Below are 47,644 nucleotides of genomic sequence, written 5' to 3'. Positions count from 1 at the left end.
CTCTTCGCCATGCTCCGTGACGGCACCCTCTACGCAGACCCGGCACCAAAGAACCTGCCCTCAGTCGCTTGACGAAAACCATAGAGGCACCCCCCCCCCCCGAGCGGTACGTGAGTTAGGCCGCACCCCTGTGATTGCAGGCCTCACCTTCGGTAAGCTGGCGCCATGCTGAAGAGAGTGGCGAAGAGACTCGCGGTGGCAGCGCTGATTTTTACAGCCTTCGCGACGGGCCTGCTGGCCATGCTGGTTTACGGCGCCGTGCAGCTTGTCCAAATGGCGGTGTACGGTGACGACGGCGATCCCTCGCCGTGGACTTTCATGGCCGCCTTCCTCACGCCGTCGTTGTTCATCGGGGCGTTGGTGCTGGTGTTCTTTGGAGTGCGTACCTCGCGGCGCGCTCGAAGCCGGCGCCACGACGCGGCGGCGCAGGCCGAGTCCTGGCGGCGGCTGTACCAGCGCCGGGACGAGCTCCTGGTGCGGTGGTCACGTTATGAAACGGACGTTGCCCTGATGATCGACTACCCGGTGATGACTGATTACACGGACCCGGTGATCCGCGACGTCATTGTCGCCATGCAGGGCCTCCGCGCCGCGGAGGCACAAGCCCTGGATTTGGGCCGCGGACCGGCCGAAACGTCCAGGCTCTTCAGCGCTGTTAACCGGTTTGAGACTGCCTTCGTGACAGCCGAAAGATACGCCCGCCGCTGCGGGCAGTCCAAACTCAGTGCGGCCGAACGCAGCAAGCTCGCCACCGCCCGGCAGGCCCTGAACATCATCCTTGACGGAGCAGCCACACCATCCGAAGTGGACGCGGCCTACCGCAGCCTGCGCGGGTCGCTGCGCGGCATCATCGAGCTCCCGGATCAGACGGTCGCGGACCTTAAAGCGCACACCAGAGCCGGCCTCGGCGTGAGTCCCCACGGATCGACGGCGGCTGAGGCCGCACGGGCAGCCTAACGGGGATACTCGTCCTCTTCGGGCGGCACCCCGCTGTCCACGCTCTGCTCCAGCCGGTCTGCCTCGGAACCGTCAGTCCGCAGCGGATCCCCGTGGGCGCCCACGGGGTCCTGGATTCCGGTGTCCTCCTGTGCCTCGGGAACAGCGGGCGTCTGCTGATCCAAGGCATCGGCTTCGTTCTCGGTGGGTACGGCCGGGCGGTCATCTGCGGCGGACATCGCGTTCTCCTTTGCCTGAAAGCGGGGCTTCACAACCATCGTTGACACCCTTAGATTCTAGGCCTGCTTAGCGCTTCCGTGGAGGGGTGTGCCGTGATCCTGCGGTTCCTCCTTCAGCGCTTCCGCGGGGACCTCGAAGCCGGCACAGTCAAGGCGTGAAGTCCGTGGGATAGTCTTTCTCCGTGACATGCACAACATCCCGGATGAGATGTGCCGCCGGCAGCCCGGGCCATCAAGAGACCCGGGGCCACCGCCTCAGCCCGGCAGCCACAATCCTTCCCACTGAGCTGATTGTTCGCGAGTCCACCATTGGAGCCACAGCTCCGGCGGCGGCACCATGACCGGCGCAGCATCGTTCCCGGATAAGTCCCTTGTAAGGAATTCATGACAGTCCACACCAGCACCCGGCTTTCCGACGGCCGGGAGCTCATCTATTTTGATGCCTCCGCTGAGACCGCCCGGCGGCGCCAGTCCGCCCCGACGGACAGCCGAGGCCTTCCGGCCCGGCCGGGAAACGGCACCGCCCGCTTCGACGCGTTGACCGGCGAGTGGATCGCAGTAGCCGCCCACCGGCAGTCCCGTACCCATTTGCCGCCCGTCGACCAGTGCCCGCTATGTCCCTCATCGCCGTCGCGCGCCTCCGAAATCCCGGCCGAGGACTACGAGGTAGTGGTCTTCGAAAACCGCTTCCCCTCCTTTGGCCCGGACCTGGGCCCGCTGCCCGCGGACCCGTCATGGGGCACGACGGCGCCGGCGTACGGGCGCTGCGAAGTGGTGGCCTTCGATTCCGCGCATCAGGGCTCCTTTGGCTCGCTCTCCCCGAGCCGGGCACGGACCGTGGTGGATGCCTGGGCCCAGCGCACCGCTGCGCTGTCGGCAATGGAGGGAATCCGGCAGGTGTTCTGCTTCGAAAACCGCGGCGAGGACATCGGCGTCACCCTGCTGCATCCGCACGGCCAGATCTACGCCTATCCGTTTATTCCGCCCCGTTCCGCAGTCATGGCGCAGCAGGCGGCTGCCTACTACGAAGCGTCCGATCACCGGCAGACCCTGGTGGGTGCGGCGCTGGAGGCGGAGCGCAGTTCCGGAGAACGGATGATCCTGGAGGGCGAACACTTCAGTGCCTTTGTACCCTTCGCCGCCCGCTGGCCGCTGGAAGTCCATCTGGTGCCGCACCGGCAGGTCGCGGACCTTGCTGAACTCCGGGACGAGGAACGCGATGACCTGACGGCCGTCTATCTTGACCTGCTGAGCCGCGTGGACGGACTGTATTCCACTCCCACTCCCTACATTGCCGCGTGGCACCAGGCGCCGCTGGATGCACGCTTCCGTCCGGCCAGCCGGCTGCACCTGCAGCTCACCTCTCCGCGCCGTGCCGAGGACAAGCTCAAATTCCTGGCCGGCTCGGAAGCCGCGATGGGCGCCTTCATCAACGACACCATCCCCGAACAGGTGGCAGCAAACCTGCGTGCCGCCGTTCCCGCCGCTCTCGGAAAGGCCCCGTCATGACCCTCTCCGCCCCCGAACTGTCCGCCGCCTTCACCGCCCGCTTTGGCCGGGAGCCGGCAGGTATCTGGTCCGCTCCCGGACGGGTGAACCTGATTGGCGAACACACCGACTACAACGACGGCTTTGTACTGCCCTTCGCCATCAACCGTTCGACGCTGGTGGCCGCCGCCCCGCGCCGGGACCGGACGGCCAGGGTGTACTCGGCATTCGGTGAGGGCAGTCTGGCAAGCGCCGATCTGAACAGCTTGAGCGCCGGCAGCGTCCAGGGCTGGGCAGCATATCCCCTGGGCGTGCTGTGGGCCTTCGAAGACCGGGGCACCGGTGTTCCCGGACTGGATCTCTACCTCGATTCCGATGTGCCGGTAGGGGCCGGGCTCTCTTCCTCGGCCGCCCTGGAATGCGCAGTGGCCGTGATGGCCAACGATCTCTCCGAGGCCGGGCTCACGGGCCCGGAGCTTGCTGTCCTGGGCCAGCGCGCAGAAAACCTCATGGTGGGCGCACCCACCGGGATCATGGACCAGTCCGCATCCCTGCTGGGCGAGGAAGGCCACGCCGTCTTCCTGGACTGCCGCAGCCAAACAGCGCAGCTGGTGCCGCTGGATCTGGCCGGCAGCGGGCTGACGCTGCTGGTGATTGATACCCGGGTCAGCCACGAACATTCCAGCGGCGGTTATGCCTCCCGGCGCGCCTCCTGTGAACAGGGCGCCAAAGCTCTGGACGTGGCCGCACTGCGGAACCTGACCGTCAACGACCTTGCTGCAGCCGAAGGCATCCTGGACGAGGAAACGTTCCGCCGGGTCAGGCATGTGGTGACGGAAAATGCCCGGGTGCTGGCCGCCGTCGAGATCCTGCGCACGGACGGTCCGGGCAAGCTCGGTCCGCTGCTGAACCAGAGCCACGCGTCCATGCGCGATGACTTTGACATCTCCTGCCCGGAACTGGATCTGGCGGTGGACACTGCTCTGGGAGCGGGCGCGCTGGGCGCCCGGATGACCGGAGGCGGCTTTGGCGGTTCGGCCATCGCACTGGTCAACAACGACGACGTCGACTCCGTCACTGCGGCGGTGACCGGCGCGTTTGCTGCAGCCGGTTATGCCGCACCCGCAGTGTTCAGTGTGCTTCCCGCGTCCGGAGCCGGCCGCATGGAAGGCTAGACGGGCGTTCCGGAAGCGGACGGCGACGTCCAGGTTCTCTGCGTACCAGTCGCCGTTTCCAGGCACTCGTCAGCGTGGGACATCTCTGTGCTCGTTGGTCCAACGTGACTTGGCCGTAAAGACCTGCTTGGAAATCGGCGCATAGGCTTTCAGCAGCCCTTCACCGCTTAGCCGCGCTGCCTCGGCTGCTTCCTCATTGATCCTCCTGGTGAAAGCTTCTTCCGCGTGGGGGTTCAGGGCAGGCTCTTCGCTGCTGATCAGCACCGTGTCCCCCTGATCTGTTCCATCGGTTGCGATCGAAAAGCCATTCCCCAGCTCGGAAGCCAGCCGTTCGGCAAGTTCGCGGCCCCTCGCCAAGTGGGCCGCATCGGTAGCGTCGCTCCGGCCCGTATTGCCTCTGTAATACTCTTTACCCTCCTTTTTGGATGCACGCCCGTCCGGATGTGCAGTGAAGATCTGGCGAACCCGGGAAGCGCCGAGGACCTGCCCCTCCGGGAGGGGCAGGTCCTCGAAACATACCGGTCAATCATCATGCGGTTCATGAGAGTTATGAAGACACTCTCTGAATCTTTCGGTGGAGATGGGGGGAATCGAACCCCCGTCCGATGTTGTATTGCCAGGACTTCTCCGGGCGCAGTCTGCGTCGGATTTTCTCGGCCCCAGCCATCCTGCAGACAAGTGGCTGATCCGGGCCCAGCCGTCCAAAAGTCCCGAACACCCAGACGGCGAAAGTGTTCGGCAGTGGCCCTCTAAACGACGCCAGGATCCGGAGCGAGAGCGACTCCGGGCTGACGGACTACTCCGGCTGCTTAGGCAGCGAGAGCGAAGTCAGTGCGCATAGGTTTGGCACTTATTTTTTTGCAGAGAGCGTTTACGAGATAACTCTGCGTTCTCGGCCCGCTTCCCCTGACTCAACAGACATCGTCGAAACCGATCATCCCCATATTCAGTTGCCAACCAACCGGCCGCCGTTCCCGGCGTCCACACATAATAACGACTGTCCGCCAAAGATCATTCCCTGCCCGGAAGCTTGCTCCGCGCAGAGATCCGTGGGTAAGAATGGTCCCCATGGACTCCTTTGGCACCCACCCGGCAGGCATGGCGGACCTGCTTGACCGGGCGCGTTCGCTTGTCTGCCCCGGATCACGTCGAATCCTGGGTATCACCGGAGCCCCCGGGGCCGGAAAATCCACTGTTGCCCGGCTCCTGGTGGAAGCACTTGGCCCGGACACGGCCGCCCTGGTGCCCATGGACGGATTCCATCTGGCCAACAGTGTCCTGAAGGAGCTGGGACGGCAGCAGCAAAAAGGTGCGCCGGACACGTTCGACGACGGCGGATACGCGGCGCTGCTGCGGCGCCTGCGAGCCCAGTCGGAGGAGGAACCGGAGATCTACGCGCCCGACTTCCGGCGCGAGGTGGAGGAACCGATCGGATCCGCCCTGCCCGTGGGAGCCTCAGTGCCGCTGGTCATCACGGAGGGCAACTATCTGCTGCTGGAGCAGGGCCACTGGCCGCGCGCCCGGGCCGTGATGGACGAGGTGTGGTACCTCGACGTCGATGATGCCGTACGCCGTGAGCGGCTGATCCGCCGGCATGCGGAATTCGGCAAAACCCCGGACGAGGCCCGGGCCTGGGCGCTGGGCAGCGACGAGGCGAATGCCCGGCTGATTATCAGCCAGGCCAACCGGGCCGACGTCCGCATCAGGATGGATTCCCTCCGGGCTAAAGGATGAGCCGCCGACGTGCGTTAAAAGGGCGGCCGGCAGCGCTGTAGCATGGCGGAATGATCACAGAAGGGCCTTCGGCGGCGGCAGAGCAGGACACCGCAGCACCTCGGCACCATCAGTTGATCATTACCCTCTTTGGCTTATACGCCCGCACTCCGGGCGGAGGAATACCGGTGGCGACCATCATCCGGCTGCTGCAGGACGCCGGGGTGGGACCTGCCGGCGTCCGTTCGTCCATCTCCAGGCTCAAGAAGCGCGGCGTCCTGGACAGCACCACGGTACAGGGCCGCAACGGGTACGCCCTGGCCGCCGGACTGGACGCTACGTTCCAGGAAGGCGATGAGCGGATTTTCCACCCCCGGCGGGCAGCGCTTGGAGATCCGTGGCTGCTGGCTACGTTCACCGTTCCCGAATCTCAGCGCAGCGTTCGCCACAAGATCCGCAGCTCCCTGGTCCACATGGGATTCGGCGCTGTAACCCCCGGGCTGTGGATTGCCCCCGGGCACCTCCGCGCAGCTGTGCTGTCCTATTTTGAGAACCGCGGCCTGAGCGGATATCTGGAGTTCTTCACCGCCGATCACGTAGGCAGCAGCGACATGCGGGCCAATGTAGCCCGGTGGTGGGACCTGCCCGCTTTGGAGAGCCAGTACGCCAGCTTCATTAGTGACCAGCAGCCGCTGCTGGATAAATGGACGGCCGGAGACTGCAGCGCTCCCGACCAGGCCCCGCACGCCTTTGTAGACCATCTGGCGCTGGTGACCGAGTGGCGCCGGCTCCCGTACCTCGACCCCGGACTGCCGGTGGAGCTGCTGCCCGAGGACTGGAAGGCCCTGGAAGCACATGACCTGTTCTCCCGGCTGCACTCCCTACTGGGGCCGCCGGCTGAACGCCACGCAGCGGCAATTATCCACGGCACGTCCTAGCTGACGGTTGGGGAACCGGCCGGCTAGCTACGTTCCTGAATCACGGCAACACCCTGGATTTCAATGACGGCTTCCTTCTGCCACAGGCGGCTGACGCCGATTCCAGCCATAGCGGGATACTCAGTACCTGCCATGTCCCGCCAGATCCTGCCGATTTCACGCCCGTGGGCCAGGTAGTCATCCACGTCAGTGAGATAGATCGTCACTGACACCAGGTCCTCAGGCCTTCCACCGGCTTCGGCCAGGGTGGTCAGAACGTTGCCGAAAGCCTGCCGGAACTGTTCCACCACGCCGCCGTCGACAATGCGCATCTGCGCATCCAGCGCCGTCTGGCCGCCAAGGTAGACGGTGTTCCCGGCAAGGACGCCGTGCGCATAGCCCGACGGCTTGGGCAGCGAAGCGGGATTGATGACCGTATTAACCATGCTGTTTTTCCTCCTGAGCGGGGCGTTTATCTGCGCCCAAAAAGCCCTATTCAAGCCCTGTGAGCCGTGCTACATTGAGCGTACGTGACGCCAGTCATAAAGTCGACATATGCAGCCTACGTAGCCTGCGGAGATTGCAGGGACACGGAGAGAGAATGAAACTCGCAACGGTAAGGATCAACGGCAGCAGCACGGCGGCCGTGGCACTGCCCAACGGAGACTACCTGCCGCTGGAAGCGCCGGACCTCAGCGCCCTGCTCCGGAGCGAGGGCTGGCAGGAAAAGGCGGCGGCCCTGGCCGCCGGTGCCGGGACCGGCTCCCGGGTGGTGTCCGCTGCCGACGCAGAAGTGCTCAACCCCCTTCCCCATCCGAACAAGGTCATTTGCTGCGGTTTGAACTACAGCGACCACATCCTGGAGATGGGCCGGGAGCTTCCGTCCTTTCCCACTCTGTTTGCGAAATTCGCTGACACGCTCACCGGCCCCTTCGCGGATCTGGAGATTACGGCCAGCGAAAGCGTGGATTGGGAAGCCGAGGTCGCCGTCGTCGTTGGTTCCCGGCTCAGCCGGGCGGACGCAGCAGAGGCAGCCGCGGGAATCGCCGGATACACGGCGGCCAATGACATCTCCATGCGGGATTGGCAGAACCGCACACTGCAGTGGTTCCAGGGCAAGGCCTTTGACTCCAGCACACCGCTGGGCCCTGTCCTGGTCACCGCGGACGAGCTGGACCCAGAGGCCGGCGTGGAGGTCAGCTGCTACCTCAACGGCGAGCGCATGCAGCACGGCAACACCTCCACTCTTGTTTTCAGTGCCGCAACCCTGCTGTCCTACATTTCCACCTTCACCGTCCTGCGCCCCGGCGACATAGTGCTGACCGGCACTCCCGGCGGCGTGGGCATGGGCATGAAACCGCCGCGTTACCTGTCCGACGGCGATGTACTCACCACCGAGGTGGGCGGCATCGGCCGGTTGGAAAACCGGATCCGGGCCACGGTTACGGCATGAGTTTCGGAACAGCAGGACCCACCATCGGCAGTGCGCTGCCAGGAAAGGACATCATGATCGAGTACAGCACCGAGGGAGACAACTCCGTCTACGCCGGACCGGACGGGCAGGTTGTGCCCGTGGTGACGCGGGCCGGAGCCGAAGATACAAACACCGCCCAGTCCGGAGACTGCGTCCGCGTGTCAGGCGTCAGCATCCAGCACACCCCCGCCACCAAGATCTGGTTTGGCCAGGTGTCCAATGTTCCCGGCTACCGTTCGCTGCCGCACCACCACGGGGAAGCCGAAACCGGTGGGTACGTGCTTCGCGGCGAAGGACGCATCTACTTCGGCGAGGACTACGGGCAATACTTGGACATGAAGGCCGGCGACTGGGTGTTCGTGCCCCCGTTCATGCCCCATGTGGAAGCCAACATGTCAGTGACCGAAGAGCTGGTCTGGCTCACAGCCCGTACGCCCGAGAACATTGTGGTCAACCTTGACGATGTCCCCGACGCAACTCTGAACGGATACCGCAGGGCATGAACTCGGACATCTTCCTGCAGGCCATAGAGCTCAAGCAGACGGAAGCCGAGGTCTTTGACCAGGCGTATAGTGCGGTTCCGCAGTACGTGCCGTGGCCCAAGGCCTACGGCGGGGACATGGTGGCGCAGGGGGCGCTGGCGATGATGCACTCGGCGGCCGGGGACCGGCGGCTGCACTCGATGCACAGCTATTTCCTGCGGCCGGTGGATATGGGCATTGAGGTGCGCTATGAGGTGGAACTGCTGCGGGACGGCCGCGGCTACTCCACCCGCCAGGTGCGCGGCTTCCAGAACGGCAAGCCCGTCTATGCTGCCCTCGGCTCCTTCCACGTTCCGGAAGAGGGTCCGTCCTACAACCCGGAGATGCCCCAAGAGCACACGGGTCTTAATCCGGAATCCCTGGCGAGCGCGGCGGAGGTCCTGGCCGGCAACGACGCCGACGACGCCCGGTACTGGTCCGCCGGCCGCAGCTTTGACATGCGCCACGTCCCGGGCCCCCTGTACCTGGCACACGACGGGAACAGCCAGCCCCAGCAGGCCGTCTGGATCAAGGCCTTTTCCGCACTTCCCGACGATCCGGCGATCCAGCGGGCGGCATTGGCGTACGTCTGCGACTACACCATCCTGGAGCCGCTGCTGCGGGTCCACGGCCTTGCCTGGTCAACTCCCGGGCTGGCCACCGCCAGCCTGGACCACTCCATGTGGTTCCACCGCGACGGACGCGTGGACGACTGGGTGCTCTATGCCCAGGATGCCGTCTCTTCGCAGGACAACCGGGGACTTGCCACCGGCCGGTTCTTCAGCCGCACCGGAAAACTCCTGGCCACAGTGGCCCAGGAAGGCATGATCCGCGGTCCCCGCGCCTGACCCCACCCGAGCTTCACGCATGGAAAGAGACACCATGGACCTCTCCCCCTCGGCACACCAGGACACCTATACCCGCGACCACCTTCCTCCCAGGGACCAGTGGCCGGTCCTCGAATTTTCCCTCCCCGAGCTGCAGTATCCGGACCGCCTTAATGCCGCTGAAGCACTCCTGGACCACACGATTGCCGTTCACGGCGGAAATCGGACAGCGCTGCTGGCGCCGGACGGCACCGAGTGGAGCTACGCCCTGCTGCTGGAGCGCTCCAACCAGGTGGCCCGGGTCCTGACCGAGGACCTTGGCATTGTGCCGGGAAACCGGGTGATGCTCCGCGCACCAAACAACCCGTGGCTGGTTGCCTGCTGGCTAGGCGTCCTCAAGACCGGAGCCGTGGTGGTGACCACCATGCCCGCGCTGCGTTCCGGAGAGATCCGGACGCTCGTGGATCTGACCCGCCCCGCCGCCGTGCTGTGCGATCACCGGTTCCTGGCTGACATGCTTACAGCCGCCGGCGATCTGCCCGTGATGGCGGTGGGCGGCAGCGGCGACAAGGACCTGACCGTGCTCGCGGCGGCGAAGTCGGGTGAGTTCGCCAATGTGCAGACGGCAGCCGACGACGTCGCCCTCCTGGGCCCGACGTCCGGCACCACCGGCACGCCGAAGGTCACCATCCATTTCCACCGCGACATCCTCGCCAACGCGGACACCTTTGCCCGCCACATCCTGAAGCCCGAACCCCAGGATGTCTTTGCGGGCTCCCCTCCGCTGGCCTTCACTTTTGGCCTGGGCGGACTGGTGGTCTTTCCCCTACGCTTTGGCGCCAGCACGCTGTTGACCGAACGGACCACTCCGGCTGAACTCGCCGTGTTGAGCCGGAAGGCCGGCGCCACCATCCTGTTCACGGCGCCCACGGCATATCGCGCCATCATCAAGGAAGGGCTGGGGCAGCTGCTGTCCCCGCTGCGCATTGCCGTTTCCGCCGGGGAGCACCTGCCCGAATCAACCTGGCGGGAGGTGAAGGACGCCACCGGGCTGGAACTGGTCAACGGCATCGGTTCCACGGAAATGCTGCACGTCTTTATCTCCGCAGCGGGCCCGGACATCCGCCCCGGGGCCACCGGCAGGGCCATCCCGGGTTTCCGGGCCGCCATCCTCGGCAACAATGACGAGGAACTTGACCCCGGGCAGGTAGGGCGCCTGGCCGTCATTGGCCCCACCGGCTGCCGGTATCTGGATGACCCGCGGCAGGCCAACTATGTGGTGAACGGCTGGAACGTCACCGGGGACACCTTCCTGATGGACGCTGACGGCTACTTCTTCTACCAGGCCAGGTCGGACGACATGATCGTCTCCTCGGGGTACAACATTGGCGCTCCGGAGGTTGAGGCAGCCCTGAACCAGCACCCTGATGTGGTGGAGAACGCCGTGATTGGCCGGCCCGATCCCGACCGCGGCTCCGTTGTCTGCGCCTTTGTGGTCCTGCGGGACGAGGTACCGGCCGACGACGCCAAAATCCGCGAGCTGCAGGACTTCGTCAAGGCGACCATCGCGCCCTACAAATATCCCCGCGCCATCAATTTTGTCACCGAACTCCCCCGCAACCCCAGCGGAAAACTCCAGCATTTCAAGCTCCGTGAAGGCTTCACAGCCGCCCAGGCTTAGATCCACGCCGGTTATCCGGCACAGAAAGGACACACCATGAAGATCGCAGTTGTAGGCGGCGGCCCCGGCGGGCTCTATTTCGCCGCACTCATGAAGCAGCTGGATCCGGAGCACGAGGTGACGGTGTGGGAACGCAACGCCGCCAGCGACACCTTTGGCTTCGGCGTCGTATTTTCCGATGAAACCCTTGGCGGGATCGGCAATGCGGACACCACCATTGCCGACTACATGTCCAGGCGCTTTGCCCGGTGGACGGACATTGACATCCATTTCCGCGGCGAGCAGCACACGGTGGGCGGGCAGGGCTTCGCCGCAATGAGCCGCAAGGAGCTGCTTGAACTGCTGCAGCGCAGGTGCGCCGAACTGGACGTGGATCTGCGCTTCTCCACGCTGGCCCCCGACGTCGCTGAACTCAGTGCCACCCATGACCTGGTGCTGGCGGCGGACGGCCTCAATTCCGCGGTCCGGTCCGCCTACGCGGACTCCTTTAGGCCCTCTCTGGACCAGCGCCGCTCCAAGTACATGTGGCTGGGCACCGACCAGGTGTTCGAAGCCTTCAAGTTCTTCATCAAGGACACCGAGCACGGTGTTATGCAGATCCACGGCTACCCCTATTCCGATGAAGGCTCCACGTTCATTGTGGAAATGCACGAGGACGTCTGGCGGGCCGCCGGCTTTGACGATACCGAGGGGCACATATTCCCGCCTGGAGTCAGCGACGAATCGGCGATTGCCCGAATCCGGGAGATTTTCCGGGAGGAACTGCACGGCCACTCAGTGCTGTCCAACAATTCCAAGTGGCTGAACTTCACCACGGTCCGGAATGAGAACTGGCGGCACAACAACATTGTCCTGCTGGGCGACGCCGCCCACACCGCGCATTTCTCCATTGGGTCCGGAACCAAACTGGCCATGGAGGACTCCCTCGCTCTGGCCGCCTGCCTGCATGAACACCCTGATGTGGATCTGGCGCTGGCCGCCTATGAAGCCGAACGGCGCCCCGTGGTGGAATCCACCCAGCGCGCGGCCCAGGCCTCGCTGGAATGGTTCGAGAACATTGGCCAGTACGCCAACCAGGAACCCGTCCAGTTCTGCTTCAACCTCCTCACCCGCAGCCGCCGCATCACCTACGACAACCTCAAGCTGCGGGATCCGGACTTCGCCGCCCTCGCGGACCGCGCCTTTGCCGATGCGGCCGGAGTTGCCGAGACGGCACCGGCCATGTTCCAGCCGGCGCGGATCGGGCGCCTGGAGCTGAAGAACCGGATCATCGTCTCCCCGATGGACATGTACTCGGCGGTGGACGGGTTCCCGGGAGACTTCCATCTGGCCCATTTGGGCAGCAAGGCGCTGGGCGGCGCCGGCCTGGTGATGACCGAGATGGTGTGTGTGTCCGACGCCGGCCGCATCACCCCCGGCTGTACGGGACTGTACTCGGACGAGCAGCGCGAGGGCTGGCGCCGGATCGTGGACTTTGTGCACCAGCAGTCCACGGCGCGGATCGGAGCCCAGATAGGTCACTCCGGGCGCAAGGGATCCACCCGCCTCATGTGGGAGGGCATCGATGTTCCGCTCGACGCGCAGGAGGGCTGGGAGGTGATGGGCCCGTCCGCACTGCCCTACGGCGAAGGCTGCAACCTTCCGCGCGAGATGGACCGCGCGGACATGGACCGGGTCCTGGCCGAATTCACCGACTCCGCCCGGCGCGCCGCCGAGGCTGGCTTTGACCTGTTGGAGCTGCACGCCGCGCACGGCTATCTGCTGTCCTCCTTCCTGTCCCCGGTCTCGAACCGGCGCACGGATGAGTACGGCGGCAGCCTGGAGAACCGTCTGCGCTATCCCCTGGAGGTTTTCGATGCGGTGCGGGCGGCCTGGCCGGCCGAGCGTCCGTTGACGGTGCGGCTGTCCGCCACGGATTGGGTGGAGGGCGGCACTACGGACGACGACGCCGTGGACATTGCCCGGGCGTTCATTGCCCACGGAGCTGCCGGCATCGATGTGTCCTCCGGCCAGGTCTCCAAGGAGGAAAAGCCCGCCTTCGGCCGCAGTTACCAGACACCGTTCGCGGACAAGATCCGCAACCGGGCGGCGGCGGAAGCGGGGGTGGCGGTCATCGCCGTCGGCGCCGTGTCCTCCTACGACGACGTCAACTCCATCCTTCTGGCCGGACGGGCCGACTTCTGCGCCCTGGGCCGCACGCACCTCTACAACCCGCAGTGGACCCTGCAGGCCGCGGCCGAGCAGGACTACCGCGGTCCGGGGGCAGACTGGCCGCTGCCGTTCAAGGCTGGCCGGCGAAAGCCGCCCAGCGCCCGGACCGACGCCGTCCGGCCCCGGCTTTCACTCCTGCGCCAGGATGATCCGGAAGCCGCACCCACGCACCTGCGGTGGACCCCGGAGCCGCATTCGCGGACCGCGCAGCCGGAAGCAGCCGCCTCGGGCGTCTGAGGCCAGGCTCAATCCCGCAAAGGAAGGGCCCGCCTCCTTGAATCCTTGGATTCGGAGGCGGGCCCTTCCTTTATCTCTTCGTGCGATCCATACGCGCGATCCATCACTGCGCCTGTGTCTGTCTCTGGAACTTAGTGCCCCTTGAACGCCTCTGCGAGCCACCACGCGCCGCCGTCGGAGGCAATCTTCGCATCTATGACCAGCGGTCTGCGCGGGCCGGCCGCCAGCCAGTCGCTCACGGCATCAAGGTCAGCAAGGGCCCTCACGGTCAGTCCGTCCGCACCGAAGCCACGGCCAATTGCAGCAGCGTCCGTCTCCGGAAACACCACCGTCCCCATGTCCGCCTGCGGGTTGTCGGCACCGAAGTGATGCACCTCCGCTCCGTAGGCGGCATCGTTGTAGACAACGCACACCAGCGGCAGTTCCAGCCGCACGGCGGTTTCCAGCTCCGCGACGGCCATGTGGAAGCCCCCATCGCCGGTGCCGAGCACGGGCAGCCGGTCCGGACGGGCCACCGCGGCTCCGATCGCCGTGGCCAGTCCCAGCCCAATAGACTGGAAGGCCTGGGTGAAACAGAACCCGTTTTCGTCCGGCACCTCAAGGAACTGACTCGGGTAACCCATGAAATTGCCCGAGTCCACAGCGACGATCCGCTCCCGGGGCAGCAGCTCATCGAGACGGCGGGTCAGGATACGGGGGTCAATCCGGCTGTCGGTGGAGAAATCCGCCAGCTCCTCGTCCTGCCACCGGATGGACTCCATCCGCCGGCACACCGCATCCGTCCGGTAGCCGGTCCGCGGTGCATTACCGCGGGCAAGTAGTTCAGCCAGCACCGCGCCCGCTGTTTCGGCCGAGTCCCCGAGGACGCCCAGTGCCACAGCCCGGTTGGCGCCGAGCGCTGCGTCCTCAAGGTCCACCTGCACCACGGCGGTTTCCGGACCAATAAGGTGGCCGTGCCGCATGGTCCACATGTTCAGCGCGCAGCCGAACCCCACCAGCAGGTCAGCGCCGGTTATCAGTTCAGCGGCCGCCGGTGAGGAGAATCCGCCGGAGATTCCGAGGTTAAACTTCTCTTCGTTGAACAGTCCTTTGGCCACCGCGGAGGTGGCTACCAGTGCGCCGGTGTACTCGGCCAGGGCCAGCAGTTCCTTCCGCGCTCCGCGGCCTCCGCGCCCGGCGATAAATACCGGCCGTTGTGCCTGCTCCAGCCGGTCCGCCAAGGCGGACACGGACGCCCGGCCGGGACGGACCGGATCGGAGAGCGGGACCGCCACCGGCGCCGCCGCCGTCTCCGGCACCTCCTGGGCCTGAACGTCGAGGGGAAGGTTCAGCACCACGGTGCGCCGGTCATTGACGGCCCGGCGGTAGGCGCGCACGGTGTCCGCCACCGCCGTGCGCGCCGAGTGGATCCTTTCCGGAACAGCGTGGACCGACCGGGCAAAGCCGTCCTGGTCCATGCTGAAGTTTGAGCCCACGGCGGAGGACGCTGCCTCGGCAGCCAGCACAATTAACGGCGTGCGGGACTTGGCCGCTTCCCCGATGCCGGTTGCCGCATTGGTGAGACCGCAGCCCTGATGGACGGACACCAGTCCCACCCTGCCGGAAACCCGCGCGTAGGCATCGGCCATGGTGGCTGCCCCGCCCTCATGCCGGGCGGCGGTGAACGGAACACCGTGGTGGCGCAGCGCATTGGTTACGGTGAAGTTCCCCGAACCAACCACACCGAAACAGTGCCCCGCTCCCAGCCCAGCCAGGGTCCTGCCGACAACCTCCGCTACGAACATGTGTCCTCCTAGGAATCGGAACTGTTCTTGATGGTAGGGAGGTCCCGCCTACTTGGTTGCATCGGCGGTGGAAGCGGCACCGGCGGCTGCTCCGGATTCCGTCGCCGGACCGGCCGCACCGGCCGCTGCAGCGGTACCGTCCAGCTGGGGCACCCGCTTGGGGATCATCGCCACCGCACCGGCAGCGATGAGGCCAACGACGGCGAATATCGCGAAGTTCCACTCAAAGGGCGCCCCTGAGGCAGCGATCCAGCCGCCGATGATCGGCCCGGAGATGGCACCGATCCGGGCAAAGCTGAGGGCCCATCCGGTAGCCGTGGCACGGGTGGCCGCGGGGTAATAGTCCGCAATATAACCGGTCAGGACCAGTGATGTGGAGATCGAGCCGATTCCGGCGAACGCCACAAACGCCAGGTTCACCACCATGGAGTTGGGGAACATCAGCAGCATGATGCCCGCGGCGCCCAGGATGTAGAAGACCACCAGGATCAGTTTTTGCCCCACGCGGTCCGCGGCGTAACCCAGGACCAGGCCGCCGATGGCCGACGCCAGGCTGAAGACCAGCAGGAAGGTCAGCGAAGACCCCAGGTCGTAGCCTGCCTTGCGCATGATCTGAGGCAGCCACGTATTCAGTCCGTAGACCAGGACCATGCCGCAGAAGAGCGAAATCCAGAAAAAGACCGTGGAGCGCAGGAACCGCCGCGAGAACATTGTGGCCATGGCTTCCCGCCAGGGAATCGACGCACCGCCGCGGGCCGGGGGCTTGGGGTTGTAGTTGGGAATGTTCTGCCGTGCAGCCAGGGCCTTGGCCTCGGTGATGCGTCCCTTTGACACCAGGTATTCCAGCGATTCCGGCAGCAGGAAGGCAACCAGGGGCAGGATCAGGATCGGCAGGGCACCGACGGCAACCACTGCCCGCCAGCCGAAGTCGGGCAGCAGCGCCATGGCCACGAGGGCGGAGGCAACAATTCCCAGTGAGTAGCCCGAGTACATCAGCCCATAGTTAAAGGAACGCTTTTTCGGTGCCGAGTACTCAATGGTCAGCGCCGCGGCAACCGGGATGACGCCGCCCATGCCCAGTCCGCCCAGGAATCTGAACAGACCAAAGATCTCCGGAGTGGGGGCCATGGCAGCCCCGGCCTGGGTGAGGGTGAAGATCACCATGGAAAGCAGGAGCATTTTCTTGCGCCCAATGATGTCACTGAGCGTCCCGATGAACAGTGCTCCGAAGAGCATGCCAACCAGTGCGTAGGCGCCCAGACCGCCGAGCTCCAGCGGCGAGAGGTCCCATTCCTTGTATTCTGCGAGGGCGGGAAGTACGGCGCCCAGGACGCCCACGTCGTATCCCTCCGCCAGAATCGCGAGCCAGCAGGCGAAGAGCACCAGGCCCGTGGTACGGCGTGGAATGGTCCATTCAGTTGATGGTGATACCTGTGTAGCCACGGTGCTCCTTGCGTCGGCGGTGCGGGTCGCTCTCATTATTGACGCACTATGACGATCGTCACAAGAGGTAAACAATTAAATCTTGGTCAGTTCCGCCCGGGCCACAGAACACTGCGGGACCGGGCAGAAATATCGGCCCGGTCCCGCAGTTTCCTGCCGCGCCGACGTCGTCGTTCCTGGTGCCGCGCAGCGGAAGTCTCACTGTAACTAGCGGCGGCGCCCGAAAATCAGTGAAGCGGCGGCCGTGGCAGCGGTGACCGCATAAACGGAGGGCCAGGCGCCGAGCTTTCTCGCCAGCGGGTGGGACAGGCCAAAGGCGGCCACGTAACCGGTAGTGAGAGCCACAGCAGTGCCGGTGCCGGCGTCGCGCTTCCACAGGGTGAAGGCTGCCGCTCCCGCGACCGCAAGGACGGCGCCGCCCAGCTGTCGGTTGCCGGTATCCCTTGCGGTTTTGTAACCGCCAATGAGGCCGGCGCTGGAAACAAGGGACGTCAAAAGTGCACTCACGGTGTGTTCTCTCCTTCAGGCTGGGTATCCACACCAGCCTATCCCCGGAGCGGCCGGCCGCTGCGTTTATGCTGTGAGGCAACCCCCTCCCCCATTGTGAAGGACCGCGCATGAGAACCACGCCAGAAAACCTGCTCGCCGCGGATGCCTCGCTGGAAAAGGTGGCCACCGGCGCCCAATGGGCCGAGGGTCCGGTGTGGATCCCCGCCCGGGAAGCCGTGCGCTTCAGCGACATCCCGGGAAACCGGATCCTGGAATACCGCGAGGCCACCGGCGCGCTTGAGGTTTATGCCGCCGACGCTGAGTTCACCAACGGCCGCGCACTGGACCGTGACGGCGCGGTGATCCAGTGCTCGCACGGCAGGCGCGCCGTTGAGCGGGACACCGGCACCGCGGCCAACGCCGTTCCCGCCGTCTCCACGCTTGTTGACTCCTACAACGGCCGCCGGTTGAACTCGCCCAATGACGTGGTGGTGAAATCCGACGGCACCATCTGGTTTTCCGACCCCTCCTACGGCATCCAGAAGGACACCGAAGGGCACCCCGGCCGCGAGGAATACGGGGACCGGTACGTCTTCCGCTTCGATCCGGCCAGCGGGGAGCTGACACCTGCCGTCATCGATGTGGAGGTACCCAACGGGCTGGCGTTCTCACCCGATGAATCCATCCTCTATGTCTCCGACACCTCGCTGGGCACCCCGGCCATGGACGGCGGGCCGCGCCTGCACGGCCATGGAATTCACGCTTATGACGTAGTGCAGGGCCGCTTCGCCCGGAACGGACGGACGTTCGCGGAGGTGGGGCCGGGAGTTCCTGACGGCTTCCGGGTGGATGTGCACGGGAACCTCTGGTCCTCCGCGAAGGACGGCGTGCAGGTCTTTTCCCCCACCGGTGAGCGGATCCTGCGGATTCCGGTCCCGGAAACCGTCAGCAACGTCTGCTTCGGCGGCAACGATGGCGCCACCCTGTACCTGACCGCGTCCACCAGTCTGTACCGGATCCGGACCGCCGTCACCGATGCGGCCGCCGCCCTGCGGCCGTAACGAAGCTAGGCGAAGGGCAGCACCAGTGAGGAGTAGCGTTCCTTGACGGTTTCAAGCAGCTCGTCGCCGGGTGCATCCCAGATCTCCTGGTTGAAGATCTCCACCTCAATATCCCCCCGGTAGCCTGCCTCGGCCACCCAGCCGGTGATCGTGGCAAAGTCAATCACGCCGTCGCCCATCATCCCGCGGGAGAGCAGGGCATCGGCTGCGATGGGGAGATTGCAGACCTGGTAGGAGGCAATCCTGCCTTCCCGGCCGGCGCGGGCGATCGCCTCGCGCAGCTGCGGATCCCACCAAACATGGAAGGTGTCCACTGCCACGCCGACGACGGCGGCGGGGTAGGGTGCGGCCAGGTCCAGTGCCTGCCCCAGCGTGGACAGCAGCGCCCGGTCTGCGGCATACATGGGGTGCAGCGGCTCCAGCACCAGCCGGATGCCGTGTTCGGCGGCGAAGGGGACCAGTTCCTCCAGCCGGTCCGCCACCCGCTGCCGGGCCGCAACAATGTCCCGATCCCCGTCCGGGAGGCCGCCCACCACCAGGAACAGCTCACCGGCTCCCAGGATTTCGGCCTCCAGGATGGCTGCCCGGTTGTCCTGGACGGCGGCCTCGCGGCCGGCCGGATCGGAGGCGGTCAGAAACCCTCCCCGGCACAGGGAGGACACCCGCAGCCCGGCATTGCTGATGAGCTTGGCCGCGCGTTCGGTACCCACCTCCGCGACGCGGTCCCGCCAGGGTCCGATCGCCGGAATGCCGGTCCGGACACAGCCGTCAATTACCTGTTCCAAGGTCCAGTACTTGGTGGTGGCGCTGTTGAGGGAAAGCCGGGAAAAGTCGCTCACTGAGCCACTCCGTTCACGGTAAGCCACGCTGTCATTCGCGCGGAGCTGAGATCTGGATCCAGAAGCAGGCCGGCCTGGTCCGCCAGCTCAAAGGTGCGGGCAAGGTGCCGGACGGAGCGCCCGTTCTGCAGCCCGCCCACCATCTGGAAACCTGGCTGCTTGCCGTTGAGCCAGGACAGGAAGGCAATGCCTGTTTTGTAGTAGAACGTGGGCGCGCTGAAGATGTGCAGGCCCAGCTCCCGGGTGGAGTCCAGGAGAGCCCGCGCCTGCTGTGGCTGACCGGCGTCGTAGTGCTGCAGCGCCGCGGAGGCCGCGGGATAGATAGCCGCAAAAATCCCCAGCAGTGCGTCGGAATAATGCGTGCCGTCGCCCTCGATCAGTTCCGGATAGTTGAAGTCATCCCCGGTGTAGAGCCGGACCCCCGCAGGCAGCACGGCCCGCAGCGCGCTCTCATGAGCGGCGTCCAGCAGGGAGACCTTCACCCCGTCAACCTTCGCCGCCGAGCCGTCGATGAGTTCACGGAACGTGGTAGTGGCGGCGGCGACGTCCGCTCCTCCCCAGTAGCCGGCAAGGGCGGGATCGAACATGTCGCCCAGCCAGTGCAGGATCACCGGTTCGCCGACTTCCGCCAGCAGGGTTGAATACACCCGCAGGTAGTCTTCGGGGCCCGACGCCGCCTGTGCCAGGGCACGCGACGCCATCAGGATGACCTTGGCGCCCGAGCCCTCCACCACGGAAATCTGCTCACGGTAGGCGTCCAGGACGGCATCCACGCCGGCTTTTCCCGCCGGCAAAGCGGCCAGGTCAAGGTGATCCGTTCCCGCTCCGGCGGCAATCAGGTCACGGACGGTCTTGCCGGCGACGGCGGGAGCACCGGAGGCTGCCACTGCGGCGGCCTCGGCCGCGGAGCGCTTGATCAGTTCCTGGGTGGCGGCCCAGTCCAGGCCCATGCCGCGCTGCGCCGTGTCCATGGCATCGGCCACGCCCAGGCCGTAGGACCACAGTTCATGCCGGTAGCCCAGGGTCGATTCCCAGTCCAGGTCCGCCGGGGCGCCCGGGATGTTGTTGCCAGAAACCCGGGGAATAACGTGGGCTGCGGCATAGGCGCGGCGGGCAAGCAGCGGAGCGGTCGGCCGCTGCCACAGTGTTGCCGGCGCCGGAGTGTAGGCGCGGGTGCCGCCGTCGTCGGCGGGAAGCATCAGCTGCGGCATCAGAGTTCGATCTCCGCGATGTCCAGGGTGCGCCGCTGCTCGGAGGACTGCAGGCCCAGCTCGGCCAGCTGGACACCGCGGGCGGCGGAGAGCAGGCCAAAGCGGTGTTCGCGGCCGGCAACGACGTCGCGCAGAAACTCTTCCCACTGGAGCTTGAAACCGTTGTCCAGTTCGGCGTTGGCCGGAACGTCCTGCCACTGGCTGCGGAAGGACTCGGTGACGGGCAGGTCCGGGTTCCACACCGGCTTGGGCGTATTCACACGGTGCTGGGAGACACATTTGGTGAGGCCGGCGACGGCGGAGCCATGGGTTCCGTCCACCTGGAATTCCACCAGTTCGTCGCGGTAGACGCGCACGGCCCAGGAGGAGTTGATCTGTCCGATGACCGGATCCCCCGCCGGGGTTTCCAGCTCGAAGATGCCGTAAGCGGCGTCGTCGGCGGTGGCGTCGTACGCCGTGCTGCTCTCATCCCACCGGGTGGGGATATGCGTGACGGTCTTGGCGTTGACGGTGCGGACCTTGCCGATGATGCCCTCGAGGACATAACTCCAGTGGCAGAACATGTCAGTGGTCATGCCGCCGCCGTCCTCCTTGCGGTAATTCCAGGACGGGCGCTGGGCTTCCTGATGGTCGCCTTCGAAGACCCAGTAGCCAAACTCTCCGCGGATGGAGAGGATGCGGCCAAAGAACCCTTCGTCCACCAGCCGGCGGAGTTTGACCAGGCCCGGGAGGTACAGCTTGTCGTGCACAACGCCGGCTGTGACGCCGGTTTCGCGGCCGATCCGGGCCAGCTCAATGGCTTCTTCCAAGGTTTCCGCGGTGGGCTTCTCGGTGAAGACGTGCTTGCCGGCGAGCATGGCCTTCTTGAGCGTGGCGGCCCGGAGGTTGGTCATGGAGGCGTCAAAAACGACGTCGACCGTGGGGTCCGCGATGACGGCGTCCAGGTCAGTGGTCCACTCGGCGACCTTGTGCTTTTCCGCCAGTTCGCGGAGCTTGGCTTCGTTGCGGCCCACCAGGATGGGCTCCACCGCTACGCGCGTGCCGTCTTCGAGCAGGAACCCTCCGGCTTCCACAATGGGCAGGATGGAGCGAAGCAGGTGCTGGCGGTAGCCCATCCGTCCAGTGATGCCGTTCATGGCGATCCGGATGGTGCGGGGCGGGGTGGCGGTGTTCTCCATGGTCGGTCTCCGTTGACTGGGTTGGCTGGGTTGGCTTCTGGTAAAGATGCGGGGAATGATCGTTCGGAAATACGGAAAGGAAACGCGGGAAAGCGCATTCCAACCTTGCCCATCCTGCCGCAGCCAGACCTTTCTGGCAAGCACTTTCCTGCAATGCCATAATTGCCGTCTCACTACAGTGGAGGAATTGTGCCTGCTAGCACCTTGTACGAAGTCGCCCGGCATGCCGGGGTTTCCCTTGCCACCGCCTCGCGCGTACTCAACGGATCCAACCGCCGTCCGGGCGGGGCCATTTCCGAACGCGTCAGGGCCTCGGCCGACGAACTCGGCTATATCGCCAACGCCCAGGCACAGGGACTGGCAAAAAAGAACAGCGGAATCCTGGGGCTGATCCTGCATGACGTCAGCGACCCCTACTTCTCGATGATTGCCCGCGGCGTCCAGGAGTCCGTCCAAGACCATCAAAAGGTGGTCCTGCTGGCCAGCACCGGCCGCGGACTGGAGGCTGAACGCCACGCCATCGCCACCTTTGCCGCCCGCCGCGCCGACGCCATTGTCATTGCCGGTTCCCGCACCGACAATGACGCGGCCAGCGCCGAAAACAGCCTCATTCTCGCCGAACTGCGGCGCTACAAGGCCAACGGCGGCCAGGTGGCCGTCATTGGCCACCCGGTGGTCGGATCCCACCCCGACGACGGTTTCCACAGCGTGCCGGTTCCCAACCGAGAGCTCAGCAGCCGGCTTGCCGCAGACCTGGCTGCCGCCGGACATCGCCGCTTCCTGGTCCTGGCCGGACCGGAGGGCCTGGTGACCTCGGATGACCGGCTGGCCGGGTTCCAGGAAGGGCTCCGGCATGCCGGTCTGGATCCGGCTGACGTCCACCGGACCGGATTCAACCGCGACGGCGGATACGGGGCCGCCGTCGAACTCGGCGCGCGGGTGGCGGCAATGGAGCGCCCGGAGCAGCGGACCCGGCAGGGCGGGGGACCCGCTGTCTGTGTCTTCGCAGTCAATGACGTCATGGCGATCGGCGCGATAGCCGGCTTCCGGGAGGTGGGGCTGCGCATCCCCGAGGACATTGCGGTGGCCGGTTTCGATGACATTGAAACGCTTCGCGACTTCACACCCGCCTTGACCACCGTGCAGCTGCCGCTGGCCGATTTAGGCCGCGCGGCCGTGGCCCGGGTGCTGGGAGGGGAAACCCCTGCGGAGCCGGCCGGCATTGAGGGAACCGTCATCCTGCGCCGCAGCACTGAGCTGCCCTAGCTCCCCTAAGTTTCGGGTACTCCGTGCCCCGGGAGCGAAGGCGTGCGGCCCTGGGCGGCCGCGGGCACTGCGCACCCTGCACATCTTTGGTTTATTTCGCCCGGTCACAGATGTGACGCAGTCCACATTTGGGGCTTTCGGGAAACCGCTTTCTCACGTATGCTCGCAGAAGTTCAGAGCATCGTCACACGAGAAACGGAGATACGGAATGCAATCCGTGCCCTTCCGCAAAGATGCGGTTCCCCGCGAGGCCCGGCAGCGTACCGGCAGCAAAGGATCGCCATGTCAGTACTGAGTGAGCTATCCAGCCTGAAGGGAAGCAAGGACAAGGTAAAGCGCAAGCTGACCCTTGCCGAAAAGAAGGAAGAACGGGCCGGCTTCCTCTTCCTTAGTCCGTGGATTCTAGGGCTGGTTGTCATCACGATCGGCCCGATGGCCGCTTCGCTGTACCTGTCCTTCACGGACTACAACCTGCTGGAAACGCCGGAGTGGGTGGGCTTCGAGAACTTCAGCCGGATGATGGATGACGCACGGCTCCTGAACTCACTCAAAGTGACGTTCCTGTTCGTGTTCATCTCCGTTCCGCTCCAGCTCGTGGCAGCCCTGGTCCTGGCCCTGGTGCTGGACCGCGGACTGCGGGGCATGAACTTCTACCGATCGATTTACTACCTGCCCTCCCTGTTGGGCGGCTCGGTGGCCATCGCCGTTCTCTGGCGTCAGATCTTCGGTACCCAGGGATTGATTAACCAGGTTCTCGGCTTCTTCGGAATTGAAGGCATGGGCTGGATCTCCGACCCCTCCACCGCGCTGGGCACCCTGATGATCCTCAACATCTGGACCTTCGGCGCCCCGATGATCATTTTCCTGGCCGGACTGCGTCAGATCCCCGGCATGTACTACGAGGCAGCCTCCATGGACGGCGCCTCCAAGCTGCGCCAGCTGTGGACCATCACCATCCCGCTGCTGACGCCAATCATCTTCTTCAACCTGGTGCTGCAGATCATCGGCGCCTTCCAGTCCTTCACCCAGGCCTACGTGGTCTCGGGCGGAACCGGCGGCCCCGCCGACTCCACCATGTTCTACACCCTGTACCTCTACCAGAAAGGCTTCACAAACTTCGACATGGGCTACGCCTCCGCCCTAGCCTGGCTCCTGCTGGTGATCATCGCTGTCTTTACGCTGATCAACTTCATCGCCTCGAAGTTCTGGGTGTTCTATGACGACTAATACTGAAGCCGCGGCCACAGCAGTTCCGCCCGGCACCGCTACCGGCCTTCGGCCGACTGCAACGCCCGCCCGCCCCCGCAAGCGCACCGGCGGAGGTGGACGCCTCGTCAAACACATTGTGCTGATTGCCTTTGGCCTGGTGATGCTCTATCCGCTGCTGTGGATGCTCGTCAGTTCGCTGCGACCCAATGATGAGATTTTCCGGCAGTCCGGGCTGATCCTGACCACCTTCGAATTCTCCAATTACATTGACGGATGGAACGCCCTGCGCTCCCCCTTCGGCCACTACATGATGAACTCGCTGATCATTGTGTTCGGTTCCATCGTGGGAAACCTCGTGTCCTGCTCCATGGCGGCCTATGCCTTTGCCCGCCTGCGCTTCCGCAAGCGCAACCTGCTCTTTGCGATCATGCTGATGACCGTAATGCTGCCGATCCACGTGGTGATCGTGCCGCAGTACATCATCTTCTCCCAGCTCGGATGGGTGAACACCTTCATCCCGCTGATCCTGCCCAAGCTGCTGGCCACCGACGCCTTCTTTGTCTTCCTCATGGTCCAGTTCATCCGCGGCCTGCCCAAGGAACTGGACGAGGCTGCACGGATTGACGGTTGCGGCCACGTGCGGATCTTCACCAAGATCATCCTGCCCCTGATGCTCCCGGCCCTGGCGACCACCGCCATCTTCACGTTCATCTGGACCTGGAACGACTTCTTCAGCCAGCTGATCTACCTCACGGATCCGGACATGTACACCGTTCCGGTGGCACTGCGCTCGTTCATCGACTCCACTGCCACGTCATCATGGGGATCTATGTTCGCCATGTCGATCGTCTCCCTCCTGCCCGTCTTCCTGGTCTTCCTCTTTGGACAGAAGTACCTGGTCAAGGGCATCGCCACCACCGGCGGCAAATAAGGGCCCGCCTGCGCCGGCAGCTGCCGGCGCAGGCGCACCGCTGTTCCACCGCACCCCAGAACTACCGCACTCCCGCACCAGCGCACTCCCGCACCCCGGAACCACCGCAACCCAGTACCCCAGCCAGTAACGGCACGGCGCCACCCTGTGCGCCGTACCGGCCATTAGCGCACCCAAAATGCAAAGGAAGAATTCAATGAAGAAGCTTTCACAACGTTCACGGACCGCCACCGCAGCAGGCATGGCCATAGCCCTGGGCCTGACACTGGGTGCCTGCGGCAGCAGCAGCGGATCCGACGCCGAGGGCGACGACAACATCACCTTCTCCTGGTGGGGCTCCGACCCCCGACACAAGGCCAATGAAGCCATCATGGCCTCCTTCATGGAGGCCAACGAAGGCATCACGGTCAAGGGCGACTACAGCGACTTCAGCGGTTACTGGGACAAGCTGGCCACCACCACCGCCGGCGGAGACGCACCGGATGTGATCACCATGGACGAGAAGTACCTGCAGGAATACGCCGGCCGCGGTGCCCTCGCCGAGCTCTCCGAAATGGATGGCCTGGACCTGTCCAAGTTCGATGAGGCATCGCTGAACCTGGGAGAATTTGAGGACGGGCTCTACGGCCTCAGCACCGGCCAGAACGCCTATGTTCTCATGATCAACGAGGACCTCTTCAAGCAGGCCGGCGTTGAAATCCCGGACGACAGCACCTGGACCTGGGAGGACTACTACAAGATCTCCGCAAAAATCGGCTCAACACTGGACGGGGTGGTCGGGACCGACTACGGCGCACAGGATGTAGACCTTCGCGTCTGGCTGCGCCAGCAGGGCGAGTCCCTCTACAACGAAGCGGCCGGCGAGGTTGGCTACAGCAACGAGAACGTCACCTCCTGGTTCCAGCATCTCCTGGACGTCCGCGACGTCGCGAAGGGCCCCAGCGCCGCGGAGTACACAGAGGGAATCTCCGGTACGTTCGAAGCCGGCGCCCTGCCCACCAATAAGGCCGCGATGGGCTGGTACTGGTCCAACCAGCTGGCCGCCCTACGCACTGCCTCGGGTTCAAACATCAGCATGCTGCGCGCACCGTCCGAAAGCGGTGCGGCCGCCGACAACGGCATGTATTACAAGGCCTCCATGTACTGGTCCGTCTCCGCCAAAGCCAGCGACCCCGAAGCTGCGGCAAAATTCGTCAACTACCTGGCGAACAACGAGGACGCGGCCAAGGAGATGCTGGTTGACCGAGGAGTACCGGTAAACCCGGACATGGCGGCAGCCATCAAGCCCGAGCTGAACGAATCCGACCAAACTGTGGTGGCCTTCCTGGACGAAATCCGCCCGGACATGGCCGAGGCGCCTAAGCCCTCTCCCGTCGGTGCCGGCGGTGTCCAGGACGTCGTCAAGCGCTACGTCTCCGAGGTGCTCTTCGACAAGCTGACACCGGAGGAAGCCACGGAACGCATGACGGACGAGATTTCCGGCATGATCAAGGCAGGCTAGGCCCCGCCTTCCGCTTGAACCAGGACTGACCAGAATTCCCCGGACTGCGCGCAGTCCGGGGAATTCTTTCATCCGACCCCTACCCAGCCCTCAAGGAAAGGCAGTCATGAACACTCCCGTCAGCGCCATCGGCGGTTACGAGGATTGGCCCGCTTACATCCGGTCGGATCCCGGTTATTCCGGCCATAGCCCGGCTTCCGCCAAGCTCGCCGCCATTCTGGGCGTTCCCGCGCCGTCCCCCTCCCTACCGGAAACAACTGTCCGGTCCGTTCGCGTCGTGGACGGCATCCGGATCACCGAGCTGCGCTGGCAGCTGCCGTACGGCCCGCCCAGCACGGGTTATCTGGCGGAACCGGCCGGCACCGAGGGGCCGCTGCCCGGGGTGCTCTGGCTGCAGTGCCACGCCGGAAACAAGTGGCTGGGTTCCGAACGCATCGTGGATTTGGGCTCGGAGGCGACGCCGGAAGCCGCCTCACTGCGGGAGAATCTGTACGAGGGACTGGCCCCGGTCAATGAACTGGCCAAAGCCGGGTTTGCCGTGCTGACCCACGATGCGTTCAGCTGGGGCAGCCGGCGCTTCACCCTGGTTCCGGCGCCACAGCGGACCGCGCGCGTCCTCGAGGCCCGCCACGCCGCCTGGGCAGCTGACGGCACGGTGCCCACCGCAGCGATGGTCTACGACGCCGCCGCCGCTGACCATGAGAACACGATTGCCAAGGCTGCCGGCATGCTGGGAACCAGCTACGCCGGCATGGTGGCGCTCGAGGACCTTACCGCCCTGGCCATCCTGCGGAACCGGCCGGGCGTGGACGCGACCAGGATCGGCACGGGCGGTTTTTCCGGCGGCGGTGGACGCGCCCTACTGCTCTCCGCACTGGACCCGGACCTCAAGGCCTGCGTGGTGGCCTGCATGATGACCACCATCGGTGCCCTTTTCCCCAGCCACCTGGATTACCACTCCTGGCTCATGAACACGCCGGGCCTGGCAGCAGAATTCGACTGGCCGGAACTAGCCGCGCTGGCGCCGGCCACCGCATTCCTCGTCCAGTACGCCGCTGCCGACCAGCTGTTTCCCCTCGCAGGAATGCAGGAGGCTGACGCCGGCCTGCAGCGGATCCTGATCGCTTCGGGACGCTATCAGGCGCAGTGGCACGACGGAGGCCATGTCTTTGACCGCGAACTGCTCGCCCGGGCGCGCGAGCACCTGCTGGCTGTTCTACAACCGCCCAAGACCCTCAATCCGACACTCGATCCGATCCTCCCACAGGGCGAGGAAGCCCCCACGGAAACCGCTTTCTCACATACACTGTAAGCCACCTCACAGACCGCTAGAACGGAAGACGCCTTGACTCCCGAGCCTGCTCGCTCCACCTCCCCCTCTTCGACCCTGACCGACCAAGCAGCGGCGGGGGTTCCCCGGATAGCCCTGATCGGCGTCCACGGTTTCGGCGCCCAGCACCTGCTGCGGCTGCGTGACCTGGAAGCGGCAGGCGCACTGACGCTGACGGCCGTGGCCGATCCGCGGCCACCGAAACCAGGCGAGCTGAACCCTTCAGTCCAGGTCTTCGCCACCGCCGGCGAACTGCTGTCAGCCGGCACCGCACCCGACGTCGTCATCATCGCCACGCCCATTCACACTCATGCGGATCTCGCCGTCGCCGCCCTCGAGGCAGGTGCGGACGTGTATCTGGAGAAGCCGGCGGCGGCCTCCATGGAGCAGTACCGGCAGATCCTGGCGGCCTCCGAGCGCACCGGACGGGCCGTCCAGGTGGGTTTCCAAAGCCTGGGCTCCACCGCCCTGGACACTCTCGCCGCCGCCATAAACCGCGGCGACCTCGGCACCGTGCGGGGCCTCTCGGCCACGGGGCTGTGGGTGCGGGACAAGGACTACTTTGCCCGCTCCCGCTGGGCCGGCAAACGCACCCTCGACGGCGTGGACGTGGTGGACGGCGTGATCACCAATCCGCTGGCACACGCCGTGGCGACCGCGCTGCGCATTGGCGGCGCCCGGGAAACTGCCGACGTCGACTCGGTGGAGGTGGACGCCTATCATGCCCACGACATCGAGGGCGATGACACCTCGGTGGTAAGGCTGCACACCGCCGCCGGAGCCACCATTTTGTGCGCACTCACCGTCTGCGCACCAGGGCAGAAGCAGCCGCTGGTAACGGTGCACGGCACCGAGGGCGAAGCGGTGTTTTCCTACACCACCGACGAATTGGAGCTGACGACGGCGGCCGGCACCGCCAGCACCTCCCATGACCGCACCGATCTGCTGGAAAACCTCCTCGCCCACCGGCAGGACAGCACCCCGCTGCTGAGTTCGCTGGCCGATTCCGGCGCCTTCATGACCGTCCTGGAGGCGGTCCGCTCTGCCGGTCCGGTGCACCCGATCGGCGCCGAGTACGTCACCTGGGTGGGATCCGGAGGAGCTGCGCACCCCGTGGTCCACGGTATCGAGGACCTGCTGCTGCGGGCGGTGCGGTCCCAGGCCACGTTCAGTGAACTGCTGGCGCCGTGGGCCTGCCCCGCAGCGCCGGCCGCGGAATTCACCGCCGACGGCACCGCCGTGGCCCAGCTGCGTTCCGGCGCCGGCATCCGGCCCGACGCCTCGCCCCGCTCGTATCTGCACCCGGTCCGCACCCTCTCCGGTGTTTCGGTCACCGACCATTTGCCTTCGGACCATGTCTGGCACCTGGGTGCCGGAGTGGCCCTCCAGGACGTGAACGGCGTCAATTTCTGGGGCGGCCGCACCTACCGCCGTGAAGAGGCCGGATATGTCTGGCGCGAGGACCACGGACACATCCGGGAGGCAGCAGCCACAGCAACACCGGATGCCCTCGAACAGCGCCTTCAGTGGTGCGCCCCGGACGGCACCGTGCTGCTGGACGAGCAGCGGAACTGGCACTTCACCGCACTGGACGAGAAGAGCTGGCTGCTGGATCTGAATTTCACCCTCACTGCCGCCGACGTCCCGGTCCTGCTGGGCAGCCCCGGGTCGAACGGCCGGGAGGGCGGCGGTTACGGCGGCTTCTTCTGGCGCCTGCCCGCGTGCACCGATGTCCGGGTCCGCACTGCCGAAAACGACGGCGAGGAAGCGGTTCACGGCACGGTTGCCCCGTGGCTGACGTGGACCGCGGAGTTCGCCGAAGGCCCGGCAACCCTGGTGTTTGTGCCGGATCCGCGCGAGTCCGATCCCTGGTTCGTGCGCAGCAGCGGCTATCCCGGCCTCGGCCTGTCCCTTGCCTGGGATGCGCCGGTCCGCACCACACCCTCCACGCCCGTCTCGCGTCTGGTCAGCGTTGTGGTTGCCGACGGGCGGCTGGACGACGACGGCGTGGCACAGCTGATTGCCGGCATCCAGGCCAAGCGAGCGATCCGGTGACCGGCGCACTCTTCGCCGGGCTCTCCGCCGGGTCCGCTCCCGCCGCAGCGGCAGCTCCGGGCGCACCGGCCCCAGTGCAGGGATCCCCGGGAGTGCAGTCCGCGCCGCCGTCGGCAGCTGACCGGCGGATCAAGCGCCGCCGGGTGCTGGACATCCTGGACCGGGCCGGAGCCGAGTCCGTGCTGCTGACCTCGCAGGCCGCCCTCTCCTGGTACTTGGACGGCAGCCGCGTGCACATCAGCCTGGCTGGCGACCCGGTGGCAGCCGTACTCGTGGAGCGCGACGGCGACCACATGGTCACCTTCAACAATGAAGCCGAACGGCTCGCCGCCGAAGAGGTTCCCGAGGGCATGGCCCTTCTGGAAGTGCCCTGGTTCGCCAATCTGCAGCGCAGTGAAGACTGGTTCGAAGGGGGCGGGCCGCCGCTGGCCGAAGCGGAGCTGGCCCGGGAACTGCGCGACGCGCGCCGGTCCCTGCTGCCGACGGAAACAGAACGCTATGACCAGCTCTGCCGCGACGCCGCAGCAGCGCTGACGGATGTGCTCACGCTGGCGGACCCGCAGATGACCGAGCGCCAGGTTGCTGCACAGCTGGCCGGACGCCTGGTTGAGGCCGGTGTGGATCCGGTGGTCCTGCTCTGTGCCGGCGAAAGCCGTGCGGCGTTCCGGCATCCGCTGCCCACCGATGCACCGCTGGGCCGCCGTGCCATGGCTGTGGTCTGCGCGCGGCGGGACGGGCTGATCGCAAACGTCACCCGCTGGGTGCGGTTCGGCGCAGCTGACGCCGCGGAAACCGACGCCGAGCTCCGCATCCTTCAGGTGGAGGCCGCCGCCTTTGCCGCCACCGTTGCGGGCACCCGCCTGTGCGATGTGCTGGCGGCGGTGCGGGGCGGCTACGAGGCGCACGGCTTCGGTCCGGACCAGTGGCGGCTGCACCATCAGGGCGGAGCGGCCGGCTACAACGGCCGTGACCCGCGTGCCACCGACGCTACGGATGACGCTGTCGTGGCTAACCAGGCCTTCGCGTGGAATCCTTCCGGTCCCGGCGTCAAGGTCGAGGACACCGTGCTGCTCGGGGCGAGCGGAATCCGCTCACTGAGCATCGATGAGCGCTGGCCAACGGTTGAGGTGGCCGGCCGGCTGCGGCCGGCCACCCTGCAGCTCTAGGCGGGGCGGCCAGCCGGCCCGGCTAGCCCCGGGACAGGGCGGAGACGAAGTCCAGGCCCAGTCCCGGGGCGCCGGTGGCCGTCAGGACGCCGTCGTTAATCCGTACCGGCGACGCACCGGTGAGCGCCCCCAGCTGGCCAAAGGCGGCGTCTTCCACATCTTCCACCCACACCGGCTCGGCCAGAGTGAGCGCAAGCTGGCCGGAGAGCTCCGGCAGCAGGTGCGGTGCCACCCGGATGCTGTGCGTGCGGGCCAGCTCCACGATCCGCCTGAACGGGGTAATGCCGCCCACCCGCACGATATTGGGCTGCACAATATCGACGGCCCCGGCGGAGATGAAGTCACGGAACCGGTAGATGTTGTGCAGGTTCTCCCCCAGCGCGATGGGCACTGAGGTGCTGCGGCGCAGCTGACGGTAGCCCCAGAGATCGTCCGCGCGCAGCGGCTCCTCGAGCCATTCCAGCCCGAACGGCGCCAGCGCGTCCAGCGCCCGCAGGGCGGCCGGCAGGTCCCAGCGCTGGTTGGCGTCGATCATGAGTTTCCGGTGCGGACCGAGCACGTCCCGGACCGCGGCAACGCGGTCGATGTCCTCGGCCAGGTCCGGCTTTCCCACCTTGATCTTCACGGCCTGCTTGCCCTCGGCCACCCAGCGCTGGACCTGCGCCACCAGCTCATCCTGCGAGTAGTGCAGGTTTACGCCGGAGCCGTAGACGACGGCGCTTTCCTGCCGCCGGCCCAACTGATCAGCAATGGAACGGCCGGCCGTGCGTGCCTTCAGGTCCCACAACGCCAGGTCCACTCCGGCCATGGCGATCGTCGTCAGCCCGCCGCCGCCGGCTTCGTGCAGGTGCTTCCACAGCAGGTCCCAGAGCACCTCGGGTTCGGCCGGGCGCCCGAGCACGAAGTCCCGAATATCGTGGTCCAGCAGGGCCTGCACCGCCCGCGGGCCAATGGTGGGAGTCCAGGAAAAGCCGTGCCCGGTACCTGCCTCGGTGCTGACATCAGTGACGATCACATGGTTCTCCGGAACCGTGTCCCCCCACGGCCGGTGCAGCGGAAGCGTCAGCAGCCGGGTGCTCAGCCCGGTGATCTTCGAGGCGCTCACGGAGCGACCTCCGCGGCGAGCCGTAGTTCGGACCGCCAGGACCGCTGAGGCTCCCAGCCCAGCAGCTCCCGCGCCTTCGAGATGGAGAAGGCTGGCGCGGAACCGGTCAGGCCCGCGGCGAGCTCGCCGGAACCGGACACGAACCGGGGCAGCAGTTCGGCCAGCGGAGCATCCGCCAGGGCATCTGCGGCGCCCACGAAAAAGACCTGTGCGTTGGGGATCTCCGGGAGCTTTTCCAGCAGCACGGCGAGGAAGTCCGCCGCGTCCCGGGCATCGAGGTAGTTGAACAGGGCAGGCGCGGACAGCGCCGGATCCTGCAGCCGCTCGGCCAGGGTGTGCCCCTGCTGCGTAGGTGCGCCGTCCCATTCCTCCGGCGAAATGACGAAACACGGCCGGAAGGCGGCATAGCGGATCTTCTCGCCGTTGGCAGCCGCGAACATCTGCATGGTCTGCTCCGCGAGCAGCTTGGACAGTGCGTACGCGTTCCAGGGGCGGGGCGTGCAGTCCTCGTCCAGCGGGAAGCGCTCCGGCAGCCAGCCCGCCGGATTGCCGTAGCCCATCACCGTGGGGCTGCTGGCCGTGATGATGCGGCCCACCCCCGCGTTGGTGGCCGCTTCCAGGACGGCGAAGGCCAGCTTGGCGTTGGTCTCCAGGATCACGTTTTCGGGAGCGCTGAACGGAACCGCGATGGCGGCCAGGTGAATCACGGCATCGGGAGCGTGCGCGGCGATCAGCCGGGCTGCCTCTCCTTCAGCGGCGAGATCCAGCGCTTCCTGCACAACGCCGTCGGCCACGTCAGCGATACTCTCGCGGTCCGCGGAAACCACCGCATACCCGGCTGCCGCCAGACCGGCGACCACGCTGCGGCCCAGCCGCCCGGACCCTCCGGTGACCAGGACCGTTTCCCTGCCCGGGGAGCTCACTGAGCGGCCCGGCGCAGGTCGGCGCCCAAGCCCAGCTCACTGATGCGGACCGGTTGTCCGGTGGCCAGGGACTCGTTGCCGGCAATTCCCACAGCCACGGACCGCAGCCCGTCCACATACCCTGAAGGCCGACCCAGCGGGTCCTCCCCGGGTCCGTTGAACAGATCGGAGAGCAGCAGCGAATCGCCGCCGCCGTGACTGCCGGCGCCGTTGAGGATGGGCACTTCGTAGGCAGGTTCCCAGTGCCGCTGGACCACCAGGCGCTCACCGTTGGCGCGCACCGCGTCGTCTTCGGAGACGGGCGTCGCCGAGGGATCCAGCACATTCTTGCTGTCATTGCTTCCGGCGACGGCGGCGCGCTCCACCACCTCAAGCTCCGCCCGGCCTTCGGTTCCGTTGATAGCCACGCGGTAGCCCTCCCAGGGGCTGTGGGCGTTCAGCGAGTAGCTCAGGGTGGGGCCGCCGTCGTAATCCACCACCAGCGCCAGATTGTCCTCAATGGTGATGCCGGCGGAGAACACATCCTGGTCCCGGCGGTAGCCGTCAAGGTGCTCGGTATCCAGATACAGCGCCTGCAGCCGCGGGTCATCGCGCAGGTCCAGGACGAAGGGGTCCTTGCCGTCCTTGGCGTCATTGGTGCCATTTGTCACCACGTCGCCGGTACCGCGTTCGGGGCGCTCCCCCAGCCCGCGGAGTTCGGCATTTTCGCTGCCATAAAAACGCAGTCCGCCGGAGGCGTAGACCCGGGCCGGGGAGTCATCAATCCACCAGTTGACCAGGTCAAAGTGGTGGGATGCCTTGTGGACGAGCAGCCCGCCGGAATTCTCCTTTTGGCGGTGCCAGCGGCGGAAGTAGTCAGCGCCGTGCACGGTGTCCAGGACCCAGGTGAAATCCACGGAGGTCACGGTGCCGATCACGCCGCTGGAGATGACCTCCTTCAGGGCGCTGTTACGGGGTGAATAGCGGTAATTGAAGGTGACCACCACGTTGCGGCCCGTTTCGGCGACGGCGGCGTTGATGCGCCGGCAGCCCTCGGCGTCGATGGTGAGGGGCTTTTCCACCACCACGTCCGCACCGGCATGCAGCGCTTGAACCACGTAGTCCGCGTGCGTGTAGTCAGGGGTGGTGATGATGACGCGGGTGATGCCGTTGCTGCGGATGAACGAGGTGAGATCTGCCGGGTCAAACACGAGCGGCGCCGGCACGGAACCGCCGCCCACCTCCTTGATGAGCCGCTGGTAGAACTCCACCCGGCCGGAGTTGACGTCGCTGAGTCCGGCAAGTTCGGCCACGTCGGCGTGGTCGGTGAGAACTGCGCGGATGTACATCTCGGAACGGGCACCGGTCCCCACAAGGGCCAGCCGGGCCTTTCCCGTGCCCGCGCCGGGCGCCCCGGCTCCGGCCTGGGGCGCAGCGGCGGAGAAGGTGCCGCCGGAAGCTGCGGTAGTCATGGATGTTCCTTTCGAAGGACGTGCACAAGTCGATGTGGCGGACTGGCCGCGGATAAGTCACTGAGAAAACGTTTTCTCACTGGCATATGCTTATCAAACCGCGGGCAACCGCGTCAACGGTTCATCACCCCTTGAGAGGTTCCCCTGTGGAGAAGAAAAGACAGCCCCGCCGGATCGGCATCGCTGATGTGGCCCGCCGGGCAGGAGTCTCCCATGCCACTGTTTCCCGGGTCATGAACGGCAGTTTTACCGTTGACCGCACCATCGCATCCAGGGTCCGGGCCGCCGCGGAGGAACTGCAGTACCACCCCAACCCCCTTGGCCGGAGCCTGGCACTGGGCAAAAGCGAGACCATCGGTGTGCTGGTTCCGGACCTGGCGAACCCCATGTTCCAGGCCGTACTGCGCGGCGTCAGCATGGCCGCGGCCCAGGACGGCTACCGCGTGCTCATCGCTGATTCCTCCGAAACCCCCAGTGAGGAACACATTCTGGCCTCCGACGCCCGGCGGCGGGGAGACGGCGTGGTTCTCTGTGCTCCGCGAATGAGTGATGAGGAACTTGAAGATCTGGCCCCCGGGCTGCAGCCGCTGGTACTGATCAACCGCACGTCCTCCGGCGGCACGCCCACCGTCAGCGTTGATTACGCAGACGGCATCCGCAACCTCGCTGAGCATTTGTATGCCCTCGGACACCGCAGGCTCGCCTTCCTGTCCGGACCGGAAAACAGTGCTTCCAACCGGTTGCGTCTGCAGGGCCTTGAACAGTTCCTGACGGAACGGCCGGATGCCAGCCTCCAGATCCTGCCGGGCGGTGTGAGCTTTGCCTCCGGTCATGCTGCCGCCCTGGAGGTCCTGGCTACCTCCGCCACCGGCGTCCTGGCCTTCAATGACCTGGTAGCCATGGGTCTGCTCAGCGGACTGCATGAGCAGGGCGTCACCGTGCCCGGCGACCTGTCCGTGACGGGTTTCGACGACATTGAGTTTTCCGGATACACCTCTCCCCCGCTGACCACGGCAACCGTGCCGCTGAATCAGTTGGGCGAACAGGCGTGGCGCCGGCTGCATGCGCTCCTGAATCCCAAGGCCGACGCCGGTCCCGGCGCCGACGCTGACCCCGCCACCGACATCGCCGACATCGCCGAGGCGAGTGGCGCAGAGGGGTCCGCGGTGCCGGAGAATACCGTTTTTGCCACCCAGGTACAGGTGAGGGGCAGCACCGGACCCGCCCCGGCCGATGTCCGGACCAGCCAGCGAAACCCCGTGACCCGCTAGCCGGGCCCCACTAGCGGGAGCGCTGCCAGCAGGGACATTGCTAAACCCCTGCCAGAACGTTGTCAGCAATGGCTGCGGTCAGGACCTCCACCACGTCGCGGTTGGCCAGCGGATTGCTCATCAGAGTGAAATCCACTTCACCCAGCGGGGGCAGGTCCAGGCGCCTGCCCACCTGTTCCAGATCAGCAGGCACCAGCGATGAGGGCAGCACCGCCAGTCCGATTCCGGCGCGCGTGGCCGCCAGGATCCCGTTGACTTCCCGCGTATTGCACGTCACCCGCCATGCGCGTCCTGCGGCTTCCAGCGCCTCGATCGCGAAACGCCTGCTCAGGCTCGGATGCGGATAGGCCACAAGAGGCACCGGAGCTCCCTGCTCCAGAACCGTTTGCTTGAGTCCCACCCAGACAAACCGGTCCCGCCGGACATCCGTCCCCTGCACGGAGTCCGCAGGGGTCTTGATGAAGACCAGATCCAGCTGTCCTGCCTGCAGCCTGCGGTGCAAACGGTCACTCTGGCTAACCGTCAGTTCCAGGTTGATCTGTGGATAAAGCCGGCGGAAGCGCCGAAGAATGTCCGGCAGTCGGGTCAGGGACAGATCATCGGCACTCCCGAAACGGATCCGCCCCCGCATAGCGGCTCCGGAGAAATATGATTCTGCGCTCTGATGTGCCGCCAGGATGCTGCGCGCAAAACCGGCCATAGCGTCCCCGTTATCCGTCAGCCGCACCGCATGGGTGTCGCGTTCCAGCAGGATCCTGCCACAGGCAGCCTCCAGCTTCCGCACGTGCTGGCTAACCGTGGGCTGGGCAAGGTTCAGCCGGGCCGCAGCTCCGGTGAAGCTCAGGGTTTCCGCCACCGTGAGAAAACTCAGCAGCTGTGCCGGCTCATACATTCTTCCCCCGGTTGATGTCATTTATCTTTAGCCCAGGCAAGGCCTCGGTTATTGCGCAATGCAATGAGATTGATAGGGAGCCTACCCCGTTCTCTTTCGTCCGCCGGCCAATAGGCTGAAGAAGCTGGACCGCACCACTCACCGCACTCCGCTTCCCGTACAGGACCTTCCTTGGCACACCCGTCACCGCCGCACCCTTCATCACCGTCGCCGCAGCACCCATCATCGCCGTCGCCAAGCCCATCGCCGCCGGACGGCAGTCGCCCAGCCCCGCTGCCGTGGAGGGACACCTTCGCCTCCCTGCGGATCCTCAATTTCCGTCTCTTCACCGCCGCGCATCTGGTGGCCGTAGTGGCCATCTGGATGCAGCGGATCGCCCAGGACTGGCTGGTTCTGGAGCTTTCCGGAAGCGTCACTGCTGTGGGCATTACTACCGCGTTCCAGTTTCTTCCCACGCTCCTGTTGGGGCCGCTGGGCGGTATGGTGGCAGACCGTTATTCCAAGCGCATCCTGCTGATGGCAAGCCAGTCCGCTGCCGCGGTTCTGGCCCTGGGCCTGGCACTTCTGGCTTTGACCGGCGCCGTGGAAGTCTGGCATGTCTACGTTGTGGCTCTGGCGCTCGGTCTGGTCACCGTCATCGACCAGCCCGCGCGGCAGGTCTTTGTGCATGAAATGGTGGGGCCGGAGAACCTCCGCAATGCCCTCAGTGTGAGCTCCTCGGTCTTCCAGCTGGGCGCCATGGTGGGACCGGCGGTGGCCGGCGTGCTGATTGGCGCAGTTGGCGGCGGCTGGGCCTTCGCCATCAACGCGGCTGCCTGCAGCTTCACGGTATTCATGCTCGGGCGGCTGCACACGGACCAGCTCTTCCACACCGCACCGGCGCCCCGGTCCAAAGGCATGCTTCGGGAGGGCGCCCGGTACGCCAGAAGGACTCCCACGGTGTTTTGGCCTGCCGCCATGTGCGCTTTTGTGTCGGTCTTTGCCCTGAGCACACCGGTGCTGATGGCCGCTTTTGCCGACCAGGTGTTCCGCAGCGGCGCGGGTGGCTTCGGCCTGCTCAATACGCTGGTGGCCACCGGGGCCCTCGCCGGCGCGGTGGCCTCCACCCGGCGCCGCACGCTGCGGCTGCGCACCGTGGTTTCCAGTGCCGCCGCCTACGGGTGCGCCCTTGCGGCGTCTGCCTTCGCCCCGTCCCTGGCCATTTTCGGAGCGGTAATGATTGTTGCAGGCTTCTGCTCCATGCAATTCATCACAAGCGCCAACCAACTGGTTCAGTCCACCACGGCCGTACGGATCCGCGGACGAGTAATGAGCCTGTACATCATGGTCCTGATTGGCGGACAGGCGCTGGGCGGACCGCTGACCGGATGGTTGGCCGAAGAGCTGGGGCCGCAGGGGGCTATCTTTGTTGCCGGTGCCGTGCCCGCTCTGGCGGCCGCCGGGATCGCCATCATCCTGGCCCGGCAGGGCAGGCTCCGGCTTTCGGCAACCATGCGCAGGGGCAAGCCGGGGCTTCATATCGTCAACCGCCGCTCTGACGGGATCACCGGCACCGCGTAACAGCCCCCAGCGGATGCCGGGCTCCGGCAAGGTATCCGCACCGCCACTGCCGCACCGTTGGCACCGGCACCGCAACGTCACCCCCACTGCCACAGGCAAGCAATCCATTGACAAGTTCGCTCGCCCGCAGGATACTCATTTAAACCACTCCAGAAAGCGCTTTCTGAGCTGGTTGCCAGGCACACCTTGACGACAAGGCCACCTCACAGATCCGTTCGTCCGCCACGGCCCCGGCACCATCCCCGCTCCAGGCCTGCGCCCTCCCGACGCACCAGCTCCGTCTCGTCCACACCGCGCGACGCAGCACCACCCAGTTCTTGCACCCTGCCCGGCTGATCCATGCTCCCCCTGGCATGACAACCGGGCACCACCCACTTTCGAAAAGGTCAATGGAGATCATGAAACAACACCCCAAAAGGCTCGCCAAGCTCATGGCTGTTTCCGCTGCGGCGGCCTTGTTCCTTACCGCCTGTGGAGCCGGCGACAGCGAGTCCGCTGCTGACGGACCGGTCACCCTGACGTTCACCTGGTGGGGCAACGAATTCCTCAACAAGCAGACGCAGGCTGCCATCGATGCCTTCGAGGACACTCATCCCAACATCTTGATCAAGCCGCAGCCCGGAGAATGGGGCAGCTACTGGGACAAACTCGCCACCGTCACAGCAGGTGGAGACACCCCGGACATCATCCAGATGGACCAGAAGTACATTGCGGAGTACGGCGGACGCGGTGCGCTGCTGGACCTGTCCGCACAGGACGGAATCGACACATCCAAGATCGGCAAGGAAGATCTGGCCTCAGGCCAGTACGAAGACAAGCAGTACGGCCTGAGCACCGGCATCAACACCTACGTCATCATGGCCAACACCTCGCTCTTCGATGCCGCAGGGATTCCCCTGCCGGATGACAAAACCTGGACGTGGGAGGACTACAGGGAAATCGCCGCGGACCTGAGCGCCTACGGAAACGGTGAAAGCTACGGTGCCGCCTACGGCTCCAATGAGGGAAACTTCATCATCTGGCTGCGTCAGCACGGTGAGCAGCTCTATACCGCGGATGGAAAACTCGGCTTCGAAACGGACACCGCAGCGGGATTCTGGAAGCAGATCAGGAGCCAGCTAGACGAAAAGGCCAGCCCTCCCGTCACCATCTTCACCGAGGACAACACTGCACCGCTGGAGAGCAGCCTGTTTGGCACCAACAAGATGGCCATGAGCTGGTGGTGGACCAACCAGCTCGGTTCCCTTGAAGCCACCACCGGTTCCGATATCAAGATGCTGCGCCGGCCGAGCACCGACGGCGCCGTCAGCAGTAACGGGATGTACTACAAGCCCACCATGTTCTGGTCCGCCTCCTCACGGACCGAACATCCGGAGGAAGCAACTGAATTCATCAACTTCCTGGTCAATGACACCGCTGCCGGCGAAAGCCTGCTGACCGACCGCGGAGTTCCCACCAACCCTGAGGTCAAAGAGTCGATCACCAGCGCCCTCTCACCGGCCAATGCGGAGGTCCTCGACTTCCTGGCGGAGATTGAGCCCGACGTCGACAGCGCACCTCCGGTCCCCCCGGTAGGCGCCAGTGATGTACAAAATGTGATCGCCCGCTACACGGCCGAGGTCCTAGCCGGCACCCTCTCCCCTGAGGAAGCAGCCAGTACCTTCAAGGACGAAGTGGAAGGAATGATCAGCCGCGCCGGCTAGCCCTCGCTGCCGCCATCCGGCAGGTGCCACCTGCCGGGTGGCGGCAAAAACCCGGGCATTTGCTAACCTAGGAGCCAAGGCCGGATCCCGGCCTCCGGACGACGGTTCAGTACCCGGACAGCGACAAGACTGGCCAAAGGAATCTGTCATGGCTTGGGCCATTCTTGTTCTCTCCGGCATGTTGGAGGCCGTCTGGGCCACCGCGTTGGGCAAATCTCAAAACTTCCGCAGACCCTGGCCTACGGTGATATTCGCCGCCGGCCTCCTGCTGAGCATGACCGGTCTTGCCGTGGCCATGCAGAGCATCCCGGTGGGTACTGCGTACGCCGTCTGGGTGGGAATCGGGGCGGTGCTCACTGCCGCATATGCGATGGTCTTCGGCGGCGAAAAAGCCACGATGGTCAAAATTCTGCTGCTGCTGGGCGTAGTGGGCTGCGTTGTTGGCCTGAAGGTGGTGGGCTAGGTATGCCGTGGATCATCCTGCTCCTCAGCGCCGTACTGGAAGCCGCCTGGGCCACAGCACTGGACGCTTCGGCCGGCTTCACAGTGCTGGTTCCGTCCCTCATTTTCCTGGCCGCATGCACCGCGTCGATGGTGGGCCTGTCCTATGCCATGAACTCCATTCCCATCTCCACTGCCTACGCGGTGTGGACCGGGCTGGGCGCTGTCCTCACCGTTGCCTACGCCATGGTCTTTGGTGACGAACAACCGGGGCTGCTGAAACTCCTGTTCCTCGCCGGAATCATCGGCTGCGTGGTGGGCCTGAAATTTGTGGAATCCCCTGCACACGCGACGGGTTCCCCCGAACCCGAGGAAAATAAGCACTGATCCGCAGTTCTGGGGCCGCAGGTCTTGGCAGGGCAACCGGGCGGGACAATAATGCTCTGAGCGCCGCAAAAGGCGTCATCTCCGGTGTCCAGCGGCTCCGGAAGCAATGATCGGAGCCTCCCCCATGACCACGGCAGATACCCCGTCCTCCACCTCCCTCTTCCGGCGCAAGCCGATCGAAGAAGTGGACGATGAAAAAACCGGCAACAAGCTCTTCAAAAGTCTGGGCCTTTGGCAGCTGACCGCCATCGGCGTGGGCGGCATCATCGGCATCGGCATCTTCACCCTCGCCGGACTGGTGGCCAACGGCGGACCGGATGCCCCCGGCGTCGGGCCTGCTGTGCTGATCTCTTTCCTGGTTGCCGGACTGGCGAGCGCGGCGGCAGCCATGTCCTATGCCGAGTTTGCCGGGATGGTGCCCCGCGCCGGTTCCGCGTACACCTACGGATACGTGGCGCTGGGCGAAATTATCGGCTGGTTCATCGGCTGGGACCTGCTTCTGGAATACACCGCCATTGTCGCCGTGGTAGCCATCGGCATTTCCGGCTACTTCACCGAGTTCATGAGCGGAATCGGCATTGATATTCCGGCGTGGATGCAGGGCACCGGAGACACCGTGGAGGGCGGAGTCATCAATGTGCCGGCCCTGGTGGTCTGCCTGTTCATCACATGGATCCTCAGCCGCGGCACCAAGACATTCGGCCGGTTTGAGCTGGTGGCTGTTGGCCTGAAAGTGCTGTTAATCCTTTTCATCGTGGGGCTGGGGTTCTTCTTCGTGAACACGGATAACTACACACCGTTTATGCCCAATGGTTTTGGCGCCGTCTTCACCGGTGCCGCCACAGTGTTCTTTGCGGTGTTCGGCTATGACGCCATGAGCACCGCCGCAGAGGAAGCTACTGACGGCAAGAAGCACATGCCCAAGGCCATCCTGATCTCCCTGGGAGTAGCCATGGTCCTATACATCCTGGCTACCCTGGTGCTGACCGGCATGCAAAACTACACCGAGATCAGTCCCACTGCGGGCTTCGCTTCTGCCTTCCAGGCTGCGGGGCTTCCGGTTATCGCCACGATCATCTCCGCCTTTGCCGTGCTGTCCATCCTCACCGTGATGCTCACGTTCCTGCTTGGAGTCACCCGGGTGTGGTTCTCCATGAGCCGCGACGGGCTGCTCCCGGGCTGGTTTGCCGGAACCGACCGGCACGGTACCCCGCAGCGGGTGACCTGGATCGCCGGCAGCGTATCCGCACTGCTGGCCGGAGTCTTCCCGATCCGTGCCGTGGCGGACCTGACGAATATAGGTATTCTTGCCGCCTTTGTGGTGGTCTGCGTTGCAGTCATTGTGCTGCGCCGCAGCCAGCCCGACGCTCCCCGTGAATTCCGGCTGCCGCTCATGCCGTGGGTGCCGGCATTTGGCGTGCTGGCCTCGGGCTTCCTAATGCTGCAGCTGCATTGGGAGACCTGGCTCCGCTTTGGTGTCTGGCTCATCATTGGTCTTGTCATCTACTGGTTCTACGGGCGTCGGAATTCCCTGCTGAATCCCAACAGCCCGCGGCTGGCCAAGCCGCCGCCGACCCCGGAAACCGCTTAGCCGTCCGGCTGCCCCTGCGGCAGCCGGACGGTGAACACGGTGTCTCCCGGCACGCTTTCCAGCGAAATGGTGCCGTGGTGCGCTGAGACAATGGCATCCACAATGGCCAGCCCGAGCCCGGAAGAGCCGGTCCGGTCCGACCTCGAGGCGTCACGGCGGGCAAAGCGCGAAAAGATCCGGTCCTGGAAATCAGGGGGTATCCCCGCGCCGTCGTCGGCCACCCGAAGCACCGCGTCGCTTCCGCCCTTCCCGTCGGAGGCCACGCCCAGGGAGACCTCCACAGTGGTTCCGGGCGCAGTGTGAACATGAGCATTGGTCACCAGATTGATCAGCACCTGGCGCAGTTGTCCGGGGTCCCCCACACCGGTGACGGGCTCATCCGGAAGCTGGATCCGCCAGTGATGGTCCCGGGCCGCAACCTGGGCATCACTCACGGTTTCCATCACCAGACGGGTCAGGTCCACCTCGGTGTGCACTTTTTCCCGGCCTTCGTCCAGCCGCGCCAGGAGCAGCAGGTCCTCCACCAGCCCTGTCATCCGCCGGGATTCGGCCTCCACGCGTCCCAGTGACTGGATCCCTTCCGGGCTGAGGTGTTCGGTGAGCCGAACCATTTCCGTATAGCCGCGGATGGAGGTCAGCGGGGTGCGCAGTTCATGACTGGCGTCAGCAACGAACTGCCGGATCTGTGTTTCGCTGCGCTGGCGCACCTGCAGGGCGCGTGCCACGTTGTCCAGCATCTTGTTGAACGCCTGCCCTACGCTTCCCACCTCCGTTCCGGAATGGACCAGGCTCTCCGGCACGCGCTCGGCCAGCGCAACGTCACCAGCCTCCAGCGGCAGCCGGGAGACATTGGTGGCTACGGCTGCCACTTCCTCCAGGGGCCGCAGGCTGCGCCGGATGATCAGATAGCCCAGCACTGCGGTCAGCGCCAGCCCGAGCAGGGACACGGCCGCAATAGTGACCCCCAGCCACAGCAGGGTGTTGTTTGTGGCAGCCAGCGGCACCCCGGAGACCACCACCGTTCCGGTTTGCGGCTGCGTCTGGGCCACCACGCGGTAATCACCGAAGGAGAGATCCACCGACACGGGGACCTGGTCCGCCGGGATCGAGGCGAGGACCCCGACGTCGTCGGCTGACAACGGCTGCCGGGTACCGTCCTCGAGCGTCACTCCGTTGCTGAAAGCACTGTTCCCGTAAAAGCGCACGTCCAACAGGCCCGGCCCGCCCTGGCCCGGCGCGTCCAGAGGGTCGGGCCGCTCGTCGGTGTCCGCCGAGTCCGACGGCGGTGTCCCCCCGGGCGGCAACGGAAAGTTCACGGCGCGCTCCGAAGCTTCCAGCAGGGTTTCATCCAGTTGCTGGACCAGGAACACGTTCATGACGGCGTGGCTGAGGACTCCGATGGTGAGACAGGTCAGGGTCAGCAAACCCAGAGTGGCCAGCAGGAGCTTGGCGCGCAGGCGCCAGCCGTGCAGACGGCCGCGCACACGGCCGCGCAGGCGTGCGCGCACACGGCCGCGCAGGCGTGCGCGCAGGCGTGCCAACCGACGGTGCTCCGCGGCGGCGCTGCTCATGTGGCCGGCTTGAGCACGTATCCGGCTCCGCGCACAGTGTGAATCATGGGTGTGCGGCCGGCGTCGATCTTCTTGCGCAGGTAGGAAATGTACAGTTCCACAATGTTGGCCTGGCCGCCGAAATCGTAGTCCCAGACCCGATTCAGGATCTGTGTCTTACTCACCACCCGGCGGGGGTTCTCCATCAGGAAGGTCAGCAGGTGGAATTCGGTGGCAGTCAGCTGGATCTCTTCTCCGCCGCGGAGCACTTCATGCGTATCCAAGTTCAGCGTCAGGTCACCCACCACCAGTTCGGCAGTGTCCACGGCGGCAGCACCGGAACGCTGCACCAACCGGTGCAGGCGCAGCAGTACCTCCTCCATGCTGAAGGGCTTGGTGACGTAATCGTCCCCGCCGGCTGCCAGCCCGGTGATGCGGTCCTCCACGGAGTCCTTCGCGGTAAGGAACAACGCCGGAACGTCCGGGGCGAAGCTGCGGATCTTCGTCAACACCTCCACACCGTCAAATCCGGGGAGCATGATGTCCAGGACCAGCACGTCGGGCCGGAATTCACGTGCGGCTTCCACTGCGCCGCGGCCGTCAGCCGCCATCACCACCTGCCAGCCGGCCATGCGCAGGCCCATGCTGATCAGCTCGGCGAGGTTGGGCTCATCGTCCACCACAAGGGCACGGATCGGGGTGCCGTCGGGATGCGACAGCTTGGGCAGATCACCCATGAAGGAGCCAGTGGCCTCGGACATATGACTTTTTCCTATCGGTCCGCCCGGTATGGGCCTGGTCCCAGCATAAACAGTTCAGCAACCGCACTGCAGGCAGCTCAGTTCCGAGCAGCTCGGGTCCCTGTATATAGCAGCTCGGGGTTCAGCAGCCAGGTCAGTTCCCGGCAGCTACTTCTTCTATCCTGCGGTCAGGCCCTAGCCCATCACTGTCAGGGCGCTGTGAGCCGGCTGTGGATGCTCCCCGATGCCCAGATCGTCAATGATGAGGATGCCCGCGGCTCTGGTGCCGGAGTTCATGACGGGCCCTGCACCCATGGCACATAGCAGCACGAACAGGAGGCGGGGGCCGGACTTTACGTTCACTTTCTGCCCTTCCCGCAGCGACACAGTACATTCTGGCGCTTCGGTGAACAATGCGGCGCCATAAAAGGGCTAGTATCTGCTTGAGGACCTGCTTAACCGGGTCTGCTAGCTGGGGAGTAGAAATGGGCGGGGAGTCTCAAGAGGTGCCTTCTGAGCGGAAGAAATCCGCAATGCTTTTTCGCCGCGGGCGGACCATGTTTGTTGTTGTGGCCGTCTTCTGGCTGTGGTTGCTGATCGGCAGCGCCGATTTCATTTCCGGTCTCTTCGATTCCCCTTTCTATGCGCTGCTTGCCCTTTACGGGCTCGGCGTAGTGACCCTCATCTCACTGCTGGTCGCCGGCCTCTCAATCGTTTACATGGTCGCCAACCGGCCCGAGCGCGCAGAGCTCCCGGTCAATGATGCCGCCCGCCCCGGAATGGCCGAACTGGCACCCGTTATCCGTCTCGTCCCCCGCCGGGTCGCTGATCACAGCATTGCCCTGACAAACAAAGCCGCTGCCAAGTGGCGGGATCTGGCTTCCTAACCGCTGCGGATTTCCGCCGGACTGGCTTTCCATCAAAGTGTCAGTGCCGCACGGCAGGGTGGTTCCATGCCTCCCTTTGCTTCAGCCTCTCCACCCGTGCCTGATTTCCCTGCACCCCCCACTCGGATAAGTGCCCCGACTTCCGCAACCCTGCACACCGCAGGGCCAGCGGGCAACGGGCCGGGGGGCGTCACTCACGCCCCCTACCGCCGCGAGCCGTACGTCCGCTGCCGGACGCCGTCGTCGTTCATCGATGGAAAGGCTGCGGCCTGGACCCGCACCTTCGTTCTCCTTCACTGGATCGACGACGACGGCCGAGCCCACAACCGCTGGGTGCCGGCAGGAACGGTCCGCCGCGTTGCACGGGATGATTCGACCTGGCAGGACCCCTACGACGACTGGTCCTTCTACTATCCGGCCTCCTCTCCGGGCTCATCCCCGGCCCGCTTCGCGGCAGCCGCCTAAGTTCACCGGTGCGCCCCTTGACACCGAACGGGGCCGGGCCGCTTATGGAGGTACGGGCATTTCGCCCGGCTGGATCGGCTACAGCAGCCCGGAGCGGAGCACTTAGATGGATTTCAAGGGCATCATCGAGTCCGCCGGCGAAGCGGTGGATCTGGCCGGAGTGGCGGTGATCATTGTTGGCGCCATCCTTGCAACACTGTCCGCGGTGCGAACTCTCCTGCGTCGCACCGGCCGGCCCGTTTATGAGCCGTACCGGCAACAGCTCGGCCGGTGCATCCTGCTGGGTCTGGAGCTTCTGGTGGCAGCAGACATCATTCGAACGGTGGCGGTGACCCCTACCTTTGAGTCGCTGGGAGTCTTGGCGCTCATCGTGTTGATCCGGACATTCCTCAGCTACACGCTGCAGCTGGAGGTTACCGGGCGGCTGCCCTGGCAGCAGGCACGCGGCGTAGAAGCTACGCCGCCGCAGAGCTGATGAGCGGGTTCCGACTGGGGTTCCGCTGATCACCGGATCTTGGTTTCGGCTCCGGGTTCCACTGCTCATCGGATCTTGCTGCTCACCTCACGGTTCATCAGGACCCTCCGTGTGAACCGGCTGCCCTGCCGCCCGCTTGCCGTCCCTCCGCGACACAACAACCATGCACACCGTCAGGCCCAGCATGATCATCCCCACCGGGTTGGCCAGCGCAGCGGAAAACCCTCCAGCCTCGCTGCCCAGCAGCACCGACATCACTGAACCGTTGCGCCCCGGCTCGCCGCCGACGTCGGGCACCAGGAAGCCGAAAGCTGCGCCTGCTACCCAGGTGCCGAGCAGCAGGAAAGATGTCCGCAGCGGAACCTCAAATGCTGGGCGCCGCCAGGCAGCCACAGTAATTTGAACGGCCGACAGCAGCATCAGCACGGCCAGCAGGGGCCCTGCAGTTGCCGCGAAAATCACCACCAGGTTTCCCTGCACCCCAAAAAGCATGCGTCCGGCGGTGATCCACAGGGGCACCAGCAGGGCCATCGGAATACTCAGTACGGCGGCAGAAGCGCCAAAGAGGGCTGCGGGACGGACCGCGGACCGTGGAGGAGATGTGGTGCTCATGGCTTAAGGCTAGGCGCAGTTTGCGGTGAGACAGTTCGAGGGGTTGCGACGGGCACTACGCGGAAGGCGCGGAGGACTTCCAAATGTCATCACAGGGGATGAGGCGAGATTCCTTCAGCGAACCCTATGGTGGAATTACGTCCTCCCCGTTTCAGCGGTGGCGCCCCCATTCATTGTTTGTTTTCACTCCGTTCATGATGAAAGAGCAAGGTTTTCGTATGCCTGTCGAATACCTGATATGGGCTCCTTTGGCGGCGTTGTCATTGGTCCTTTACCTGACGCTCACGGCCGCTGCGCTGTACAGCTTGGCAGGTTCCTCATGGGTCGCCGTCCCGGCACGGCGACTGTGGATACTGGCTGTGATTGTGCTTCCGGTGGCCGGTGCCGTGCTGTGGCTGGCGGCGTCCCATCGGCGGACCGCGGCTCTCCCGGCCGACGACGACCACACAGCCTAATAACTCGCCCACAATGGACCGGCTCTGAAACCAGCCCGTTCCCAGGTAGCTTAGAAGGGCGGTGGATCATCGCCGTAATCGTCAGGGTTTGAGTCCCGGGTGCCTGCGGCAGGCACTTCTCCGGACTCACGGTTTCGCTGTGCCTGGCCCGGAGCGAGACTGAGGTGGGGTTCAGTACGGTAGATCCTCCCGCCCGGCGAGGTCCACTCAATCACCCCGGGCCTGCTCTGCCGTGCTTTCCAAAACCCCCGCGT

At 65.3% G+C, this 47,644-nt stretch carries 45 protein-coding genes, 1 other RNA gene and 1 riboswitch; of the genes, 28 read left to right on the top strand and 18 right to left on the bottom strand.

Features of this window, described 5'->3' with window-relative positions:
* The first annotated feature begins 165 nt into the window (after positions 1 to 165).
* Positions 166 to 957, top strand: coding sequence for a hypothetical protein (locus ABIB35_RS17410; RefSeq protein WP_354182991.1), 792 nt, complete (start codon positions 166 to 168; stop codon positions 955 to 957).
* Here ABIB35_RS17410 and ABIB35_RS17405 read toward each other — a convergent pair.
* Positions 954 to 1,175 (bottom strand): Rv3202a family protein, encoded by a 222-nt coding sequence (locus ABIB35_RS17405; RefSeq protein ID WP_354182990.1) that lies wholly within the window; start codon positions 1,173 to 1,175, stop codon positions 954 to 956. The two genes, ABIB35_RS17410 and ABIB35_RS17405, sit on opposite strands and share 4 nt — an antisense overlap.
* A gap of 384 nt (positions 1,176 to 1,559) precedes the next feature.
* Here ABIB35_RS17405 and galT point away from each other — a divergent pair, with 384 nt between their 5' ends.
* The gene (gene galT / locus ABIB35_RS17400; RefSeq protein ID WP_354182989.1) at positions 1,560 to 2,684 is read left to right on the top strand and encodes a galactose-1-phosphate uridylyltransferase; all 1,125 of its coding nucleotides are present in this window, start codon (positions 1,560 to 1,562) and stop codon (positions 2,682 to 2,684) included.
* Entirely contained in the window at positions 2,681 to 3,838 is a 1,158-nt protein-coding gene (gene galK, locus ABIB35_RS17395; protein ID WP_354182988.1) for a galactokinase, read from the top strand. Before galT ends, galK begins: the two co-directional genes overlap by 4 nt.
* A 69-nt stretch (positions 3,839 to 3,907) precedes the next feature.
* Here the strand turns inward: galK and ABIB35_RS17390 are convergent, their stop codons facing one another.
* Positions 3,908 to 4,195, bottom strand: coding sequence for a hypothetical protein (locus ABIB35_RS17390; protein ID WP_354182987.1), 288 nt, complete (start codon positions 4,193 to 4,195; stop codon positions 3,908 to 3,910).
* 215 nt (positions 4,196 to 4,410) lie between these two features.
* Positions 4,411 to 4,780: a transfer-messenger RNA gene (gene ssrA, locus ABIB35_RS17385) on the bottom strand.
* 126 nt (positions 4,781 to 4,906) lie between these two features.
* Here ssrA and ABIB35_RS17380 point away from each other — a divergent pair.
* Both ABIB35_RS17380 and ABIB35_RS17375 read left to right on the top strand, forming a co-directional pair.
* Complete coding sequence (locus tag ABIB35_RS17380; protein ID WP_354182986.1) at positions 4,907 to 5,572, top strand: nucleoside/nucleotide kinase family protein; 666 nt, start codon at positions 4,907 to 4,909, stop codon at positions 5,570 to 5,572.
* Between the two features lie 50 nt (positions 5,573 to 5,622).
* On the top strand, positions 5,623 to 6,489 hold the full coding sequence (locus ABIB35_RS17375; RefSeq protein WP_354182985.1) for a PaaX family transcriptional regulator: 867 nt from the start codon (positions 5,623 to 5,625) through the stop codon (positions 6,487 to 6,489).
* 23 nt (positions 6,490 to 6,512) lie between these two features.
* Here ABIB35_RS17375 and ABIB35_RS17370 read toward each other — a convergent pair whose 3' ends face one another.
* Positions 6,513 to 6,914: a RidA family protein gene (locus ABIB35_RS17370; protein WP_354182984.1), complete on the bottom strand. Its 402-nt coding sequence runs from the start codon at positions 6,912 to 6,914 to the stop codon at positions 6,513 to 6,515.
* A 155-nt stretch (positions 6,915 to 7,069) separates the two neighbouring features.
* On the opposite strand from ABIB35_RS17370, the gene ABIB35_RS17365 reads away from it, so the two are divergent.
* The 5 genes from ABIB35_RS17365 to ABIB35_RS17345 are packed head-to-tail and all read left to right on the top strand — an operon-like array spanning position 7,070 to position 13,419.
* Positions 7,070 to 7,921, top strand: a complete 852-nt coding sequence (locus ABIB35_RS17365) for a fumarylacetoacetate hydrolase family protein (RefSeq protein ID WP_354182983.1) — start codon at positions 7,070 to 7,072, stop codon at positions 7,919 to 7,921.
* Positions 7,922 to 7,974: 53 nt separating this feature from the next.
* Positions 7,975 to 8,445 (top strand): cupin domain-containing protein, encoded by a 471-nt coding sequence (locus tag ABIB35_RS17360; RefSeq protein ID WP_354182993.1) that lies wholly within the window; start codon positions 7,975 to 7,977, stop codon positions 8,443 to 8,445.
* On the top strand, positions 8,442 to 9,311 hold the full coding sequence (locus ABIB35_RS17355) for an acyl-CoA thioesterase (RefSeq protein ID WP_354182982.1): 870 nt from the start codon (positions 8,442 to 8,444) through the stop codon (positions 9,309 to 9,311). The genes ABIB35_RS17360 and ABIB35_RS17355 overlap by 4 nt, the downstream gene beginning before the upstream one ends.
* 34 nt (positions 9,312 to 9,345) lie before the next feature.
* Positions 9,346 to 10,971: an AMP-binding protein gene (locus ABIB35_RS17350; protein WP_354182981.1), complete on the top strand. Its 1,626-nt coding sequence runs from the start codon at positions 9,346 to 9,348 to the stop codon at positions 10,969 to 10,971.
* A gap of 36 nt (positions 10,972 to 11,007) precedes the next feature.
* Positions 11,008 to 13,419: a bifunctional salicylyl-CoA 5-hydroxylase/oxidoreductase gene (locus ABIB35_RS17345; RefSeq protein ID WP_354182980.1), complete on the top strand. Its 2,412-nt coding sequence runs from the start codon at positions 11,008 to 11,010 to the stop codon at positions 13,417 to 13,419.
* Positions 13,420 to 13,550: 131 nt separating this feature from the next.
* On the opposite strand, the gene ABIB35_RS17340 is transcribed toward ABIB35_RS17345, so the two are convergent.
* The 3 genes from ABIB35_RS17340 to ABIB35_RS17330 form a co-directional block, all read right to left on the bottom strand.
* Positions 13,551 to 15,203, bottom strand: coding sequence for a thiamine pyrophosphate-binding protein (locus tag ABIB35_RS17340; RefSeq protein WP_354182979.1), 1,653 nt, complete (start codon positions 15,201 to 15,203; stop codon positions 13,551 to 13,553).
* 48 nt (positions 15,204 to 15,251) lie between these two features.
* On the bottom strand, positions 15,252 to 16,646 hold the full coding sequence (locus tag ABIB35_RS17335; protein WP_354182978.1) for an MFS transporter: 1,395 nt from the start codon (positions 16,644 to 16,646) through the stop codon (positions 15,252 to 15,254).
* 207 nt (positions 16,647 to 16,853) lie between these two features.
* Positions 16,854 to 17,153 carry a hypothetical protein gene (locus tag ABIB35_RS17330; RefSeq protein WP_354182977.1) on the bottom strand — a complete coding sequence of 100 codons (300 nt, stop codon included), beginning with the start codon at positions 17,151 to 17,153 and terminating at the stop codon, positions 16,854 to 16,856.
* A gap of 110 nt (positions 17,154 to 17,263) precedes the next feature.
* On the opposite strand from ABIB35_RS17330, the gene ABIB35_RS17325 reads away from it, so the two are divergent.
* Positions 17,264 to 18,196 carry an SMP-30/gluconolactonase/LRE family protein gene (locus ABIB35_RS17325; RefSeq protein WP_354182976.1) on the top strand — a complete coding sequence of 311 codons (933 nt, stop codon included), beginning with the start codon at positions 17,264 to 17,266 and terminating at the stop codon, positions 18,194 to 18,196.
* Positions 18,197 to 18,201: 5 nt separating this feature from the next.
* Here ABIB35_RS17325 and ABIB35_RS17320 read toward each other — a convergent pair whose 3' ends face one another.
* Genes ABIB35_RS17320 through ABIB35_RS17310 form a run of 3 tightly spaced genes read right to left on the bottom strand, consistent with a single transcriptional unit; the run spans position 18,202 to position 21,424 of the window.
* Positions 18,202 to 19,035: a sugar phosphate isomerase/epimerase family protein gene (locus tag ABIB35_RS17320; protein WP_354182975.1), complete on the bottom strand. Its 834-nt coding sequence runs from the start codon at positions 19,033 to 19,035 to the stop codon at positions 18,202 to 18,204.
* The gene (locus ABIB35_RS17315; protein ID WP_354182974.1) at positions 19,032 to 20,246 is read right to left on the bottom strand and encodes a dihydrodipicolinate synthase family protein; all 1,215 of its coding nucleotides are present in this window, start codon (positions 20,244 to 20,246) and stop codon (positions 19,032 to 19,034) included. The genes ABIB35_RS17320 and ABIB35_RS17315 overlap by 4 nt, the downstream gene beginning before the upstream one ends.
* The gene (locus tag ABIB35_RS17310; RefSeq protein WP_354182973.1) at positions 20,246 to 21,424 is read right to left on the bottom strand and encodes a Gfo/Idh/MocA family protein; all 1,179 of its coding nucleotides are present in this window, start codon (positions 21,422 to 21,424) and stop codon (positions 20,246 to 20,248) included. Before ABIB35_RS17310 ends, ABIB35_RS17315 begins: the two co-directional genes overlap by 1 nt.
* Positions 21,425 to 21,613: 189 nt before the next feature.
* Here ABIB35_RS17310 and ABIB35_RS17305 point away from each other — a divergent pair, with 189 nt between their 5' ends.
* From ABIB35_RS17305 to ABIB35_RS17275, 7 genes are all read left to right on the top strand, one after another.
* Positions 21,614 to 22,690 (top strand): LacI family DNA-binding transcriptional regulator, encoded by a 1,077-nt coding sequence (locus ABIB35_RS17305; protein WP_354182972.1) that lies wholly within the window; start codon positions 21,614 to 21,616, stop codon positions 22,688 to 22,690.
* A gap of 282 nt (positions 22,691 to 22,972) precedes the next feature.
* Positions 22,973 to 23,917 carry a carbohydrate ABC transporter permease gene (locus tag ABIB35_RS17300; RefSeq protein WP_354182971.1) on the top strand — a complete coding sequence of 315 codons (945 nt, stop codon included), beginning with the start codon at positions 22,973 to 22,975 and terminating at the stop codon, positions 23,915 to 23,917.
* A complete protein-coding gene (locus ABIB35_RS17295) occupies positions 23,907 to 24,830 on the top strand; it encodes a carbohydrate ABC transporter permease (RefSeq protein ID WP_354182970.1) in 924 nt (307 codons plus the stop codon). The genes ABIB35_RS17300 and ABIB35_RS17295 overlap by 11 nt, the downstream gene beginning before the upstream one ends.
* A 196-nt stretch (positions 24,831 to 25,026) precedes the next feature.
* Positions 25,027 to 26,331, top strand: a complete 1,305-nt coding sequence (locus ABIB35_RS17290) for an ABC transporter substrate-binding protein (protein WP_354182969.1) — start codon at positions 25,027 to 25,029, stop codon at positions 26,329 to 26,331.
* A 106-nt stretch (positions 26,332 to 26,437) separates the two neighbouring features.
* A complete protein-coding gene (locus ABIB35_RS17285; RefSeq protein ID WP_354182968.1) occupies positions 26,438 to 27,643 on the top strand; it encodes a dienelactone hydrolase family protein in 1,206 nt (401 codons plus the stop codon).
* 33 nt (positions 27,644 to 27,676) lie between these two features.
* Positions 27,677 to 29,716, top strand: a complete 2,040-nt coding sequence (locus ABIB35_RS17280; protein WP_354182967.1) for a DUF6807 family protein — start codon at positions 27,677 to 27,679, stop codon at positions 29,714 to 29,716.
* A gap of 74 nt (positions 29,717 to 29,790) precedes the next feature.
* Complete coding sequence (locus ABIB35_RS17275; RefSeq protein ID WP_354182992.1) at positions 29,791 to 30,882, top strand: M24 family metallopeptidase; 1,092 nt, start codon at positions 29,791 to 29,793, stop codon at positions 30,880 to 30,882.
* Between the two features lie 22 nt (positions 30,883 to 30,904).
* Here ABIB35_RS17275 and ABIB35_RS17270 read toward each other — a convergent pair whose 3' ends face one another.
* From ABIB35_RS17270 to ABIB35_RS17260, 3 genes are read right to left on the bottom strand one after another with little or no spacing between them, the layout of a single operon-like run.
* The gene (locus ABIB35_RS17270; RefSeq protein WP_354182966.1) at positions 30,905 to 31,987 is read right to left on the bottom strand and encodes a mandelate racemase/muconate lactonizing enzyme family protein; all 1,083 of its coding nucleotides are present in this window, start codon (positions 31,985 to 31,987) and stop codon (positions 30,905 to 30,907) included.
* Complete coding sequence (locus ABIB35_RS17265; protein WP_354182965.1) at positions 31,984 to 32,910, bottom strand: NAD-dependent epimerase/dehydratase family protein; 927 nt, start codon at positions 32,908 to 32,910, stop codon at positions 31,984 to 31,986. Before ABIB35_RS17265 ends, ABIB35_RS17270 begins: the two co-directional genes overlap by 4 nt.
* Positions 32,907 to 34,361, bottom strand: coding sequence for a Gfo/Idh/MocA family oxidoreductase (locus ABIB35_RS17260; RefSeq protein WP_354182964.1), 1,455 nt, complete (start codon positions 34,359 to 34,361; stop codon positions 32,907 to 32,909). Before ABIB35_RS17260 ends, ABIB35_RS17265 begins: the two co-directional genes overlap by 4 nt.
* Before the next feature lie 146 nt (positions 34,362 to 34,507).
* Here ABIB35_RS17260 and ABIB35_RS17255 point away from each other — a divergent pair, with 146 nt between their 5' ends.
* A complete protein-coding gene (locus tag ABIB35_RS17255) occupies positions 34,508 to 35,632 on the top strand; it encodes a LacI family DNA-binding transcriptional regulator (RefSeq protein WP_354182963.1) in 1,125 nt (374 codons plus the stop codon).
* A 40-nt stretch (positions 35,633 to 35,672) separates the two neighbouring features.
* Here ABIB35_RS17255 and ABIB35_RS17250 read toward each other — a convergent pair whose 3' ends face one another.
* The gene (locus ABIB35_RS17250; protein WP_354182962.1) at positions 35,673 to 36,524 is read right to left on the bottom strand and encodes a LysR family transcriptional regulator; all 852 of its coding nucleotides are present in this window, start codon (positions 36,522 to 36,524) and stop codon (positions 35,673 to 35,675) included.
* 171 nt (positions 36,525 to 36,695) lie between these two features.
* On the opposite strand from ABIB35_RS17250, the gene ABIB35_RS17245 reads away from it, so the two are divergent.
* The 5 genes from ABIB35_RS17245 to ABIB35_RS17225 all read left to right on the top strand — a co-directional run bounded on the left by ABIB35_RS17245 (position 36,696) and on the right by ABIB35_RS17225 (position 42,206).
* On the top strand, positions 36,696 to 38,084 hold the full coding sequence (locus ABIB35_RS17245; protein ID WP_354182961.1) for an MFS transporter: 1,389 nt from the start codon (positions 36,696 to 36,698) through the stop codon (positions 38,082 to 38,084).
* Positions 38,085 to 38,482: 398 nt separating this feature from the next.
* A complete protein-coding gene (locus ABIB35_RS17240) occupies positions 38,483 to 39,787 on the top strand; it encodes an ABC transporter substrate-binding protein (RefSeq protein ID WP_354182960.1) in 1,305 nt (434 codons plus the stop codon).
* A 73-nt stretch (positions 39,788 to 39,860) separates the two neighbouring features.
* Positions 39,861 to 39,925, top strand: a riboswitch (guanidine-III (ykkC-III) riboswitch).
* A 10-nt stretch (positions 39,926 to 39,935) separates the two neighbouring features.
* Positions 39,936 to 40,250, top strand: coding sequence for a DMT family transporter (locus ABIB35_RS17235; protein ID WP_354182959.1), 315 nt, complete (start codon positions 39,936 to 39,938; stop codon positions 40,248 to 40,250).
* Between the two features lie 2 nt (positions 40,251 to 40,252).
* Positions 40,253 to 40,615 (top strand): DMT family transporter, encoded by a 363-nt coding sequence (locus tag ABIB35_RS17230; RefSeq protein ID WP_354182958.1) that lies wholly within the window; start codon positions 40,253 to 40,255, stop codon positions 40,613 to 40,615.
* Positions 40,616 to 40,739: 124 nt separating this feature from the next.
* Positions 40,740 to 42,206, top strand: a complete 1,467-nt coding sequence (locus ABIB35_RS17225) for an amino acid permease (protein ID WP_354182957.1) — start codon at positions 40,740 to 40,742, stop codon at positions 42,204 to 42,206.
* Here the strand turns inward: ABIB35_RS17225 and ABIB35_RS17220 are convergent.
* From ABIB35_RS17220 to ABIB35_RS17210, 3 genes are all read right to left on the bottom strand, one after another.
* A complete protein-coding gene (locus ABIB35_RS17220; RefSeq protein WP_354182956.1) occupies positions 42,203 to 43,777 on the bottom strand; it encodes a sensor histidine kinase in 1,575 nt (524 codons plus the stop codon). The genes ABIB35_RS17225 and ABIB35_RS17220 overlap by 4 nt on opposite strands.
* Positions 43,774 to 44,517 carry a response regulator transcription factor gene (locus ABIB35_RS17215; protein ID WP_354182955.1) on the bottom strand — a complete coding sequence of 248 codons (744 nt, stop codon included), beginning with the start codon at positions 44,515 to 44,517 and terminating at the stop codon, positions 43,774 to 43,776. The genes ABIB35_RS17220 and ABIB35_RS17215 overlap by 4 nt, the downstream gene beginning before the upstream one ends.
* A gap of 174 nt (positions 44,518 to 44,691) precedes the next feature.
* On the bottom strand, positions 44,692 to 44,859 hold the full coding sequence (locus ABIB35_RS17210; RefSeq protein WP_354182954.1) for a hypothetical protein: 168 nt from the start codon (positions 44,857 to 44,859) through the stop codon (positions 44,692 to 44,694).
* 170 nt (positions 44,860 to 45,029) lie between these two features.
* On the opposite strand from ABIB35_RS17210, the gene ABIB35_RS17205 reads away from it, so the two are divergent.
* From ABIB35_RS17205 to ABIB35_RS17195, 3 genes are all read left to right on the top strand, one after another.
* A complete protein-coding gene (locus tag ABIB35_RS17205) occupies positions 45,030 to 45,383 on the top strand; it encodes a hypothetical protein (protein ID WP_354182953.1) in 354 nt (117 codons plus the stop codon).
* A gap of 96 nt (positions 45,384 to 45,479) precedes the next feature.
* On the top strand, positions 45,480 to 45,848 hold the full coding sequence (locus ABIB35_RS17200) for a hypothetical protein (protein ID WP_354182952.1): 369 nt from the start codon (positions 45,480 to 45,482) through the stop codon (positions 45,846 to 45,848).
* 106 nt (positions 45,849 to 45,954) lie between these two features.
* A complete protein-coding gene (locus ABIB35_RS17195; protein ID WP_354182951.1) occupies positions 45,955 to 46,323 on the top strand; it encodes a DUF1622 domain-containing protein in 369 nt (122 codons plus the stop codon).
* 87 nt (positions 46,324 to 46,410) lie between these two features.
* Here the strand turns inward: ABIB35_RS17195 and ABIB35_RS17190 are convergent, their stop codons facing one another.
* Entirely contained in the window at positions 46,411 to 46,935 is a 525-nt protein-coding gene (locus tag ABIB35_RS17190; RefSeq protein ID WP_354182950.1) for a hypothetical protein, read from the bottom strand.
* A 218-nt stretch (positions 46,936 to 47,153) separates the two neighbouring features.
* On the opposite strand from ABIB35_RS17190, the gene ABIB35_RS17185 reads away from it, so the two are divergent.
* The gene (locus tag ABIB35_RS17185) at positions 47,154 to 47,390 is read left to right on the top strand and encodes a hypothetical protein (protein WP_354182949.1); all 237 of its coding nucleotides are present in this window, start codon (positions 47,154 to 47,156) and stop codon (positions 47,388 to 47,390) included.
* Positions 47,391 to 47,644 lie beyond the last annotated feature (254 nt).

This window comes from Arthrobacter sp. UYP6 (assembly GCF_040547315.1).
In the GTDB taxonomy this organism is placed as follows: Bacteria; Actinomycetota; Actinomycetes; order Actinomycetales; family Micrococcaceae; genus Arthrobacter_B.
The sequence above is the reverse complement of the archived record's forward strand: the minus strand, read 5'-3'. Positions and strand labels throughout refer to the sequence as shown.

Bases quoted from the DNA above. Each gene is read 5' to 3' on its own strand.
- ABIB35_RS17410 (WP_354182991.1), top strand. From the start codon at position 166: ATGCTGAAGAGAGTGGCGAAGAGACTCGCGGTGGCAGCGCTGATTTTT.
- ABIB35_RS17405 (WP_354182990.1), bottom strand. From the start codon at position 1,175: ATGTCCGCCGCAGATGACCGCCCGGCCGTACCCACCGAGAACGAAGCC.
- galT (WP_354182989.1), top strand. From the start codon at position 1,560: ATGACAGTCCACACCAGCACCCGGCTTTCCGACGGCCGGGAGCTCATC.
- galK (WP_354182988.1), top strand. From the start codon at position 2,681: ATGACCCTCTCCGCCCCCGAACTGTCCGCCGCCTTCACCGCCCGCTTT.
- ABIB35_RS17380 (WP_354182986.1), top strand. From the start codon at position 4,907: ATGGACTCCTTTGGCACCCACCCGGCAGGCATGGCGGACCTGCTTGAC.
- ABIB35_RS17375 (WP_354182985.1), top strand. From the start codon at position 5,623: ATGATCACAGAAGGGCCTTCGGCGGCGGCAGAGCAGGACACCGCAGCA.
- ABIB35_RS17370 (WP_354182984.1), bottom strand. From the start codon at position 6,914: ATGGTTAATACGGTCATCAATCCCGCTTCGCTGCCCAAGCCGTCGGGC.
- ABIB35_RS17365 (WP_354182983.1), top strand. From the start codon at position 7,070: ATGAAACTCGCAACGGTAAGGATCAACGGCAGCAGCACGGCGGCCGTG.
- ABIB35_RS17360 (WP_354182993.1), top strand. From the start codon at position 7,975: ATGATCGAGTACAGCACCGAGGGAGACAACTCCGTCTACGCCGGACCG.
- ABIB35_RS17355 (WP_354182982.1), top strand. From the start codon at position 8,442: ATGAACTCGGACATCTTCCTGCAGGCCATAGAGCTCAAGCAGACGGAA.
- ABIB35_RS17350 (WP_354182981.1), top strand. From the start codon at position 9,346: ATGGACCTCTCCCCCTCGGCACACCAGGACACCTATACCCGCGACCAC.
- ABIB35_RS17345 (WP_354182980.1), top strand. From the start codon at position 11,008: ATGAAGATCGCAGTTGTAGGCGGCGGCCCCGGCGGGCTCTATTTCGCC.
- ABIB35_RS17340 (WP_354182979.1), bottom strand. From the start codon at position 15,203: ATGTTCGTAGCGGAGGTTGTCGGCAGGACCCTGGCTGGGCTGGGAGCG.
- ABIB35_RS17325 (WP_354182976.1), top strand. From the start codon at position 17,264: ATGAGAACCACGCCAGAAAACCTGCTCGCCGCGGATGCCTCGCTGGAA.
- ABIB35_RS17315 (WP_354182974.1), bottom strand. From the start codon at position 20,246: ATGCCGCAGCTGATGCTTCCCGCCGACGACGGCGGCACCCGCGCCTAC.
- ABIB35_RS17310 (WP_354182973.1), bottom strand. From the start codon at position 21,424: ATGGAGAACACCGCCACCCCGCCCCGCACCATCCGGATCGCCATGAAC.
- ABIB35_RS17300 (WP_354182971.1), top strand. From the start codon at position 22,973: ATGTCAGTACTGAGTGAGCTATCCAGCCTGAAGGGAAGCAAGGACAAG.
- ABIB35_RS17295 (WP_354182970.1), top strand. From the start codon at position 23,907: ATGACGACTAATACTGAAGCCGCGGCCACAGCAGTTCCGCCCGGCACC.
- ABIB35_RS17290 (WP_354182969.1), top strand. From the start codon at position 25,027: ATGAAGAAGCTTTCACAACGTTCACGGACCGCCACCGCAGCAGGCATG.
- ABIB35_RS17285 (WP_354182968.1), top strand. From the start codon at position 26,438: ATGAACACTCCCGTCAGCGCCATCGGCGGTTACGAGGATTGGCCCGCT.
- ABIB35_RS17260 (WP_354182964.1), bottom strand. From the start codon at position 34,361: ATGACTACCGCAGCTTCCGGCGGCACCTTCTCCGCCGCTGCGCCCCAG.
- ABIB35_RS17250 (WP_354182962.1), bottom strand. From the start codon at position 36,524: ATGTATGAGCCGGCACAGCTGCTGAGTTTTCTCACGGTGGCGGAAACC.
- ABIB35_RS17240 (WP_354182960.1), top strand. From the start codon at position 38,483: ATGAAACAACACCCCAAAAGGCTCGCCAAGCTCATGGCTGTTTCCGCT.
- ABIB35_RS17235 (WP_354182959.1), top strand. From the start codon at position 39,936: ATGGCTTGGGCCATTCTTGTTCTCTCCGGCATGTTGGAGGCCGTCTGG.
- ABIB35_RS17230 (WP_354182958.1), top strand. From the start codon at position 40,253: ATGCCGTGGATCATCCTGCTCCTCAGCGCCGTACTGGAAGCCGCCTGG.
- ABIB35_RS17225 (WP_354182957.1), top strand. From the start codon at position 40,740: ATGACCACGGCAGATACCCCGTCCTCCACCTCCCTCTTCCGGCGCAAG.
- ABIB35_RS17220 (WP_354182956.1), bottom strand. From the start codon at position 43,777: ATGAGCAGCGCCGCCGCGGAGCACCGTCGGTTGGCACGCCTGCGCGCA.
- ABIB35_RS17215 (WP_354182955.1), bottom strand. From the start codon at position 44,517: ATGTCCGAGGCCACTGGCTCCTTCATGGGTGATCTGCCCAAGCTGTCG.
- ABIB35_RS17205 (WP_354182953.1), top strand. From the start codon at position 45,030: ATGCTTTTTCGCCGCGGGCGGACCATGTTTGTTGTTGTGGCCGTCTTC.
- ABIB35_RS17195 (WP_354182951.1), top strand. From the start codon at position 45,955: ATGGATTTCAAGGGCATCATCGAGTCCGCCGGCGAAGCGGTGGATCTG.
- ABIB35_RS17190 (WP_354182950.1), bottom strand. From the start codon at position 46,935: ATGAGCACCACATCTCCTCCACGGTCCGCGGTCCGTCCCGCAGCCCTC.
- ABIB35_RS17185 (WP_354182949.1), top strand. From the start codon at position 47,154: ATGCCTGTCGAATACCTGATATGGGCTCCTTTGGCGGCGTTGTCATTG.